At 38.7% G+C, this 57,671-nt stretch carries 52 protein-coding genes (2 of these 52 cut by a window edge); 18 read left to right on the top strand and 34 right to left on the bottom strand.

Annotation, left to right across the window (positions count from 1 at the left end):
* The 5 genes from JIV24_RS08290 to JIV24_RS08265 form a co-directional block, all read right to left on the bottom strand.
* A protein-coding gene (locus JIV24_RS08290; RefSeq protein WP_200464564.1) for a hypothetical protein crosses the window boundary here: on the bottom strand, positions 1–1,468 show its 5' portion. 524 nt of this gene lie to the left of the window's left edge; only the first 1,468 of its 1,992 coding nucleotides appear in the window; its start codon is at positions 1,466–1,468; the stop codon falls past the left edge of the window.
* Between the two features lie 925 nt (positions 1,469–2,393).
* Complete coding sequence (locus JIV24_RS08280; protein ID WP_200464562.1) at positions 2,394–2,606, bottom strand: hypothetical protein; 213 nt, start codon at positions 2,604–2,606, stop codon at positions 2,394–2,396.
* A 183-nt stretch (positions 2,607–2,789) separates the two neighbouring features.
* Complete coding sequence (locus JIV24_RS08275) at positions 2,790–3,104, bottom strand: hypothetical protein (RefSeq protein WP_200464561.1); 315 nt, start codon at positions 3,102–3,104, stop codon at positions 2,790–2,792.
* A gap of 212 nt (positions 3,105–3,316) precedes the next feature.
* Positions 3,317–3,820: a hypothetical protein gene (locus JIV24_RS08270; protein ID WP_200464560.1), complete on the bottom strand. Its 504-nt coding sequence runs from the start codon at positions 3,818–3,820 to the stop codon at positions 3,317–3,319.
* A gap of 202 nt (positions 3,821–4,022) precedes the next feature.
* A complete protein-coding gene (locus JIV24_RS08265) occupies positions 4,023–4,520 on the bottom strand; it encodes a hypothetical protein (RefSeq protein WP_200464559.1) in 498 nt (165 codons plus the stop codon).
* Between the two features lie 299 nt (positions 4,521–4,819).
* On the opposite strand from JIV24_RS08265, the gene JIV24_RS08260 reads away from it, so the two are divergent.
* Positions 4,820–5,593, top strand: a complete 774-nt coding sequence (locus tag JIV24_RS08260) for an SDR family NAD(P)-dependent oxidoreductase (protein WP_200464558.1) — start codon at positions 4,820–4,822, stop codon at positions 5,591–5,593.
* A gap of 94 nt (positions 5,594–5,687) precedes the next feature.
* Here JIV24_RS08260 and cls read toward each other — a convergent pair whose 3' ends face one another.
* Together cls and ribD are read right to left on the bottom strand one after the other, a co-directional pair.
* Complete coding sequence (gene cls, locus JIV24_RS08255; protein ID WP_200464557.1) at positions 5,688–7,151, bottom strand: cardiolipin synthase; 1,464 nt, start codon at positions 7,149–7,151, stop codon at positions 5,688–5,690.
* A gap of 31 nt (positions 7,152–7,182) precedes the next feature.
* On the bottom strand, positions 7,183–8,235 hold the full coding sequence (ribD, locus tag JIV24_RS08250; protein ID WP_200464556.1) for a bifunctional diaminohydroxyphosphoribosylaminopyrimidine deaminase/5-amino-6-(5-phosphoribosylamino)uracil reductase RibD: 1,053 nt from the start codon (positions 8,233–8,235) through the stop codon (positions 7,183–7,185).
* Positions 8,236–8,271: 36 nt separating this feature from the next.
* Between ribD and prmC the strand changes: the two genes are divergently transcribed.
* Positions 8,272–9,123, top strand: coding sequence for a peptide chain release factor N(5)-glutamine methyltransferase (gene prmC, locus JIV24_RS08245; protein WP_200464555.1), 852 nt, complete (start codon positions 8,272–8,274; stop codon positions 9,121–9,123).
* Between the two features lie 169 nt (positions 9,124–9,292).
* Here prmC and JIV24_RS08240 read toward each other — a convergent pair whose 3' ends face one another.
* Positions 9,293–9,880 (bottom strand): acyl carrier protein phosphodiesterase, encoded by a 588-nt coding sequence (locus tag JIV24_RS08240; protein WP_200464554.1) that lies wholly within the window; start codon positions 9,878–9,880, stop codon positions 9,293–9,295.
* Between the two features lie 169 nt (positions 9,881–10,049).
* Between JIV24_RS08240 and JIV24_RS08235 the strand changes: the two genes are divergently transcribed.
* The gene (locus tag JIV24_RS08235; RefSeq protein WP_200464553.1) at positions 10,050–11,396 is read left to right on the top strand and encodes a cyclic 2,3-diphosphoglycerate synthase; all 1,347 of its coding nucleotides are present in this window, start codon (positions 10,050–10,052) and stop codon (positions 11,394–11,396) included.
* Between the two features lie 47 nt (positions 11,397–11,443).
* Here the strand turns inward: JIV24_RS08235 and JIV24_RS08230 are convergent, their stop codons facing one another.
* Positions 11,444–12,580, bottom strand: a complete 1,137-nt coding sequence (locus JIV24_RS08230) for a 4-phosphoerythronate dehydrogenase (RefSeq protein WP_200464552.1) — start codon at positions 12,578–12,580, stop codon at positions 11,444–11,446.
* Positions 12,581–12,903: 323 nt separating this feature from the next.
* Between JIV24_RS08230 and JIV24_RS08225 the strand changes: the two genes are divergently transcribed.
* Positions 12,904–14,925, top strand: a complete 2,022-nt coding sequence (locus JIV24_RS08225; protein ID WP_200464551.1) for a transketolase family protein — start codon at positions 12,904–12,906, stop codon at positions 14,923–14,925.
* Positions 14,926–15,007: 82 nt separating this feature from the next.
* Here JIV24_RS08225 and JIV24_RS08220 read toward each other — a convergent pair whose 3' ends face one another.
* Positions 15,008–16,132: a DUF6051 family protein gene (locus JIV24_RS08220; RefSeq protein ID WP_200464550.1), complete on the bottom strand. Its 1,125-nt coding sequence runs from the start codon at positions 16,130–16,132 to the stop codon at positions 15,008–15,010.
* 242 nt (positions 16,133–16,374) lie between these two features.
* Here JIV24_RS08220 and JIV24_RS08215 point away from each other — a divergent pair, with 242 nt between their 5' ends.
* From JIV24_RS08215 to JIV24_RS08200, 4 genes are all read left to right on the top strand, one after another.
* Positions 16,375–17,223: a LytR/AlgR family response regulator transcription factor gene (locus JIV24_RS08215; protein WP_200464549.1), complete on the top strand. Its 849-nt coding sequence runs from the start codon at positions 16,375–16,377 to the stop codon at positions 17,221–17,223.
* A 120-nt stretch (positions 17,224–17,343) separates the two neighbouring features.
* The gene (locus tag JIV24_RS08210) at positions 17,344–18,219 is read left to right on the top strand and encodes a metal ABC transporter solute-binding protein, Zn/Mn family (protein ID WP_200464548.1); all 876 of its coding nucleotides are present in this window, start codon (positions 17,344–17,346) and stop codon (positions 18,217–18,219) included.
* Between the two features lie 5 nt (positions 18,220–18,224).
* A complete protein-coding gene (locus JIV24_RS08205; protein WP_200464547.1) occupies positions 18,225–18,965 on the top strand; it encodes a metal ABC transporter ATP-binding protein in 741 nt (246 codons plus the stop codon).
* Complete coding sequence (locus JIV24_RS08200; protein ID WP_200464546.1) at positions 18,958–19,770, top strand: metal ABC transporter permease; 813 nt, start codon at positions 18,958–18,960, stop codon at positions 19,768–19,770. The genes JIV24_RS08205 and JIV24_RS08200 overlap by 8 nt, the downstream gene beginning before the upstream one ends.
* On the opposite strand, the gene JIV24_RS08195 is transcribed toward JIV24_RS08200, so the two are convergent.
* Complete coding sequence (locus JIV24_RS08195; RefSeq protein ID WP_200464545.1) at positions 19,760–20,413, bottom strand: hypothetical protein; 654 nt, start codon at positions 20,411–20,413, stop codon at positions 19,760–19,762. The genes JIV24_RS08200 and JIV24_RS08195 overlap by 11 nt on opposite strands.
* A gap of 118 nt (positions 20,414–20,531) precedes the next feature.
* On the opposite strand from JIV24_RS08195, the gene JIV24_RS08190 reads away from it, so the two are divergent.
* Together JIV24_RS08190 and JIV24_RS08185 are read left to right on the top strand one after the other, a co-directional pair.
* Positions 20,532–21,386, top strand: coding sequence for an SPFH domain-containing protein (locus JIV24_RS08190; RefSeq protein WP_200464544.1), 855 nt, complete (start codon positions 20,532–20,534; stop codon positions 21,384–21,386).
* A gap of 4 nt (positions 21,387–21,390) precedes the next feature.
* Positions 21,391–21,573 (top strand): Arc family DNA binding domain-containing protein, encoded by a 183-nt coding sequence (locus JIV24_RS08185; protein WP_200464543.1) that lies wholly within the window; start codon positions 21,391–21,393, stop codon positions 21,571–21,573.
* Between the two features lie 60 nt (positions 21,574–21,633).
* On the opposite strand, the gene ilvA is transcribed toward JIV24_RS08185, so the two are convergent.
* The 12 genes from ilvA to JIV24_RS08125 form a co-directional block, all read right to left on the bottom strand.
* On the bottom strand, positions 21,634–22,914 hold the full coding sequence (gene ilvA / locus JIV24_RS08180) for a threonine ammonia-lyase (RefSeq protein ID WP_200464542.1): 1,281 nt from the start codon (positions 22,912–22,914) through the stop codon (positions 21,634–21,636).
* A 116-nt stretch (positions 22,915–23,030) separates the two neighbouring features.
* Positions 23,031–24,092, bottom strand: coding sequence for a 3-isopropylmalate dehydrogenase (leuB, locus tag JIV24_RS08175; RefSeq protein ID WP_200464541.1), 1,062 nt, complete (start codon positions 24,090–24,092; stop codon positions 23,031–23,033).
* Positions 24,093–24,215: 123 nt separating this feature from the next.
* Positions 24,216–25,748, bottom strand: a complete 1,533-nt coding sequence (locus JIV24_RS08170; RefSeq protein ID WP_200464540.1) for an alpha-isopropylmalate synthase regulatory domain-containing protein — start codon at positions 25,746–25,748, stop codon at positions 24,216–24,218.
* 221 nt (positions 25,749–25,969) lie between these two features.
* A complete protein-coding gene (gene leuD, locus JIV24_RS08165) occupies positions 25,970–26,569 on the bottom strand; it encodes a 3-isopropylmalate dehydratase small subunit (RefSeq protein WP_200464539.1) in 600 nt (199 codons plus the stop codon).
* A gap of 15 nt (positions 26,570–26,584) precedes the next feature.
* Positions 26,585–27,988: a 3-isopropylmalate dehydratase large subunit gene (leuC, locus tag JIV24_RS08160; protein WP_200464538.1), complete on the bottom strand. Its 1,404-nt coding sequence runs from the start codon at positions 27,986–27,988 to the stop codon at positions 26,585–26,587.
* A 64-nt stretch (positions 27,989–28,052) separates the two neighbouring features.
* Entirely contained in the window at positions 28,053–29,549 is a 1,497-nt protein-coding gene (locus JIV24_RS08155) for a 2-isopropylmalate synthase (protein ID WP_200464537.1), read from the bottom strand.
* Between the two features lie 119 nt (positions 29,550–29,668).
* The gene (gene ilvC, locus JIV24_RS08150) at positions 29,669–30,721 is read right to left on the bottom strand and encodes a ketol-acid reductoisomerase (protein ID WP_200464536.1); all 1,053 of its coding nucleotides are present in this window, start codon (positions 30,719–30,721) and stop codon (positions 29,669–29,671) included.
* 96 nt (positions 30,722–30,817) lie between these two features.
* Positions 30,818–31,360: an acetolactate synthase small subunit gene (gene ilvN, locus JIV24_RS08145; protein WP_200464535.1), complete on the bottom strand. Its 543-nt coding sequence runs from the start codon at positions 31,358–31,360 to the stop codon at positions 30,818–30,820.
* Between the two features lie 65 nt (positions 31,361–31,425).
* Positions 31,426–33,162 (bottom strand): biosynthetic-type acetolactate synthase large subunit, encoded by a 1,737-nt coding sequence (ilvB, locus tag JIV24_RS08140; RefSeq protein WP_200464534.1) that lies wholly within the window; start codon positions 33,160–33,162, stop codon positions 31,426–31,428.
* Between the two features lie 99 nt (positions 33,163–33,261).
* Positions 33,262–35,091: a dihydroxy-acid dehydratase gene (ilvD, locus tag JIV24_RS08135; protein WP_200464533.1), complete on the bottom strand. Its 1,830-nt coding sequence runs from the start codon at positions 35,089–35,091 to the stop codon at positions 33,262–33,264.
* 504 nt (positions 35,092–35,595) lie between these two features.
* Positions 35,596–36,228 (bottom strand): hypothetical protein, encoded by a 633-nt coding sequence (locus JIV24_RS08130; RefSeq protein ID WP_200464532.1) that lies wholly within the window; start codon positions 36,226–36,228, stop codon positions 35,596–35,598.
* 121 nt (positions 36,229–36,349) lie between these two features.
* Complete coding sequence (locus JIV24_RS08125; RefSeq protein WP_200464531.1) at positions 36,350–37,135, bottom strand: hypothetical protein; 786 nt, start codon at positions 37,133–37,135, stop codon at positions 36,350–36,352.
* A 243-nt stretch (positions 37,136–37,378) separates the two neighbouring features.
* Here JIV24_RS08125 and JIV24_RS08120 point away from each other — a divergent pair, with 243 nt between their 5' ends.
* Entirely contained in the window at positions 37,379–38,194 is an 816-nt protein-coding gene (locus tag JIV24_RS08120; RefSeq protein ID WP_200464530.1) for a 2,3,4,5-tetrahydropyridine-2,6-dicarboxylate N-succinyltransferase, read from the top strand.
* Positions 38,195–38,489: 295 nt separating this feature from the next.
* Here the strand turns inward: JIV24_RS08120 and JIV24_RS08115 are convergent, their stop codons facing one another.
* A complete protein-coding gene (locus JIV24_RS08115) occupies positions 38,490–38,951 on the bottom strand; it encodes a hypothetical protein (RefSeq protein ID WP_200464529.1) in 462 nt (153 codons plus the stop codon).
* A gap of 454 nt (positions 38,952–39,405) precedes the next feature.
* Here JIV24_RS08115 and JIV24_RS08110 point away from each other — a divergent pair, with 454 nt between their 5' ends.
* Positions 39,406–39,765, top strand: coding sequence for a hypothetical protein (locus JIV24_RS08110; RefSeq protein WP_234445757.1), 360 nt, complete (start codon positions 39,406–39,408; stop codon positions 39,763–39,765).
* 250 nt (positions 39,766–40,015) lie between these two features.
* On the opposite strand, the gene JIV24_RS08105 is transcribed toward JIV24_RS08110, so the two are convergent.
* The 8 genes from JIV24_RS08105 to JIV24_RS08070 form a co-directional block, all read right to left on the bottom strand.
* Positions 40,016–40,885 (bottom strand): hypothetical protein, encoded by an 870-nt coding sequence (locus JIV24_RS08105; protein WP_200464527.1) that lies wholly within the window; start codon positions 40,883–40,885, stop codon positions 40,016–40,018.
* Between the two features lie 224 nt (positions 40,886–41,109).
* Positions 41,110–41,904, bottom strand: coding sequence for a cation transporter (locus tag JIV24_RS08100; protein ID WP_200464526.1), 795 nt, complete (start codon positions 41,902–41,904; stop codon positions 41,110–41,112).
* 198 nt (positions 41,905–42,102) lie between these two features.
* Entirely contained in the window at positions 42,103–43,383 is a 1,281-nt protein-coding gene (locus JIV24_RS08095) for a PQQ-binding-like beta-propeller repeat protein (RefSeq protein ID WP_200464525.1), read from the bottom strand.
* Between the two features lie 104 nt (positions 43,384–43,487).
* Positions 43,488–43,832 (bottom strand): antibiotic biosynthesis monooxygenase family protein, encoded by a 345-nt coding sequence (locus JIV24_RS08090; RefSeq protein ID WP_200464524.1) that lies wholly within the window; start codon positions 43,830–43,832, stop codon positions 43,488–43,490.
* Between the two features lie 129 nt (positions 43,833–43,961).
* Positions 43,962–44,618, bottom strand: a complete 657-nt coding sequence (locus tag JIV24_RS08085; RefSeq protein ID WP_200464523.1) for a porin family protein — start codon at positions 44,616–44,618, stop codon at positions 43,962–43,964.
* A gap of 102 nt (positions 44,619–44,720) precedes the next feature.
* Complete coding sequence (locus JIV24_RS08080) at positions 44,721–45,104, bottom strand: MotA/TolQ/ExbB proton channel family protein (protein ID WP_200464522.1); 384 nt, start codon at positions 45,102–45,104, stop codon at positions 44,721–44,723.
* Between the two features lie 74 nt (positions 45,105–45,178).
* Positions 45,179–46,090 (bottom strand): hypothetical protein, encoded by a 912-nt coding sequence (locus JIV24_RS08075; RefSeq protein WP_200464521.1) that lies wholly within the window; start codon positions 46,088–46,090, stop codon positions 45,179–45,181.
* A 420-nt stretch (positions 46,091–46,510) separates the two neighbouring features.
* Positions 46,511–46,714, bottom strand: a complete 204-nt coding sequence (locus JIV24_RS08070; protein ID WP_200464520.1) for a hypothetical protein — start codon at positions 46,712–46,714, stop codon at positions 46,511–46,513.
* A gap of 76 nt (positions 46,715–46,790) precedes the next feature.
* Here JIV24_RS08070 and JIV24_RS08065 point away from each other — a divergent pair, with 76 nt between their 5' ends.
* Positions 46,791–47,522 (top strand): DUF6261 family protein, encoded by a 732-nt coding sequence (locus JIV24_RS08065; protein WP_200464519.1) that lies wholly within the window; start codon positions 46,791–46,793, stop codon positions 47,520–47,522.
* Positions 47,523–48,165: 643 nt separating this feature from the next.
* Here JIV24_RS08065 and JIV24_RS08060 read toward each other — a convergent pair.
* Positions 48,166–49,446, bottom strand: a complete 1,281-nt coding sequence (locus tag JIV24_RS08060; RefSeq protein ID WP_234445756.1) for a uracil-xanthine permease family protein — start codon at positions 49,444–49,446, stop codon at positions 48,166–48,168.
* Between the two features lie 314 nt (positions 49,447–49,760).
* On the opposite strand from JIV24_RS08060, the gene JIV24_RS08055 reads away from it, so the two are divergent.
* From JIV24_RS08055 to JIV24_RS08035, 5 genes are all read left to right on the top strand, one after another.
* Positions 49,761–51,980 carry an APC family permease gene (locus JIV24_RS08055; RefSeq protein WP_200464518.1) on the top strand — a complete coding sequence of 740 codons (2,220 nt, stop codon included), beginning with the start codon at positions 49,761–49,763 and terminating at the stop codon, positions 51,978–51,980.
* 6 nt (positions 51,981–51,986) lie between these two features.
* Entirely contained in the window at positions 51,987–53,636 is a 1,650-nt protein-coding gene (locus tag JIV24_RS08050) for a glycosyltransferase family protein (RefSeq protein ID WP_200464517.1), read from the top strand.
* A gap of 4 nt (positions 53,637–53,640) precedes the next feature.
* Positions 53,641–55,068 carry a glycosyltransferase gene (locus JIV24_RS08045; RefSeq protein WP_200464516.1) on the top strand — a complete coding sequence of 476 codons (1,428 nt, stop codon included), beginning with the start codon at positions 53,641–53,643 and terminating at the stop codon, positions 55,066–55,068.
* A 205-nt stretch (positions 55,069–55,273) separates the two neighbouring features.
* Positions 55,274–55,744 carry a pantetheine-phosphate adenylyltransferase gene (gene coaD / locus JIV24_RS08040; RefSeq protein WP_200464515.1) on the top strand — a complete coding sequence of 157 codons (471 nt, stop codon included), beginning with the start codon at positions 55,274–55,276 and terminating at the stop codon, positions 55,742–55,744.
* A complete protein-coding gene (locus tag JIV24_RS08035; protein ID WP_200464514.1) occupies positions 55,745–57,202 on the top strand; it encodes a TlpA family protein disulfide reductase in 1,458 nt (485 codons plus the stop codon).
* A gap of 92 nt (positions 57,203–57,294) precedes the next feature.
* Here JIV24_RS08035 and ruvC read toward each other — a convergent pair whose 3' ends face one another.
* Positions 57,295–57,671: the 3' portion of a crossover junction endodeoxyribonuclease RuvC gene (gene ruvC / locus JIV24_RS08030; protein ID WP_200464513.1), read on the bottom strand. 178 nt of this gene lie beyond the right edge of the window; only the last 377 of its 555 coding nucleotides appear in the window; its start codon lies off the right edge, out of view; it ends in the stop codon at positions 57,295–57,297.

Raw genomic sequence — 57,671 nt, 5'->3', positions numbered from 1 at the left:
ACTGCTCAATTTGCAGTTCAGTATCCAATAGCTTTGATAAATCCGTAATTTTAAAGGTGTTTTTGTCAGGTTGAAGGTTAAACCGAATCATGTCAGCAAATAAATTCGAAAAATCTGTCGGATTAACATCAGTACCTCCATTATCAATTGCAAGCATACTAATTATAGTATCTAAACGAATTGCCAAAGGTAAATTTTCGACTGTAGGCTTGGTATGGGAATATTTATTAACCGAGATTTCTTGAGACAATATAAAGGCTTTCTCAGTATTTCTGTAATATTCAATACCTGCAATTATACCTACATCGTGAACTAAAGGCGCATCTCTTTTATCTTTTCGGGTAACATTCTTGTATATTGTATTGAGTTCTGTTTTCTTATTCTCGTCATTTTGAGCATTTTCAATTGCAATATCTAGCTTTGGGTCATCATTAAAAATTTCAATCTTCTTTTTAGACTCAATATATTCAGGAGGAGTACTTATTTGTTGGCAAAATGTTTGGAAATCTTCATAATTTGAACACTCTCTTTTAATTGCAGACTGTATAAAATGGTCATCAGTTTCTTTTATTACCGAATAATCAAATTTCTCAACATTTCTAAGAATTTCTTTATTTAGATTTGAGACGGTATTAATATATTCTTGCTCAGTAATATGAAAATATCCAGGAGTGACATTTAATTGGCTAAATATACCATCTAGTTTTTTTATTGTATTATGATATTCACTTGCTTCTAATCCTATGTTCATTAGAACGTTTGTATCTAATACACATTTTGAATCTCTAAAAGCTGCAATTGAAATTGGGTCTGCGCCGATTGATGATTGCAACAAATTTGCTGCAAATGCAGAAGTTCCATACTCCCATAAATGAGCATCTAAATCTGCATCTTTTTTATTTATAATGCAATCAACAAATCGCTCTACAAGAACCGCATAATCTTTTTTGTCTAAATCCTTGTTATTAAAAGTTCTACGCTTTATATGCAGAAAGATGTCAGAGCTTTTCTCTTTTACTTTTTCAGATTTCTTATGGCAAATATCGGAAATCCACTCCTTCGAATAAGATTTAAAAAACTCAATCGTTGCATCAGAAAACCAATCGATTACTAATGCTTTATCTGAATGAAAAGGTGTGAAATAAGTTTCAACTAGCCTATCTAATCGCTCAGTTGAATCCTCATACCTTTTATTTAATGTTCTTCTATTACTTCTGCTTAATGAATATTTCTTTTTGGCATAAATGATTTCTTCCTTTTCTAAAAGTTTTTCAATCCCTTCTTCAATTCTATTTGGTGCAATTGCTGTTTTTAAAACATCCTTTATACCATTACCTATTTCTTTAATAGTCAAAGGTAAATCACTAGTGAATAATACTTTAATTATCAACTGGGATATTGCATTTTTAGTTAATGACCTTGAAGTCGAATCTAATCTGAGGTGTAGGGTTTTTAATGTCTTATCCAATTTATTCTATTTTTTATCTGTTAGTTCGTTCTATCTAATGCACGCCAACGGTCCCGGCTATGAAGCGAAAGTGATTTGTTGCCAAATTTACCTTTCAAAATGCTAAGTAGCCAAGGCGTTGGTTTTGTTTTTATCTTTTACTTTTCAAAAGCCAAATCAACGATTTGGCGGTGGTTACCGGAGCTACGAACCTTCCAAAGTTAGTCGGCTCACTTTTGCTTTATAAGCCATTGTTGGTAGCTGTTGCTTATATTTTTCTCGTCTATATTTCTCAGTCTGCATAATTCTAATCGAATCCCCAAATCTCTTTAGGACTTGCTTTGCTATTTTCTACTGTCAAATTCAATTATTCCAATGTTACATATCATAGCGCATCAGTTACAATAGTATGCGCAAGCGGCGAAATCAACTGAGAGATTGTCGAAATCAACTGAGAGCTTGTCGAAATTGATTGAGAGCTTGACGAATTCGATTGAGAGCTTGAGGAAATCCATTGCGCCGTCGTTACAATTGATTGCGCAACCGGTACAATCGACTGAGCGAACAGGAAAATCCATTGCGCGTTCGGGATATTACGTTGCGCAGTCAGTCCGATACACTGAGAAGCCTGTTTCCTGAATGGCATTTTTAAATTCATAATGTTAATTTCCAATTCCTTAAAGGTCATGTCATATTTTTTAATGCGTTTATTAAATATTAACTGCATTGCGTTTTTTCAATAGCTACCAACGGTGGCTGCATGGCGTCGAAAGGGGATTTAGACCGTACTTTCTTACCAAATTGAGCGGAGCCAAAGCGTTGTATTTAGTTTTAACTTTTCATTTTAAGGCCAAATCAAGGATTTGGCGATGATTGCCAGTGCTGAGATAGTTCAAATTGATGCGAACCCCTTTTGCGCTATTGCAGCGTGTTGTAAACAGTACTTTTATTCTTTGTTAGATTTAAATGCGAGTCCAATTATTGCGCCAAATATTGAACCAGAACAAATCCCTAATAAGATTCCTGCAAGTTGATTGTCAAACATTGTTCCTAAGGATATTCCTAGTCCAGTTCCAATGAGCATACCTAAACTTAGTCCAATTATTATGGTCTTATTATTTTGAATATTCTGCTTGGTTGTTTCTTTAATTTCAATCATTTTGTTAAGGTTTGTTTATCTAATTTGTATGTTGTCTTGTTGTTAAATAATCAGCATATTTGATTCATCTGCACACAACGATAATTGTTTATAATAGAATCGATGATCATCTGCCACTCTATTTTATGCACGCATTGTTGTAAACCTGTGATTTATTCTTTTCTATTATATTTAGGCAACAACTCAATTAAAGGCATTTGTTATGTCAATGATATTTTTAAGCATTAGTCCAATAAATAAAATAATTACACCTACATTAATCAGGACCGATACTACTTTCTTTATTGATCTATTCTCTTTTCGCCCCTTTATTGAATAGATCAGACCAATAGTCCCTAAAATTCCTGTAGCTATGAATGGAAGGGCTATTAATATTTCTCCATTGTGAAACTTATTCCAGATTTTTAAAAACACATTTAAATAAGTAAAAGCAAATAGTAATAAAATTACCATTGCTATTCTAAATGACTTTTCAGTATTGCTTTTAATCATATTCATTTAAGTTTTTTGGTTGCCGTATTGTTTACAACGGTGGCTGCATGGCGTCGTGAGGGAATTTATCCTTACAATCTTTCCAAACCGAGCTGAGCCAAAGCGTTGTATTTGTTTTTAACTTTTCATTTTTAAGCCAAATCAGCGATTTGGCGCTGCTTGCCGAAGCTAAGTACTTACCAATTTACTCGAATCCCGAAATGCGCTATAGCAGCGTGTTAGCGAGATGTTCTTATATTTCTAATAAGTATTTTTATTAAATTCCGTATAAAATGGTCTCGATTTATAATACAATCTCCGACAATATTTAACCCTAGGAAAAATGAATAACTTATAAACATTAGTCTATAATACTCTGTTAACTTCCAGTTTTTAATATAATTATACTGTGGGAAATACTTATTATAGCATGCAATTATATTTGTTTTCTCAAGACCAACTTTAGTTTCGAACGCCTTAATATTAACCCTAAGTTCATCAGTGAAAGTTTCATTGCCGACCTTGTATGAATACAATATTTTATTAATGTCTTGATTCTTTATGTCTTTTATCGATAGTTCCTCAATTATTGTTTCTTCAATTGGGAAAGCATCAATAAAATAATTTTCAGCAAGACTTTTCGCTAGAATTTCAATCCAGAAGTAGCCAAATAATATATACCCTCCAATTAAAATAATTTGAAGAGTCACTCTATTTACTATTACTATTGATGTTCTATTCATTATGATTTGTTCTGGAATTCTCGCTAACGGCCTGCCGCATGGTGTGTAAGGGAAATTTGGCCTTACTAACCTTTCAAATTTTGGAGAGCCGAAGCGTTGGGTTGGGTTTTACCTTTTCATTTTATTTTTAAAGTCAAATCAACGATTTGGCGTTGTTCGCCGAAGTCGCAAACCTTCCAAATTGCACAGAATCCCTTATGCACTATTGCGGTTTGTTGGGCGCTGCCATTGTTTTGTTTTCAATTATATATGCTTTTGACTCAGGAAAAATACTAATTCCTCTTTCTTTATAATTATGCTCTATTCTCCTCTTTTCAGAATCAGTTAAGTCATGTAGTATTATTGGTGTCCTAAAATGGTTTTGTTCAGGACTAATAAAGTCATTACCATAAATATGAAGAGTGTCAGATTGGAATTTGTACAAAATGTATTGAAACCACATGCCATTGTATTGATATTTATCTGGGTATAAGTTTCCAAATCCGCCTTTTAATTCTTTGTCTAATCCAATTGCCATTCGCGAATCATCCATTCCCCATGAAGTCTCTATTAAATAAATTTTTTCATTGGCTGTTTTATTATACAGTTCTACTATTTCTTTCTTGTCACTAAAAGCTAGACTAAGAACAGCCAACACTAGACCGCACCCCAAAAGTCCAATTATTAGTATGACTAGCAATATTTTACCTAATTCTCTCATGCTTGATTAATCCTATTTTTCTTTTGGACTTGTTTGCTTGGGTTTGGTTGCGCCCAACTAATCAATATACAGCACTATGCTTTATATCTTAGCAATGGTGCTTTCATCATTTTCGTATGCCGCTTTTTAATATACTATATATAAAAGCGACCAAACATAAAACTACTCAATAATCACTCTTCTTGGCGTGAGTAAAGTTGAAATCACTGGTATATTTATCTTTTCTTATCTCATTATCCCAGGTGTAAGCTTTAAAACCTTTTCCGCCTTAATTTGTCAATATAGGAAACTTCCAAACCATGGACTTACAAATAAAAAACCACACCTACATAGTTTGCGGCGCCACAGCCGGTTTTGGCCGTGCCACGGCAATAGCTCTTATGAACGATGGTGCCAAGGTGATTGGCATTGCCCGCCAGCAGGAGGGACTGGATAAAATGGCTGCAGAATACCAAGGTCACTTTATTGCTGTTAAAGGCGATATGACCACACCCGACACCATTAATAAAACCATTAGCCTGGCTGTTGAGCACGAGGTAAAAGGCATATTGATTAATGCTGGTGGTCCACCAGCCAAACTGTTTGAAGAAACGCGCCTGTCGGACTGGGACGATGCTTACCGCAATATACTGCGCTGGAAAGTGGAGCTAACACAAAAGCTATTGCCACACTTTAAAAGCCAGAACTATGGTCGCGTCGTGTATATTGAGAGTTCATCGGTAAAGCAACCGTATGAAAATTTGGTACTGAGCACCTCCCTTCGACTGGCAGTTGTGGGCATGATGAAAACCGTATCGCAAGAGGTGAGTGGACAAAACATCAATTTTAACATGATTGCCCCCGGCTCTCATGATACAGCCGCTATCAATCGCCTCATCGATAAAAAAGCCCAAATGACGGGTCAGGATTTTGAAACGACGAAAGAAGCTTTTATTGAAGGCATCCCGGCAAAGCAATTTGGCAATCCCAAATACCTGGGTCAATTAGCAGCCTGGCTATTATCTCCCATGGCGGAGTTTGCAACTGGTCAGGTATATGCTTTAGAAGGGGGAGCGGTGAAGTCGACGTTGTAATTTTAGTCCAAAGTATTAATTATCCGTTTTTCAATTCGGCGATTTTTCACTTAAGCGATTCGACAGATCATCGATTCAACAATTCGACAACATTCTAAAGCAAGGGGCTAAACAATCGTGCAAACGACTCCTTCGCTTTTTGCCATCGCGGACGCTTTTTCCATTCATCGAGGTTAATCAGGTACGACTCATTTAAGTCATCCATAAAGTAGCCCTTTACTTCCCTTGACATTTCTTCATCATAAATAAAGGCATTAACCTCGTAATTCTGTTCAAAGCTACGGAAATCCATGTTGGTGGTACCAATGGTACACACCTCATCATCGGCCACCATCATCTTACTGTGCAGGAAGCCCGGTTTGTAAAAATAGAATTTCACCCCTGAGAGAAGCATCTCTTTAATGTAGGATTTGGTGCACAGAGCCGTAAAATAAGCATCACTTTTTTCAGGGATGAGTATCCGCACATCAACACCGCCCATCGCTGATGCTTTAAGTGCCATCAACACACTTTCACCTGGCATAAAATAAGGTGTGGTGATGTAGATATACTTTTTGGCGTTGGAAATAGCCTGATAATAACCCATCATAATGCCCGGCCAATCGGAGTCTGGACCACTGGTCACTATCTGCACCAGCTTATCACCAGCAGGTTTTTTATGTGGAAAATACTTAGGGTCGGCAATGTCATTCTGGCTCACAAAATACCAATCGATAAAAAAGACCGATTGCAAGGCATTGACGGCATCACCTGTTATGCGCAAATGCATATCGCGCCAAATGCCATAAGCCGGATTGCCTTTTATATAGCGATCGGCAACGTTGAGGCCACCTAAGAATCCTATCTCGCCATCAACCACCACAATTTTCCGATGATTACGATAATTCACCTTGGAGGTTAAAGATGGAAATCGCACAGTAAGAAAACTGTATATCTCAATGCCATAGCTCTGTAAATACCTGAAGAAAGAACGTTTTAATTCCCAGCTACCCACATCATCAACTATCATGCGAACTTCAACACCTTTTTGTGCCTTCTCTTTGAGTATGTCCAGCACCTGATTACCAATCTCATCTTCATCAAAAATATAATATTGCAGATGAATGCTGTGCTCAGCACCTCTTAATGCTTCCAGTATGGCATCGAAAGTTGCTCGCCCATTATTTAATACATCCACCTGGTTGCCAATGGTTAAAATTGATGATGAGTTATTAAGCAGCATCTGCATCAGCTTCTTATTATTCTCCATCGAAGGAATATCATCCATGCTACCTTCCGATATCTTATGGCTTTGCGAGTGGGCTATTTCACTAATTAAATCGTGGTTCTTAAGGCCTTTTCGTCTGATGATTTTCTCTTTCCGCAGATTCTGTCCAAAAAAGACAAAGAAGATAACGCCTAAAACCGGGATAAATAATAATACCAACATCCATGGTATGGCTTTGAGCGGGCTTCTGTTTTCGAGCATCACTACAAATACAATGGCAAGCATGGCAAACACATAAGCCACCTTAACAATGTTGATAACCAAAGGGGGAATACTTTCAATAAAATCCATAGACTGCGGTCAGTGTTCGTTTAGCGGTAATTTACAAATTATTGCGATACACCAATAATTTACTTGAGCCAAATGTATGGTTTCGCACTATATTCCCGGTTATATTTGGCGCGGCTACTCCCTTTTCAAAAAACACATCACCAATGTAGCGATGAGCTTCGTCCCATAAGTCGTCTTTAATAAAATACTGTAAGGTGGCGCTACCACCTTCTACAATCACTGATTGTATGCCTCGCTGCCAAAGATCATTCAGTATTTGCGTCATGAAATCTACTTCGCCAATTTTGACATACTCCAGCTTGGTGGCCGCTTCATTTTTTAAGGAATTATAAACCACCGTTGGATGCTGCCTGTCCAGTAACTGATAGCTATCGTCTAATTTACATTGCTTATCAATCACGCATCGTAGCGGCTGATGTCCGGACCAGTCGCGCACAGTTAAAGATGGCTTATCTTTGATGGCTGTTTGCGTGCCTATCAGGATGGCCTGCTCGGTGGTACGCTGCTGATGCACTGCTCTGCGGGCCCATGCATTGGTTATCCAGGTGGGCTGACCATAGTTCGATTCGTTTCGCTCAATATCAATAAAACCATCTTTTGTTTCGGCCCATTTCAGAATGATGTACGGTCGCTTTTGATTATGAAAGGTAAAAAACCGACGATTGAGTTCGAGGCTCTCCTCCTCCAACACTCCAGTTTTTACTTTTACACCCGCTTTCTCCATCATTTCAACGCCTTTGCCCGACACCTCAGAAAAGGAATCGATACAAGCAATCACCACATTAGGTATCTCACTATCGATAATCAGTTTAGAGCAAGGCGGTGTTTTTCCATAATGCGCACATGGCTCCAGGTTAACATACAAAGTTGATTCTTTTAAAAGTGATTTATCCTTTACCGCATTCACTGCATTAACTTCAGCATGTGGCTCACCCGCTTTACGGTGATAGCCCTCACCTATTATTTTACCATCACACACGATTACACTACCAACCATGGGGTTAGGATAGGTATTCCCTTCGGCTAGTTGTGCCAGTTGCAGGCAGCGCTGCATGTATTTTTCCTCAACGGACAAATGATTCATTGGAGTTTCGTAATTTTGCCGTTCAAGATACAAAAAATGAGTGGCACTACGATTCAACAATTTACTTCCAACTTGCTAATCGAGCTAAAGAACGAGTACCCTGAGTATGAGATTCGGCAGATGGCCAAACTAATACTGCAGCACATTTTGCAGCTTAGTAACACCCAATTATTAATGATGAGTCAGGAACTGCTGAAAGAAGAGCAACTAAAGCAGTTACGCGAATATGCCGCGCAACTAAAAGAACACATTCCCTTGCAATACATCGTTGGCTCAACAGAGTTTTATGGTCTGGAGTTTAAAGTCAACCCATCGGTTTTGATTCCGCGCCCCGAAACAGAAGAGCTGGTCGACTGGATATTGAAGGATAAGCTGGCACCAGAAAGCTTGTTGGACATTGGAACAGGTAGTGGCTGCATTGCCATTTCACTAAAAGCCAACTTACCGAATACCAAGGTCACTGCCTGGGATATTTCTGATAAAGCACTTGAAACAGCCCAAAACAATGCCACTCAACTTGGTCACGCTGTTCATTTCGCTCAAGTAGATGTATTGACTCATCAGGCCGATGAGGCAATGTATGACTGCATCGTTAGTAATCCGCCTTATGTGCGCGAATTGGAAAAAGAGATGATGGCCCCTAACGTATTAGATAACGAGCCACACACAGCGCTTTTTGTTTCAGATCATGACCCGCTCATTTTTTATCGCACCATAGCTCAGCTTGGACAGACTACACTAAAATCTAATGGCCACCTCTATTTTGAAATAAACGAGTATCTGGCAAAAGACATGACGGATATGCTTAGCCAATTGGGCTATTCAAACATTGAGTGCCGCAAAGATATCAACGGCAAAGATAGAATGATGAAAGCAGTAAAGAGGTAAGAGATGAGAGGTGAGAAGGGAGAACAAGCTTGAAGCTCATAATAATAGGGATGATTTGACAAACAGTCATTTTGTAAACTAAAAGACTCGCAACTTAGAACCCGAAACACACTGCCTCACGAACTAGTCGTCTCAGACGTTCCACAACTGTCCATCATGAAACCCTACATCACATATCCCTCACTAGCTCCGTTTCTGCCATCAGTTTCACTTCATTAAAAAAAGCCATGAAATCATCGTTAAATGCCTGGTAATGTTCATCCATTTGTTCCATGGCCCAACTTGTATGATCGGGCAGAGATGAGTAGTTTGACATGATACGCAAACTCCGCTCAATACCCTCTTTGGTGGCATAAGTTTCTAGGCGACGACTCTTAACCAGGAAAGGCAAAAAGCGCTTCACATCAGCAGGTAACTTAAAGTAATTGCTTAATAGTACCTTATGCACTTTTGATACATATTGCTTAAGGGATATTGATGAAAAGTGCGCCCAGTTGACACCTAAAAAATGATCGTAAAATACATCAATGATGATGCCCGAATAGCGACCATATCTCTCATTTAATCGCCTGGCACTCTGTTTAACCAATGTATGGCGGTCGGTAAAATCGTCAATCTTACGATGTAGAAGAATACCCTGTTTTATCTCTGGCGAATACTTCTCATAAGCACGCCCCTTTACATGGTCGCCAATAAAATTACCAACCTGTATGCGTGGATTATCGCCTGATAAATATAAATGAGCCAGAAAATTCATTGGACAAACATATAAAAATACGTTAACACTATTAGTACTTCAAGATTAACACCCTGTTTCTTAACATGTTTATTTTATTGGCCTTTTAATTGGGCAAAGGGTAATTTTATATGGGACATCCATTTGAAATCCAGTCACCTAAATAATCAATAACCAAATCAACAACATTATGCAAAAAGCCATTATTATCGGCGCTGCCGGAAGAGACTTTCACAATTTCAACACCTTTTTCAGGAATAACCAGGATTACAAGGTTGTTGCCTTTACTGCAGCACAAATTCCTGATATCGATGGGCGTAAGTATCCGGCCGAGTTAGCTGGCAGTCTTTACCCCGATGGTATACCCATCTTCGCTGAAGACGATCTTGAAAAACTAATCATCGAAAAAGAAGCCGATGTGTGTGTATTCTCCTACAGCGATGTGCCATACAATCGCGTGATGAACCTATCGGCTCGTGTAAATGCAGCTGGTGCCTCCTTTATGCTTCTTGGCCCCAACCAAACGCAGATAAAGAGTAATAAACCTGTTATTTCTGTATGTGCCACTCGCACCGGCTGCGGTAAAAGTCAAACGTCTCGAAAAGTCATCGAATTATTAATGAAGCAAGGTTTAAAAGTAGTGGCTATTCGTCATCCGATGCCTTATGGCGACCTGGTAAAACAAAAGGTTCAACGTTTTGCAAGCATTGATGATTTAGCCTATCACAAATGTACCATTGAAGAGATGGAAGAATATGAACCACACGTAGTACGTGGCAATGTCATTTATGCTGGTGTTGATTATCAAGCGATACTAGACGCAGCCGAAAATGACCCGGACGGCTGTGACGTTATACTATGGGATGGAGGCAACAATGATTTTTCGTTTTACCAACCCGATTTGCTTGTGACGGTGGCCGATCCGCATCGTGTAAATCACGAACTAAGCTATTATCCTGGTGAGGTAAATATTCGCATGGCCGATATCATTGTCATCAATAAAATGGACAGTGCAGCTCCTGAAGATATTAATCAGTTACGTGCCAATATTGATAGCCTGAATCCGTCTGCAACTGTAATTGATGGAGCCTCGCCCATTCGTGTTGATGATATTTCAGTCATCAAAGGAAAGCGTGTATTGGTGATTGAGGATGGCCCAACCTTAACACATGGGGAGATGAAGATTGGCGCCGGCACTGTTGCTGCTAAAAAGTTTGGTGCGGCTGAAATAATCGATCCGCGCGAATATGCTATTGGCAAACTAGCCGAAACTTACCAAATCTATCCGAATATTGGCACCTTGCTTCCAGCCATGGGCTATGGTGATGAACAGGTCAAAGACCTACAGGCGACCATTGACAATGTACCGTGCGACTCGGTTATAATTGGCACCCCAATTGATTTGAACAGGGTCGTAAATATCACTAAGCCAAATACGCGTGTTTACTACGATCTGCAAGAGATTGGTCAGCCCACTTTAGATGAATCAATAATCGAATTTGTTAAAACTCACGATTTACAGTTAAGCAAAGTATAAATCTGGATTTTCTTTGAAGAGCGGTAGGGTCATTCGACTCTGCTGCTCTATTTTAACACTACTTTTGAGAAACCTAATTTAAGTAGCTTTTCCTTCAGACCTTCACTGCCATTGATTAAATCAATCTGATAGGCCGAAAACTCCCGGCGAACAGGATATGCTCCACGCAAATATTCAAATTTCGCTAAATCAGTACGTAAAGCTGCATCATCACTCATTAAATGGTAAGTATGTAACATGGCTAAAGCAGCCACCTTGCCATCACTTAAGTGGTCACAATCTATAGTAATCAACTTCTCTTCTGGTTCGGGTATTCCAGTAGCCTCCCAATCATCAATACCTAAATTAAAATAACGGCTGATGGCTTGAACACTCATTTGCGTGCCCTTGGCCTTACCATCTTGTGAATAACCAGCGATGTGAGGCGTTGCAATCCAAACCAGGTTTAATAAATCTGTGTCTATGTTTGGTTCATTTTCCCATACATCAAGCACCGCATTGCCAATTCCTTTATTCTGAAGGGTCTTCTTTAAGGCATTTCCATCCACCACCTCTCCTCGCGATGAATTGATAAGCACGGCATCGGATTTCATTTTTAAGAGTAAACCCTCATTAGCCAAATGGTAAGTCCTTTCATCACCATCTCTTGTTAATGGAGTATGAAATGTAATAATATCAGCTTTATGCACAACATCATGTAATTGATAAAAGTACTTATCCTTTTCACGACGGGCCCGAGGTGGATCAACCTCATAAACGGTCATTCCTAAAGCACTCGCCATGGTTGACACTTTACTCCCCACATTGCCAACGCCAACTATAGCAATGGATTTCTCCTTTAGTTGCCAGCCCTTTTCTAATACTAACAAAGCCAAGACAGCACCAACATATTGCTTTACCGATTCAGAATTACATCCTGGTGCATTCGTCCATTCAATACCATTTTGCTCACACCAAGCTGTATCGATATGATCAAAACCGATTGTAGCAGAAGTAATCATCTTCAACTTACTTCCACTTAAAGTCGATTCGTTACACTTTGTACGCGTTCGCGTAATCAACGCATCAGTATCTTTTAGTACATCACTTGAAATATCACCGCCTGGCAAATAACAAACATCGGCATAGGGCTCTAAAGCACCATCAAGAAAAGGAATTTTATTATCTGCAACTATCTTAAGCATGGTCATTGTATAAAGTGAAGCACAAAACTAATAATAAACTCAGATAAGTTAATACCCGGCTGAACACTAACGTTTACAGGCCTTATGAACTTAAAGTTTAGCAAATCAGACAAAAACAATAAAAGTCATGTGCTATAAAATTTATCTGATATAGAAAAAAGTGTATTTTTGCGCTCAGTTTGAAGACTGTTCTACTGTTGTGTATTTACCGGGTAAATTAACAACAATAGAAACCTGTTTAGTAGCTCGGTGTGAGCCGGGCTGCTTAACAAGTTCCATACAGAACGAATGACTGTATGAAATTTTAAAATTTTAAAAACGTAATGGACAAGAACATTTCAAAGTTAGCAGCCGACAACATTCGGATTTTATCAGCCGCCATGGTTGAAAAAGCAAAATCAGGTCACCCGGGTGGTGCCATGGGTGGTGCAGATTTTATGCACGTTTTGTTTTCGGAGTATTTGAACTATGACCCTACGGACCGTACTTGGTTTAACCGCGACCGTTTTTTCCTTGATCCTGGCCACATGTCGCCAATGTTATATGCTGGATTAGCATTAACAGGCACATACAGCATGGACGATTGTGCCAACTTCCGCCAGTGGGGAAGCCCAACACCAGGTCATCCTGAGGTTGATTTTGAAAGAGGTGTCGAAAATACATCGGGCCCACTTGGACAAGGTCACGTAATGGCTCTTGGTGCTGCGATTGCTGAGCGCTTTTTAGTTGCTCGCTTTGGTGAGTGGATGGCACACAAAACCTATACCTTCATCTCTGATGGTGGTATTCAGGAAGAAATTTCGCAGGGAGCAGGACGTATAGCAGGTCATTTAGGATTGAGCAACCTTGTAATGTTCTATGATTCAAATGACATTCAGTTATCAACTGTTTGTGATGATGTAACAATTGAAGATACTGCTAAAAAATACGAAGCCTGGGGATGGGCCACCATGACGATTGATGGTAACGACCATGACCAGATTCGCAAAGCATTGGATGCAGCCAACGCAGAAACTGAGAAGCCTTACTTAATCATTGGTAAAACCATTATGGGTAAAGGTGCTGTAACTGACGCTGGTGATTCTTTTGAAAAGCAAGTTTCAACACACGGACAGCCTTTAAGTGCTGCAGGTGCGTCATTTGCCGATACAATGAAAAACTTAGGAGCTGATGCTGAAAATCCATTCCAGATTTTTGCTGAAGTTACTGAGTTATATGCTGAAGCTCACGCTAAAAAATCAGCTTATGTAGCTGATAAAAAAGCCGAACAGGCTGAGTGGGAAAAAGCGAATCCAGAATTAGCTGCTAAATTAGCATCATTCATTTCTGGTGAAACAAAGGTTGACTATGCTGCTATTGAGCAAAAAGCAGGAGCTGCTACCCGTGCTGCTTCAGCTACAGTACTAGGTGCTTTTGCCGAGCAGGTTGAAAACATGATTGTGATGTCGGCCGACCTGGCTAACTCAGATAAAACAGATGGTTTCTTAAAGAAAACAACTGTGTTTAAAAAGGGTGATTTCTCTGGGGCTTTCCTTCAGATTGGTGTTGCTGAATTAACAATGGGTGCTATTGCCAATGGTATGGCTCTTCACGGTGGTATTATTCCTGTATGTGGTACTTTCTTTGTATTCTCTGATTACATGAAACCAACAGCGCGTATGGCTGCTTTGATGCAATTGCCGGTTAAGTATGTATGGACACACGATGCTTTCCGTGTAGGAGAAGATGGTCCAACTCACCAGCCAATTGAGCAGGAAGCACAAATTCGTTTATTAGAGAAGTTGAAAAACCACCATGGTGATAACGGTATGTTGGTTGTTCGCCCGGCTGATGTGAACGAAGGAACTGTTGCATGGAAAATGGCGATGGAGAATACCAAAACACCGACTGCTTTAATCTTATCTCGTCAGAATATTTCAAACTTACCAGGAAGCTCTTTCGAATCAGCTTTGCAAGCCGAAAAAGGGGCTTACATTGTTGAAAAAGATGCTGATACACCCGACGTTGTTCTTTTAGCTTCTGGTTCTGAAGTATCTACTTTAGTAGATGGTGCTAAACTGTTACGCGAGCAAAAAGGATTGAAGGTAAATGTGGTTTCTGTAATTTCAGAAGGTTTGTTCCGCAATCAGGATGCTGCTTATCAAGCGGCTGTTTTACCTGCTGAAACACCTCGTTTTGGTATGACTGCAGGATTATCTGTTACACTAGAAGGATTAGTTGGTGCTAATGGTAAAGTTTGGGGATTGAACCACTTTGGATATTCAGCTCCTTATACTGTTCTGGATAAAGAATTTGGCTTTACCGGTGAGAATGTATTCAATCAGGTTACTGAGATGTTAGGATAGTTTATTCTATAACATATTTCTAAAAAAGGGTGATGGTTACGTTTAACCAATCACCCTTTTTTTCAGACCAATCCCATTCTCGTCAAGTTGTAAAAAGCAGAGAAGCACGAAGCATCAATTTATCAAACGCTTCATTGATCTGATTTACCAATTTATTAGAAGCAATAGGGAACGGCATAATGTGGGAATAACTATAATTCAAGTTCCACTCATCTACATTAACCCCCTTTAGTGCATTTTTAATTTTATCAGCAACTGCCACCTTATCATTCTTTAAGGCAACTGCTGCCATTCTATCTCGTAATGAGGAATAATAAACATTCCCTCTTTTTCGCAAATTCTCAATTGATAGCATATCTACAAAGGACTGTCCCAAAGCAGTTTCTTCAATCACCCGCTTTACCTCGCAATTCGTAAATTCATTATTGTTATAATATGAATGAAGCTTGTCAAACGCTTTGCTATCCATAATAAACTTTGACACGCCCTGCCAATCGGCGAAAGCGCTTCCACCACAAAAAATAAAGAGCTTACTTTTATCTAAAACATCATTACCATGCGCTAAAAACATAATCTGCGACAGAAATGAACCTATCGAATAGGCAAAGAAATCAACTCGTGCATCAGCCTTTACAAAAGCATGCTTACCAGCCTTAATGTTATTCACAAGATCCAATAAATCGCAAGCTGCCTGATAGCCCGATAACAAAAACCGTTCAGGGTGATTAGTAAGCCTATCACTCAATGCCACGTTGGCTACACTCAGTTGTTGGATATGATCAGATTTAGATAACCGTTCTTTGACAAATGAGCTCATTTGCCTTGGATCGCACCAGTTTTTAGGTGAACGATTCATATGGTAAGCAATGGGAAAGAGTATGACCGTTTTTCCTGTATAATTTGCTAACTGATATCCCCATGGTAAATATTTCTCCCAGCTTCGCTCATTTAAACCGTGTAATAGAATGATACAATCATCTGATTTCTCCTTATTCGGATGAAATATCGGATAGGTAAAATCCTGATTAGAATTATTATCAGAATACTCAATATCAAAGGCCGATGTAGAATCGATGGGGTACGAAACAGATGTGTTAGAATGAAACTCGTGTGAATAAATACCAAAAGCACTTCCATCGGGAGTGTGTGTGGCAGCTCCCGACGAAAACTGTGCCTTCAGAGTTTGATATAGAAAAAAATAATTCATGGAGTTTCATAAATATGCGATGTTCTCTTGTTCATTTACATCTTCGGATACAAACAAACCGAACAATTATGTACTGTGCAATTTTATGTGATTCACTCGCGTGTATAGGGCTTAAAATACGTATTGTGGGGTGAAATTTATTATACCGGGGTGAAATTTTGCTTTCATTTTTTCATCTCATCAGACAAAAAGGCACTTGATGACATTCTTTTTTAAAGTTTTTAATGCATCTTTATGCAGTCATGGACTTAAGTAAAGCAATACCGGCATATCTTATAAAAAAGAAGAATATCGTTCGCCTTATTCTCTTCACTGCAGCTTTTGCTTTAGTTTTCATCAATATTTATGAGCCTTTCGATGTTAGTAATTGGTTTCCGATTACACGCTTGCAACTTTTTTTCTACTCCAGTCTGGTTATACTGACAGGTGTATTGGTGGTCGTGGTCAGTCGCATTATCATGTATCATTCCGCCAAAAAAGGCAAACACATTTCAATTGGCCACTATATGATATGGATCGCCATTGAAATTGTGAGTATGTCGTTGTTCTACACACTTTATGAGATGCTCATTCTTAACGACCCAAGAGAATTTGATGAAGCATTGAAGGTATCGGCTCAAAATACAGCATTGGTTCTTTTGATACCTTATACTGTTACCTGGCTGTATTTTGCCTGGATTGATAATAAAGAAAAGCTTGAAGCCATTTCTGAAGGAGATACCGAAAAGCTTGAACCTAGTGGTATGGTGTTGTTTAAAGATGAAAAAGGCACAATGCGTCTTTCTTTAAAGATTGATGATTTACTATACTTGCAAGGTGCCGACAATTATGTGACCATCTATTATTCCGATCATCAGAAGCATGAGAAATTTTTATTGCGAAACACTCTAAAGCAACTTGAATCATCTTTAAAACCTATGGAAGTCGTTCGTTGCCATCGCTCCTACATGGTTAACTTTCAGAAAGTAAAACTTATTGAACTAACTAAAGAGGGCTTAAGAATAAAACTTAATACCCAGCCTGTTATAGAAATTCCGGTATCTAAAACCTATTCAGATACGGTCTTTCAATTTTTCGGACAAAACCAATAAGGAGTTAAAGGTCTCTTATTTATTGCAACAATGTTGCATTATTCCTCATAAACGTGTATTTTTGCGCACTTACGTGTATGATAAATAAATCTAATACACTCCGATACAAAAGATTACTACATGAAGAATATATTATTAGCAATTTTAATTGCCTTAACAGCACTATCTGCCTGCAACACCAAAACAAAAATTGATAACAAGCCAATAGTGACAGTAAGCATTGCACCTCAAAAATATTTTATTGAGAGACTCATGGGCGATTCGCTTGATGTTAATATTATGATCCCGCAAGGTTCAGATCACGCCAGTTATGCACCTACTGCAGCACAAATAAAACGACTCTCAAAATCAATCGCCTATTTTAAAATGGGACATCTGGGTTTCGAAGCCGGCTGGAATGATAAACTGAATGCAGCCAATCAAAATATGAAATGGTTTGATTTGTCTGACGGCATCGATATCATACAGGGCGAACATCATCATCATGACCACGACCACGACCATATATGCACCGGAGGTGTTGATCCCCATACATGGACTTCACCAAAAGAGGTAAAAATATTAACACGAAATCTAAAAAAGCATTTACTAGCTTTATTCCCTGAATATAAAGACTTAGTGAGTTCAAACTATGAGATTTTCATTGGTGAACTAGACGAGATGGATGAACGTTTGAATAAACTTCAAACACGCAATCCAGACTTAACATTTATGATTTTTCACCCGGCTTATACATATTTAGCCCGAGCATATAACTTTGAACAAATTACCATAGAGTTCGAAGGTAAAACACCAACACCGGGGAAACTGAAATCAACCATTGAACTTGCCAGGGAAAAGCAGATTAAAACCATCTATATTCAGCAAGAATTTGACCAATCAAATGCCAAAGTTATTTCTGAAGAAATTGGAGCTAACACTGTGCAGGTTAATCCACTTTCAGAAAACTGGATGGCAGAAATGGAGCGGTTTATCAGTCATCTTGAAAACCAATAAACCCAATGAAACCACTTGTTCAAGTTCACAATATTACGGCTGCCTATGACAACAACGTTGTTCTGAGCAACGTTAATCTGGACGTGAATGAAAATGACTTTATTGGGATAATAGGTCCGAATGGAGGAGGTAAAACGACCTTACTCAAGATCATAATTGAATTATTAAAACCAGCTTCCGGGGTAATTAAAAAGGATCCTAATCTCAAAATTGGATATCTCCCACAAGTAAATTCTATTGACAAACAATTTCCAATCACTATTAGAGATGTGATTCTTTCAGGACGATTTGTTAATGATAAATGGTGGAGTAAACCAAGCAAACAAACACTGCAAAAAGTAGATGAGCTTTTGGAATTCATCGGTCTTAAGAATGTACACAACATGCCAATAGGAGAACTTTCGGGCGGACAAATGCAACGAATTTTCTTATGCAGAGCTCTAATGAGTAACCCTAATCTTCTCATTTTAGATGAACCCAATACTTATGTTGATAAAACATTTGAAGCCAGCTTATATAATCTACTTGGCGAATTAAATAAAGACATGGCAATTTTATTGGTGTCACACGATGTTGGAACCATTTCATCGATGGTAAAAACAATTGCATGTGTAAATGGAGGCCTCCACTACCACCATTCAAATAAAATTACCAATGAAGTACTTCAGTCATACAATTGCCCAATTGAACTAGTCAGTCATGGTCATGTTCCACACAGGGTTTTAAAACACCACGAACATGAATGAAATAATAGAACTATTAAGCTTTAGTTTCTTCAGAAATGCGTTAATAGCGGCTACTTTAACCTCACTTATTGCAGGCATAATTGGCAGTTATATTGTAGCGCGTCGTAATGTCTTTATCAGTGGTGGCATAACGCATGCTTCATTTGGCGGGATGGGAATTGCTTATTATTTGGGCTTTCCTCCTTTTGTGGGTGCAGCCATATTTGCTGTTTTATCAGCGGTTGGAATTGAATGGAGTAGCAATAAAGCAGGAATCAGAGAAGATAGTTCCATAGCTATTCTGTGGTCATTGGGTATGGCTATCGGTATCTTATTTGTTTTTCTAACTCCAGGTTACACGCCTAACCTTATGGGTTTTCTATTTGGTGATATCCTAACTGTTCAGATGCTAGATTTAATTTGGTTGGCGGTTATTTCTATAATTTGTATTGCCTTACTAAAATTCTTTTATCCGACTGTTTTATCTGTCGCTTTTAATTCAGAATTTGCACAAGTTTCAGGACTTCCTGTGCAAGCTATTAAATACATTAGCGCCATATTAGTTGCCATGGCTATTGTATTATCAATTAAAGTAATGGGGATAATTCTCGTACTTTCTTTATTTACCATTCCAGCTTCGGCAGCAAATCTATTCTCGAAGGATTTGAAGAAAATGATGATTAATTCGGTAATTATCAGTGTTATTGGCAGTGTATCCGGACTACTTATTGCCTATTATTTGGACCTGCCATCCGGAGCAACTATAATTTTTACTTTAACAATATCATACGGAATATTACGAGTTGTTAAGCTTTTTAAGTATTAAAAACTGGCTGCCTGTTTTCTTCATTCCACAGTTCATAATCAATGATAATTTGCGGAATATCACGAATATTTAGCCGCTTTTTTAAACCATCTACATAACGCTGGTCAAAATTATATGCCAGTAAAATATCCTTTAAATGTTTATAATCATTTACAGAAGCTACCATGGTTAAACCAAGCTCACTGTTATATATATAGTAATCAATTGTAGGCTCTATTCTTACGAGGCCATCATTATACAGGCTTTCGCTTATATTGCGATACAATTTGCAATGTCCACTATACATTACCTGAAGAAACCTGTCTGTTTGTCGCTCTGCTTTAACAATACTTTTATACTCTAACTCAAAACTTTCAAAATAATAAAACTTGCCTTTGTATTCAAAGCTGTATTCTCTTAGGTCTTCAGGTCCATACGCTCGCTTTCTTTTACCGTTCTCTTTAAAAAAAACTTCCCGATGATAATCATTTAAGAATAAGCCATCGCGAACATATGCACTTCTTGATTTTACGGTGTGATTATTCAGATAAACCTTTCCTTTAATTGTTGTGCCTTCCTTATCAACAACATAACCATCGACCCATTTAGCAGAAACAGGTAGGCTCATAAAAAGTATTACCAGAGACGTAAGCAGTAATTTCATAATTCATATTTGAATTAAAAATACGATAAACGAATTAATTTCCAATTAAGAATGTATTACAATGACTTGACAATGTAAACTTATTTTAATAGTATTGTGATACTATTTTAATATCACTATGAAACAAGAACAAATAACTAAACCAAAAAATGGATACCTGATGCTGATGGTATTCTTTGTATTGCTTGCTACCACCATAGCAACAATTGTGATCCAAGAGCTATATCTTTTAATAATAGCTATCCCTTTTATTTTAGCCATGCTCCCTGGCTTTTTCATCGTTAACCCTAATGGTTCAAAGGTATTAGTGTTGTTTGGAGCCTATAAAGGAACGGTTAAAGAAAATGGCTTTTTCTGGGCCAATCCATTTTACACAAAACAAAGGATTTCATTACGCGCCCGTAACTTCGATAGTGAACGACTTAAAGTAAATGACCGCATTGGTAATCCAATCATGATTAATGTAATCCTGGTCTGGAAAGTAAAAGAGACTTACAAAGCTGCTTTTGAGGTAGATCATTATGAAGAGTTTGTTCGAGTTCAAACAGATGCAGCCGTAAGAAAGCTTGCCGGTTCGTATCCTTACGACAATTTTGATGACGCTCAGGCTGAAGTCACATTACGCTCAGGCATGCACGAGGTTAACGAAGCTTTGGAAAATGAAATAACCGAACGATTAGCAATAGCAGGCATTGAGGTGATGGAAGCACGCATTGGCTATTTAGCTTATGCACCAGAAATTGCCAGTTCGATGCTAAAACGCCAACAAGCTGTTGCCATTGTAGCAGCACGTAAGAAAATTGTAGAGGGTGCTGTTGGCATGGTAGAAGATGCTTTAACCCAACTAGCTGAAGATGATATAATCAATTTTGACGAACATCAAAAAGCTTCCATGGTTAGCAATTTAATGGTAGTTTTGTGCGGCGATAAAGAAGCGACGCCTGTAATTAACACAGGCACATTACACAATTAATGCTATGAGCAAGAAAAAATCATTTGTATTAAGAATTGACCCTGAAACATTTAAGCAGATCGAAAAGTGGGCGGATGATGAATTCAGAAGTGTCAATGGTCAGCTTGAATGGATGATTCACAAGTGCTTAAAAGATGCTAAACGACTGAAAAAAAGTGATAAAGAATCAAAAAAAGAAATCGAATAACCTAAAAGAGCAACTTCAAATGAAGTTGCTCTTTTTGTATCTAATAACCTAATTTCAGTGTTATATTAAATACTGAAACAGATCTGGTTTTTCATTTAAGTATTCGGCTACAAAACCATGTTCCTCCATACGCTTTTGCAGCCCATCGAAATCATCTGGCTTTTGCAATTCAACACCAATCACAACTGGTCCCATGGCACGTGCCGTTTTCTTTTTATATTCGAAATGCGTAATGTCATCACCAGGACCAAGTACAGTATTAACAAAGGTTTTTAATGCACCGGCACGTTGAGGGAAACGCACAATAAAGTAATGCTTTAATCCTTCATAAAGCAAAGAGCGCTCCTTAATCTCTTCGGTACGTGTAATATCGTTGTTACTACCACTCAGAATACAAACCACATTTTTACCGATGATTTGGTCAGCATAATAATCCAAAGCGGCGATACTTAAAGCCCCTGCAGGTTCAACAACGATAGCTTCATAATTATACAACTCCAGAATTTTTGTGCAGATTTTCCCTTCCGGAACCAAAATCATATCATCCAATACGCGCTGGCAAATAGATAAATTAATACTACCCACTTTTTTAACAGCGGCACCATCAACGAACTTATCGATTTCGGATAGTTCAACCACCTCACCCTGTTCCATAGAGCGTTGCATGGCAGGTGCACCAGCTGGCTCAACACCAATAATCTTTGTTTCTGGAGTGATTTGTTTGATATAAGCTCCTAGTCCGGCCACTAATCCCCCACCTCCAATTGGTACAAAAATGAAATCAATGGGCTTATCTGTCTGCTCAATTAATTCAAGTCCAACCGTTGCTTGCCCTTCGATAATTTGTGGATCATCAAATGGGTGAATAAAAGTTCTGCCAGTACGTGCACATTCATCCATAGCTGCCTTATAAGCATCATCAAAAGTATCACCTTTGAGTATTACTTCAACAAAGCCCTGACCAAACATTTTTACCTGATTAACCTTTTGACGAGGTGTGGTAGCCGGCATGAAAATATAGCCATTGATATGTAATTCACGGCATGAAAAAGCTACACCTTGTGCATGATTGCCTGCACTGGCACATACAATACCTGATTCAACCTGCTGTTTTGTCAGATTTTTAATCTTGTTATAAGCACCTCTAATCTTATAAGAACGAACCGTTTGTAAGTCTTCCCTTTTTAGATATACGTTAGAGCAAAACTGCTTTGATAAATTAAGATTACGCATTAATGGTGTGGTTTCTACCACATCAGAGATGGTTTCTTTGGCTTTTTTTACAGCATCCAGTGAGGGGTAATAATCTGAAAAAGCTGCTATTTTACTGTTTGTTGTCATTTGTTGTTGGGGTATTAAATAATAATGTATCAATACACCAGAATCAAAAAACTGATCTAGTATAGAAAATCAAAAAACCTGTCAAGATTTATCATCCTGACAGGTTTACAAGTTACTTACTTTTTAATGCAATTAGCGAGCCAATCACCAACTTCCGATGTTTTACTGACATTATCATCTTTAGCTATATCCTCGGTGACGACACCAGCATCGAGCGATTGGTTAACAGCATCGCGTACAGCTTTTGCCTCTTCGAGTAGGTCAAGCGATTCTAATAACATTGCAGCCGATAAAACAGTTGCTATAGGGTTAGCTATATCTTTACCTGCAGCCTGAGGGTATGAACCATGAATTGGCTCAAACACCGATGTGTGAACACCAACCGATGCTGAAGGTAACAAACCTAGAGAACCAGTAATAACAGATGCTTCGTCGCTAATGATATCGCCGAACATATTCTCGGTTACCATCACATCAAATTTCTTAGGCCATTGAATTAATTGCATCGCTGCATTGTCAACAAACATGTAATCAACCTCAATATCTTTGTAATCAGCTTCCATACCTTGGGCAGTTTCGCGCCACAAACGAGAGGTTGCTAAAACATTAGCCTTATCAATAACTGTCAAACGCTTATCTCTCTTACCAGCATATGAGAATGCTAATTTCAGAATGCGTTCGATTTCTTCAGTTGTATAAGTACATGTATCAAAGGCTTTCTTCAAATCTTCTGAACGACCCTTTTCACCAAAATAGATACCGCCAGTAAGCTCACGCACAACCACAAAATCAGCTCCTTCAACAATATCCAAGCGCAAAGGACTTTTATCTAATAAAGATGGAAAAGTGGTAACCGGGCGAATATTGGCATATAAACCAAGTTTTTTGCGCATAGCCAACAAGCCTTGCTCAGGTCGAACTTTTGCTTTTGGGTCGTTGTCATATTTAGGATCTCCAATAGCACCAAACAGTACCGCATCTGAATTCATACAAACCTCGTGTGTTTCATCAGGGTATGGATTACCTACTTTGTCGATTGCTGTTGCCCCAACCAATGCGTTAGTATATACGATCTCGTGGTTATACTTTACGGCAACTGCATCCATTACTTTTTGTGCTTGTGCTACTATTTCCGGTCCAATGCCGTCTCCCGGCAAAACTGCGATATTTAATTTCATCTCTAGATAATAGATTATTAGACAATAGACTGTTAGACAATAGACAACTTGACTTAACACATAAGAAATAAATTTCAGGTGTACATTTTAGTTTAGGTATCCATCCGTCTAAATTCTAATAGTCTAGTTTATAATTTTAAAATTTCCGTTTTCAATCAAGTTAAGCATTTTTACGGTCGCTTTAATAGCGGCTTCCGTTTGGTCTGCATCAAGTCCACGAGTTTTAAACAATCGGCCTTTAAACTCCCATGAGATAACTGTCTCAACCAATGCATCCGTTTTTCCTCCCGGAGGAATAGTGACAATGTAATCTTCTAAAACCGGATGGTTTTTTCCAAGCTTGTCATAAATCTTCCAAATAGCATGCATAAACGCATCGTACTGTCCATCCCCATTTGCGGTTTCCTGATGTACCTCTTCATCAATTTCGATACTCACATTGGCTAAAGGCATAAGCCCCTTTGTTAGTTGAAGACTATAATTTTTTACTTTTATATGTTCTTTAATTGATGAACTTTTAATCACATCAGATATAATGTAAGGTAAATCTTCTGTGGTAACTGTTTCTTTTTTATCACCTAATTCAATCACACGCTCTGTCACCTTTTTCATTTCTTCAGATGACAAATCAATTCCCAATTCTTCTAAATTCTTCAGAATATTGGCCTTTCCGGATGTTTTACCAAGTGCATATTTACGTACACGACCAAAACGTTCTGGCATTAATCGATTGAAATAAAGGTTATCTTTATTATCTCCATCAGCATGAATACCGGCACATTGGGTAAACACAAACTCTCCGGTTAATGGTTTATTTGTGGGAATGCGAATACCTGAGAAGCTTTCAACCAGTTGACTAACTTTTGTAATATTCGACTCCTCAATATTGGTTTTAACATTTAGTTGATCATTAAATAGACCAACAACACTGGCAAGCGGTGCATTTCCTGCTCGTTCACCCAAGCCATTAATGGTGGTATGGATTCCTTGCACACCGGCTCTAATAGCAGCAAAAACATTAGCCACTGCCAAATCATAATCATTATGAGCGTGAAAATCAATGTGCAAATCAGGATAACGCGTAATAATAGAAGCGCAGAACTCTTCAACCTGAGCCGGATTTAATATCCCAAGTGTATCAGGTAACATAAATCGCTTAATACTCGTTTGCTGCAACTCATCCAGAACAAAATACACATATTCGGGCGAATCAATCATACCATTCGACCAATCTTCAAGATAAATATTGACATCAATATCCATTTCTTCAGCTGCAGCAATTACCTTTTTAATATCCGCTACATGCTCTTGAGGAGTTTTTCCTAATTGGCTGGTAACATGCTTCAGCGAACCTTTGGTTAAAAGATTGACAACTCTTCCGCCAGCACTTTGAATCCACTCCAAAGACGTTTGGCCGTCAACAAAGCCAAGTACCTCAACCTTATCTAACAAACCTTTTTTTGATGCCCACTCACATATTTTCTGCACAGCACGATACTCGCCATCACTGACTCGTGCTGATGCCACTTCTATTCTGTCCACCTTTAACTCTTCGAGCAGCATGGTCGCCATGGCCAGCTTCTCCGATTCGTTAAACGACACACCGGTAGTTTGCTCGCCGTCGCGTAAGGTGGTATCCATTAGCTCTATAGTCATGTAATCCTTTGGTTATTGTGGTTAATGTTTTTTGAGATTCAAGATTCTAGACATAAGACACAAGATGATTTACATGATGAGAAGCTCAAAATAAACTTATAAACTATAAACTTTTCGTGTCCTTCATCATCCAACTCCGTCCGGTGATGGTGCACCGAACGGTAGTCGAGATGACTTTCTATCTATTATCAGACTCTGCTAAAATTAAGTAGACTGTAGTACTAAAACTTAACAGCCTTAGCTTCATAAGCCTCAATCTCCTTACTCAGGCTTAATAAATAATCAATATCATCATAGCCATTCATGAGGCAATTCTTTTTGTATGAATTGATTTCGAAGCCCTCTGAATCACCTGTGTTTACATTCGTAATTGTTTGGCTCTCCAAATCAATTTTTACCTCAGCTTTATTATCAGCATCTACTGCTTTAAACAGTCCTGCTAAAAACGCTTCGGATACCTGAACTGGCAACACACCATTGTTCAGCGAGTTACCTCTGAATATATCAGCAAAAAAGCTAGATACGACAGCCTTAAAACCATAACCATCGATAGCCCAGGCAGCATGCTCGCGACTCGAACCACTTCCAAAGTTTTTACCGGCTACTAAAACAGTACCCGAGTATGCTGGATTATTTAAAACAAAATCCGCCTTTGGTGAACCATCTTTTTCGTATCGCCAGTCGTAAAACAAGTTATCACCAAAACCATCTTTAGTGGTTGCTTTCAGGAAGCGGGCCGGTATAATCTGGTCTGTATCCACGTTTTCGATTGGCATTGGCACAAACGACGTTTGAACTGTTACAAATTTATCTATAGGCATATTTCTTCCTCCTGATTAAAAGTTAAAGATGGTACGTGGATCAGTCACAACACCTGTAACGGCAGCAGCAGCAGCAGTCAATGGACTTGCTAACATGGTGCGCGAACCAGGACCTTGTCGACCTTCAAAATTACGGTTTGATGTAGCAACGGCGTATTTACCGGCCGGTATCTTATCATCATTCATAGCCAAACAAGCAGAACAACCAGGTTGACGTAATTCAAATCCGGCAGCTTCCAATTGGTCTTTCAAACCTTCTTCAATAGCTTGCTTCTCAACCTGCTTACTTCCAGGAACGATCCAGGCGGTTATGTTTTCAGCTTTTTGCTTGCCTTTTACAGCTTCACAAAAAGCACGCAAATCTTCGATACGACCATTGGTACAACTACCAACAAATACATAATCCACTTGCTTTCCTTCTAACTTATCACCAGCTTCAAAGCCCATGTATTCCATTGATTTCTGGAAAGTATTTTTAGAACTATCCTCAATAGTATCCAATGATGGAATATTTTCGCATACCTTGGCTCCCATTCCAGGATTTGTTCCATAGGTAATCATCGGTTCAATGTCGGCTGCGTCAAAGGTCAATTCTTTATCAAATTGCGCATCAGCGTCAGTAACCAAAGACTCCCAATGAGCAACTGCTTTGTCCCAAGCTACACCCTGAGGTGCCTGCTCGCGTCCTTTGATGTATTCAAAGGTTGTTTCATCAGGTGCAATCATACCGCCACGGGCACCCATTTCGATACTCATGTTACAAACCGTCATGCGCGCTTCCATCGACAAGCTGCGAATAGCCGAACCTGCAAACTCTACAAAATAACCTGTTCCGCCAGCGGCTGTTATCTTAGAGATAATGTAAAGGATGATGTCTTTTGATGCTACTCCTTTATCCAACTCCCCTTCGATATTGATGCGCATACTTTTAGGCTTAGGCTGCATAATACATTGTGTTGCCAAGGCCATCTCTACCTCACTGGTACCGATTCCAAAAGCAATACTGCCAAAAGCACCATGCGTTGAAGTATGACTATCGCCACAAACAATGGTCATGCCTGGTTGTGTAATCCCCAATTCTGGTCCAACTACGTGCACAATCCCATTATACGGATGGTTTAAACCATACATGGTGATACCATTCTCTTCACAATTCTTCTTCAAAGTTTCCACCTGCACACGCGATAACTCGTCCTGAATTGTCAGGTGCTGATTAATGGTTGGAATATTATGATCAGGTGTTGCAATAACCTGCGAAGGTCGTGCGACTTTACTACCTCTTGCTTTAATACCTCCAAAAGCTTGCGGACTCGTTACTTCATGAATAAAGTGACGGTCAATATAAAGAACATTGGGCCCGTCATCAATGGTTTTGACGACGTGGCTGTCCCATATTTTATCAAATAATGTTTTTCCCATTTTTCTTTTGTTGTCGATTCGCTTAATTGGTTAATTGCCGAATCGATGATTTACATATTCGTACTTAACCAATTTTTGAGATAGAATCTAAGAAAGCCTCTACAGATGCTGTAATGATATCAACATTGGCAGAGAAACCATAGTAGGTGTGGCCTTTATGCTCAACCTGAACGTGTACTTTACCCAAATCATCGCTACCTCGTGTGATAGCCTGAATCAGGAATTCTTCCAAATGTACCTTACGTTTCACCAGGCTCTTAACAGCCGTAAAAGCTGCATCAATTGGTCCGTTACCTGAAGCCGTTTCGGTAAAGACATCGCCATTGAAGTTAACAGCAACAGTCGCTGTTGGGATGGTCGAACTACCCGAAATCACCTGTAATGATTCTAATTTAATTGAACGGTCTTGTTTTTCTTTTTCAGAGCCAGCCAATGCCTCTAAGTCCTCATCAGCCACATCCTTTTTCTTATCAGCCAGGTCAAGAAATTGATTGTAAATATCATCCAACTCCGGACCTTCAAACTCATAACCTAAAACGTGTAAACGGTGTTTTAAAGCAGCACGTCCACTACGAGCCGTTAATACAATACTCGATTCTTTAACGCCAACATCGGCCGGGTCGATAATTTCGTAATTTTCACGATTTTTCAATACGCCATCCTGATGAATACCAGATGAGTGAGCAAAAGCATTACGACCAACAATGGCTTTATTTGCCTGAACCGGCATGCGCATTAAGGTCGAAACCAATTTACTGGTTTTCATAATTTGCGTCGTATCAATCCCTGTTTGATAATCCAAATCGTGATGAGATTTCATGGCCATAACCACTTCCTCCAAAGAAGTGTTTCCGGCACGTTCGCCTAATCCATTGATGGTTACCTCAACCTGGCGAGCACCGTTGGTAACACCTGCTAAGGTATTGGCGGTTGCCATTCCAAGGTCATTATGACAGTGGGTTGATAAAATAGCTTTATCCACATTAGGTACATTATTTACCAGGTAAGCAATTTTTTCACCATACTCTTTAGGCAAACAATATCCAGTAGTATCCGGAATATTAATGACTGTTGCACCAGCAGCAATTACCGCTTCAACCACGCGAGCTAAATATTCATTGTCTGATCGACCGGCATCTTCTGCATAGAATTCTACGTCTTCGACAAATCGTTTTGCGTATTTAACTGCCTCAACAGCACGCTGCACAATTTCGTCTTCGTTAGAATTTAATTTGTATTTAATGTGATAAGGTGAAGTACCAATACCTGTATGGATACGACCACGCTTGGCGAATTTCAATGCATCGGCCGCTACTTCAATGTCTTTTTTAACAGCACGAGTTAATGCACAAATCGTTGGATTCTGAACGGCTTTAGAAATCTCGACCACCGAATTAAAATCTCCGGGGCTCGAAATGGGGAATCCAGCTTCGATAACATCCACGCCGAGCTTCTCGAGCTGACGGGCTACTTCTATCTTTTCAATAGTGTTTAACTGGCATCCCGGTACTTGCTCACCGTCTCTTAATGTTGTATCGAATATATGAACTTTATTATCCATGGTTAATGTTTTACAAATGAATATTCCGAATTCCTATCCCCTTCGGTTTTTGTTTTTTAAAAGATGAAAGACACAAGTATCAAGACTTATTTGCGTCTTGATACTTATACCCTGTGTCTTTACTTATCTTGGTTTTCTGGTCTCAATTTACGGACAGCAGCACCTGCTTGCCACATTTCAGATTCATTCAACTCCTTTAGCTCTGCATCTAACTTCACACGATAATCAGCCTGACTATTAGAATCAATCGAACGTTGCGCTTCGTTACCTGCAGCCACTTCTGAATATAGTTTTTCAAAAACTGGCTTAGTTGCATCACGGAAAGGCTTCCACCAATCTAATGCACCACGCTGAGCAGTTGTTGATGTGTTGGCATACATCCAATCCATTCCGTTTTCAGCTACTAATGGCATCAAACTCTGAGTCAATTCCTCAACCGTTTCGTTAAATGCTTCAGATGGTGTGTGACCATTAGCACGTAATACTTCGTACTGAGCAGCAAAAATTCCCTGGATACATCCCATTAATGTTCCACGCTCACCTGTTAAATCAGAGTAAACTTCACGTTTGAAATCAGTCTCGAATAAGTAACCCGAACCAACTCCAATACCTAGTGAGATAACACGATCTTTTGCTTTTCCAGTAGCATCCTGGAAGATAGCGTATGACGAGTTTAAGCCACGTCCTTCAAGGAACATGCGACGTAACGATGTACCTGAACCTTTAGGTGCAACCAGGATAACATCCACATCAGCAGGAGGTACAATACCCGTACGCTCTTTGTATGTGATACCGAATCCGTGTGAGAAATAAAGGGCTTTACCCGGTGTTAAGTACTTCTTAACGGTGTCCCACATTTGAATCTGCCCAGCATCAGAAAGCAGGTACTGGATAATTGTTGCTTTTTCAAGCGCCTCTTCAATTTCGAAAAGAGTTTCACCAGGAACCCAACCATCGGCGATAGCTTTATCCCAGGTCTTTGATTCTTTACGCTGACCAACAATTACATTGAAACCATTGTCTTTAAGGTTAAGTGATTGTCCCGGACCTTGCACGCCATAACCAATTACAGCAATTGTTTCGTCTTTTAATACTTCACGTGCTTTTTCCAATGGGAACTCTTCCCTCATTACAACGTTTTCTTCAGTTCCTCCAAAATTAATTTTTGCCATGATTTTATTTGATTAATGTTTATGTTTTTGAGCAACTAGCTCTTAGCGGCTAGCAACTAGCTTTTTTCAATTAGTCTTATTTCTTATCTCTATCGTTTAATCTAATAGAGTCTTTTCTTTTTCGAGTTTCTTCAGATAATTTGATAATAACTCATCCTTTAGCTTCGTTACCGCAATGCGTCCGGAACGAACAAATTGTTGAACGCCAAAATGATCAAGTTTATCAAAGAGCTCTTGCGTTTCTCGTTTGTGACCAGTCTTTTCAATGACTGTATATTCTTTTGTGACTTCCAGGATACGTGCTCCATATTGACGTACCAGGCGCTCAATTTCATTGCTGTTGAGTAACGACTCCGTTTTTACTTTATAAAGAGCCACTTCCTGATGTACTATTTCATCAGCAGTAAACACATAGGCTTTGATAACATCAATGCGCTTTTCAATTTGCAACAGCAATTTATTGACTTGTTCACGCGATGTAAATACCACAATGGTAAATTTATGGATACCCGGTATGGCGGATTCTGAAGTCGTCAGACTTTCAATATTAATGTGGCGACGAGTAAACACTGTTGTTACCTGGTTTAGCAGGCCGACGTGATTCTCAGAATATATTGATAATGTGAATTCTTGTTTCATTTCTCTTAATTGTCGAATTGGTTAATTGTCAATTGATAACTTACATCTTTAGATAATGTCAATCCTTACTCAAGGCGAACCTCTGAAACTGAGGCACCTGTTGGCACCATCGGAAATACATTACCTTCTTTCTCAACAACAACTTCTAATAAATAAGCACCCTTATGATCCGCCATGCGCTTAACGGCAGCATCTAAATTATCACGGCTGTCGACCTTTTCACCAGCAACGCCGTAGCCCTTTGCAATGGTTTGAAAATCGGGGTTAACTAATTCAGTTGAAGCGTAGCGACGGTCGAAGAAAAGCTCTTGCCACTGACGAACCATTCCTAAAAAGTTATTATTCAATAAAATGATTTTGACATCAGCCTGTGTTTGAAAGATAGTTCCCAATTCCTGAATAGTCATTTGAAATCCACCATCACCTACAAATAAACAAACCGGACGTTCGGGTTGACCTAACTTAGCACCTAATGCTGCCGGTAAACCAAAGCCCATCGTACCAAGTCCACCTGAAGTTACCAGGCTACGCGACTGTTTAAATTTAAAATAGCGCGATGCAAACATCTGGTGTTGCCCCACATCAGTCACAACAATGGCATCGTCATCATATTGTTCAGTTACTCTGCGGACTACTTCTCCCATTGTTAAGCCTTCTTTTGTCGGATGTAATTCAGGCTCAATAATTTTTTGATTTTCAATTTTATCGCAAGCCTTAAATTCGCCTAACCAAGCCTCATGGCTATTCTTAGATACCATCTCAGTTAGCTTTGGTAATGAATCTTTTACGTCACCCAAAACAGGCACATCGGCATAAATTATTTTATTGATTTCAGCAGGATCTATTTCTAAATGAACCACTTTAGCATTGGTAGCGTACTTTTGAACATTACCGGTTACACGGTCATCGAATCGCATACCAATCGCTATGATTAAATCAGCTTCATTAGTCTTAACATTAGGCCCATAGTGTCCGTGCATACCCAACATACCCACATTTTGCTCAAAATCACTTGGCATCGCTGACAAGCCTAATAAAGTCCACGCGGCAGGTATACCTGTTTTCTTCAAGAAATCCATCAATTCATTCTCGGCACTACCTAATACCACACCTTGTCCTATCAAGGCCAAAGGTTTTTTAGCCAAATTAATCAACTGAACAGCCTCAGCAACTTTTTCTTTATTAATCAATGACTTAGGCTTGTAACTACGTACCCTGTCAACTGGCTTATATTCGAAATCAAATTGTGCAAACTGTGCATCTTTAGTAATGTCAATCAAAACTGGTCCCGGACGTCCTGAACGAGCAATGTAAAATGCTTTCGCAATGGCCTCCGGAATCTCTTCGGCACGCTTCACCTGATAATTCCATTTAGTAATTGGCTGCGTGATGCCTACAACATCTGTCTCCTGAAAAGCATCGGTACCTAATAAGGCAGAACCTACCTGACCACTGATAACTACTAAAGGAGTAGAATCTACCATGGCGTCAGCAATACCAGTTACCGCATTGGTTGCACCCGGTCCACTTGTAACAAAGCAAACGCCAACTTTGCCAGTGACTCGCGCATACCCCTGAGCCGCATGAACAGCGCCCTGCTCATGACGTACTAATATATGATTCAACTTATCCTGATAGTGGTAAAGTGCGTCATACACAGGCATAATTGCCCCACCCGGATATCCGAATAACAAATCTACTCCTTCATGCAATAAAGATTGCATTACTGCTTCGGAGCCGCTCATGCGTTTTTGTTTCATCTCTTTGGCTTCCATGGTTGTTGTTTGCGTTTGTGTTTCCATTCTATTATAGATTTTTAGACTGTTAGATTATAGATGCTTAGATGATGTACAACATGGTTAATCAAATAGTCTATTGGTCTTCTGTCTATTGGTCTAATTCTAATCAATTAATCTTACTGCACCCTGGTCGGCGGCACTTACCAAACTGGCGTAGGCCTTCAGAGCTTTTGATACATAACGTTCGCGATTGACTGCTTTAAAAGCCATATCTCCTTTGGCCTCTTCGGTAGCTCTTCGTTGAGCTAACTCGTCTTCACTTATTTGTAATTCTATTTTCCGGTTAGGAATATCAATTAATATTGGGTCGCCATTTTGCACCAAGGCAATGTTTCCTTCACCTGCTGCTTCCGGAGATGCATGGCCAATGGATAAACCAGATGTTCCGCCAGAGAAACGTCCATCGGTTAACAAGGCACATTCTTTACCCAAATGCTTTGACTTTAAATAGGATGTAGGATACAACATCTCTTGCATACCTGGCCCTCCTTTAGGTCCTTCGTAGCGAATGATGACCACATCTCCGGCCTTCACCTCATCGGATAAAATGCCTTCACAAGCATCATCTTGTGATTCGTAAACACGAGCTATACCGTTAAAAGTAAAGATGGACTCGTCAACACCAGCCGTTTTAACGATACAACCTTTCTCGGCCAAATTGCCAAACAATACAGCCAGACCACCATCTTGCGAAAAGGCACCTTCAATACTACGAATACACCCTTTCTCACGATCTAAATCTAATTCGGCATACTTTGTCTTTTGCGATCCCATAGTCAGGTTGAACATACCTGCCGGTGCACTGGTATAAACTTCTTTAGCCTCATCAGAAACAGAATCCGACATGACATCATAGGCCTCTAAAGCCTCTTTTAATGAAGGAAAATCAACACGACTCACATCAGTGTGTAACAATCCACCACGATTTAACTCAGCTAAAATACCCATGATACCTCCAGCCCGGTTCACATCCTCGATGTGATAATGCGAGTTAGGTGCCACTTTACACAATACAGGTGTATTGCGTGATAAACGATCGATATCATCCATCGTAAAGTTTACCCCTGCCTCATGGGCAATGGCTAATATATGCAAAACCGTATTGGTTGATCCTCCCATCGCTATATCCAGAGTCATCGCATTTTCAAAGGACTTAAAAGATGCAATGGAACGAGGTAAAACAGATTCATCACCCTCGCCATAATATTTATTGGTTATGTCTACAATTAAATCGGCAGCATTTTCAAACAATCCTTTACGATTAACATGCGTAGCTACGATAGTACCATTACCAGGCAAGGCCAATCCAATAGCTTCATTCAAACAATTCATTGAATTAGCCGTGAACATACCTGAACATGAGCCACAAGTAGGGCACGCATTGCGTTCCACTTCATCTACTTCTTCATCAGATACCGTATCGTCAGCGGCCATCACCATGGCATCAACTAAATCCAAGGCTTTACCACCAGCTTTACCAGCTTCCATTGGGCCACCCGAAACAAAAACGGTTGGTATATTCAATCGCATAGAAGCCATTAGCATACCAGGTGTAATTTTGTCACAGTTACTGATACAAACCATGGCATCTACTTTGTGTGCATTACACATGTACTCAACACTGTCGGCAATGATATCACGAGATGGCAATGAATACAACATACCATCATGCCCCATGGCAATTCCATCATCAATAGCAATGGTATTAAACTCAGCCGCGAAACATCCTTTGGCTTCGATGCGCTTTTTTACCATCTGACCTATGTCGTGCAAATGCACATGCCCCGGCACAAACTGCGTAAAGGAATTAACAACAGCAATTACAGGCTTGCCAAAATGCTGTTCTTTCATACCATTGGCACGCCACAAGCTACGAGCTCCCGCCATTCTTCGTCCTTGTGTTGATGTTGCGCTTCTTAGTGTTATTTTCATTTTATTGTTTCTGTTTGTATCAAAAAAAAGAGCTTTTCTCGTTTGTGAGAAAAGCTCTTCTGTATCTTATATCGTTTGATTTATCTACATAGCATTCTCACTCCTCTAGGTTCTAATAATAATGACCACGAGAATAATAATAATGTCGAGAATGAGTGATAAATTGAATTTCATCTTCTTTTGCTTTTAAGAAACTTCAATTAAGAAATTCCCTTTTTTCTGCTTTTTACGTTAGCAAATGTAGGATTGATTTTTATAATGCCAAAGAAATAGTCAAATAAATATCAAATATTTTTACAATTCGTATTTTTCAATGCGATTTGAGTTACTATTTGAACACTCTTTCTATATATATAGTATGATTCGAAAAATCGACTCAAATTAAAGAGGCGCACATCCTATTTGTAAGGCCTTTATTTCAATTACTTACAGCGCATTTGAATAAGAATTGAAAAACACATCAAATGTAAGTTCAAATACCTGTGTGACAAACGTCATGTTTTACTACTTTATGGTATCTGTATTCAAAGCCATGTAATGCTCAAATACCATATTAATAGCTTCCATCATTTTATAATCAGTAAGTGTGGGATCTATTTTATGTTTAGTTCTTAGGAATACCATAAATGAATCCAATTGGGCTCCCTCTAGTTTGGTGAGATACCTCATATTTTCACGTGAAGTCATCTCCCGAAAGCGCTCATAGCGTGCTTCGTTATAGGCAAAGGCAGCATATTTTTTTTCTTTTCGTGTAACTCCGCTACCAAATGCAATACCAGGTCCAAAACGCGGATCTTTTTCCCGAATAGATTTTTTAACTGCACGGGCATCAACATATACGGGCATACTAATGCCTTCCGTGGGCATCATATCCATATTAGCCACCATATGCCTAAAAGATGCATAGGATTTAAACATTAATACATCAACAGAGCCAAGCTCATAGTTCTTTTCTTTTACCACCCAAAGCAAGGTATCGGCCAGCATTTGCTCATTAACAACAAGCATTGAATCCTGAAATCCCAGACATCGAAAAAAGATGGTATCATTGGGACTTGTATTTAACTTAAAAACTCCATTATCACCTGTTTCCTTACCTAAGCCCGAATGACTATTTCCAACAAAGGCAAAAGGCACAGGCGTAATACTATCTTGCTGAACGATTTTTCCAATAAGTTGATTGGCGAAATCATCGTCTGTTTGAGCACTTACAAGACCGCAAATGCAACATAAAGCAGCACATATCAGTAGTCAAACTTTAATCATTTTTATCTCGTTTATATGCTTCAAACAAATCCACCACTTTATATTTGATACTTAAGGGTGTATCATTCTTCTCAAATTTGATATTAGCATTACAGTAGATTATAAAGCCATTAAGCTTATCACCGTTTAACCCGCTAATTTTCTGCATCATTTCATTGGTCATGTATTGCCGTTGCTTCTCGTACTTCAAAACCTTCATCATTTTTCGCTTTTGCTTTTCTGACTTGGCAGTATGGTAATAAATAAAATTAGCCGGCTGAAGAATAGCAGCAAGCACAGGTGGATTTCTTCGATAGCTTGGCAATATATCAACCGGCACATCTGGTTTTCTGCCCAATTGAATATGAGAAGGAAGTTGCAAATCCATCTCCATTTGTTTGCGACGCATGGCTTTTAAGTTCTCCATGTAATCATTATAGTGCTTATTCGCATTAATGTCAATCTGCTCAATTTGATACGCGATGGGTTTGAGCGAAAACGTATACATCCTATCAGCATCGACCTCAAAACTATTCAATGAAAAAGTATGCGCATCAAAACCTAAAGCCAGAACTCGGATACTATCCTTGCTATCAAGTATGATTCGGAATTCACCTACTGAATCGGCCACGTACACATTCATTTTTTTATAACTGGCAATTTGTGCCAGAGGAATGGGGCGCTTATTCGATTGGCTAATTACTTTTCCATGCAACCATACCAGCTTTGACTGACTATTGGCCAACAAAGGCAATATCCACAGGATAATGAATGCTATTTTTAAACTCTTTTTTCCCATTCAGCTGGATTAGGCAAGGTCAATATAATTCATCTTTCATCGACAGGTGTTATTTTTTCAACAAACGAACCTATAATTAACAGCTTTTAACACGCTATGATTAAATAGTTAAAACAAAAGTGCTTAACATTTTTTTATAGTATAATCTTATTAATTAGAATTATTTTTGCGCCAAATGATCATCAGTTCATTAGCTTATCACAAGCAAGAGAAATAAATAAAAACTATATAAAAGAAATAACAATGAGCGATTTGAAGAATATCATTGAAAAGGCCTGGGGTGACCGGTCAATGTTAAGTAACACGGAAACAGTTGATGCCATTAAAACAGTTGTTGAGAAACTGGACAAAGGTGAAATTCGTGTGGCTGAGCCAAATGGTGATTACTGGATTGTTAATGAGTGGGTTAAAAAGGCAGTTATCCTTTACTTCCCTACTCAGAAAATGGAAACCATAGAAGTGGGCCCGTTTGAATTCCATGATAAAATTGCACTTAAGAAAGACTATGCTGCACAGGGTGTTCGTGTAGTTCCTCATGCTGTTGCCCGCTACGGTGCTTTCCTTGAGTCGGGTGTGGTAATGATGCCATCGTATGTGAATATTGGTGCGTATGTTGGTTCGGGTACCATGGTTGACACCTGGGCAACGGTTGGTAGCTGTGCACAGATTGGTAAAAACGTTCACCTGAGTGGTGGTGTTGGCATTGGCGGTGTATTGGAGCCAGTACAGGCTGCTCCGGTTATTATCGAAGACGATGCTTTTGTGGGTTCACGTTGTATTGTGGTTGAAGGTGTACGAGTTGGTAAAGAAGCCGTGTTAGGTGCCAATGTTGTATTAACTGCTTCTACAAAAATTATTGATGTAAGCGGTGACGAGCCTAAAGAGTACAAAGGTTATGTACCTCCACGCTCGGTGGTTATTCCTGGTAGCATTACCAAGAAATTCCCAGCAGGCGAATACCAGGTACCGGCAGCTTTGATTATTGGTCAGCGTAAAGAGTCAACAGATAAGAAGACTTCATTAAACGATGCTTTGCGCGATAATAATGTAGCTGTTTAATTAGACTAATAGAGACTAGACTTTAGATGATTTACAGCTTAGCAGGAGTTGATGAGTTTAGCAGATAAAATAGAAAACCTGATGGGAGTGGTTCCTATCAGGTTTTTTTATACTTAATGTTTCTCATACACCACGCGCGAGGACACGCACAGTAGCGGGGGCACGTGCCATAGCGGTATAGTTCTATACGTAAGTCTTGCTTGATCAAAAGTGCGAAGGATTAAAACATAAAGCCCCATCAGAAAAACATTTCCTGATAGGGCTTGGATATATATGAGCTCTACTTGTGCTCTTATTACATTGCTACTAATTCCTCAGTGTATTCGCCTTTAAAAGTTGTATCATCTTCCATTGTAATATCAATAACTAAGGTATAAATATCACCATCCTTAGAAACAGATACAGTTCCTTCCTTAATTGACGTCATCGATGAATTAGCCATATAATTGGTTCCATCTAACCTTCTTAAATCAGTTAATTCCCCAGGAAACACATAAGTACCATCAACAGATTCACCTGTTGTGTTCACTAGCATGATAGCTAAAGTCGACGATGAATCTAGGTTGACTAAATTAATAGAACTCGTTTCAACATCTCCAAAACTATTATATGAAAACACATTCATATCTATCTTAAATGACTCTCCGTTCATTTCAATTGTGTTTCCTGCTGGTGAGTTGTCGTCATCATCTTTATCACAACTAAATAATGTAGCACATACCAGAAGGCCTAAAGTAAACTTTAATAAATTTTTCATTGTCTGTTTTTTTATAATTATCACTAATAATCTTGGTTAGTGACTATGGTACCTGACTGTGGCCTTGTACTATAAATCACGAATTTCGCTGCGATGTTAGTGAGAAAATTTTATAAATAAATGTATTATCGTAGGAAAGCAATAAAATTGGTTCTTAGAGACTGTTCAAGGTTAGTAAAAACCCTCATAATAGTTAATTCAACGGCTTATTGAAATCGGTGAACTCTCTTAATAGAAGACAGAAGCTTAAAACCTGCTTATAGGTTCGACGAACTTGCACAATTCAACGAGAGAGGTCAATATCATTCATTGAAGAAATAATTCGTTTCATTGATTTTTTTTTAAAAACACTCATTGCTTTAGATATATTACATAGTATTAAACTTCAACTATGTATAAATCCCTGCTCATCCTTACATTATCCTCAGTGACCTGTAGTTTATTGTGTCAAAAATTGATATCACCATTACAATTTGAATATACAAGATCCAGTTTTAAGCAAATTGAAGGTGTTATTATTCGTGATGTTAACAAGAGTGTAGAAATATTCGATAGAAACGATAGCCTAACTATCGAAACATTAAGGAAATACGCTTGGGAAGGATTTTATAATTTACTGGTGGCCAGAGATACATCATTAATAAAGCAAGTTGCACAACAAAATGCTAATATTTTAAAGTATCAAAGTATGTGGAGTAGCTATTACCATATAAAAAGCAAAGGATCAACATACACATATGGTAATATGAAAGGTGTAAACTACAAATATCTGGTAGAAGCCCTTATTGATGATGAAGATTTCTTTAGTCAATGATTCATTACAATACCGATTGGAGCATTGTGATTGCTCGATAACGCCAACTCGTTAAAAGCTTATCAATTTAATTATTCAAAGCCGCTGTTAATAATATGCTCACCAGCATAGGCGAATTGTAGAGCCAAGTGAATAAAATAGAAAACCTGACCGGAATGTATCCTGTCAGGTTTTTTTTATGATTATTGTTTCTCATAAACCACGTGTGAGAACACGCGCGGTAGCGGGGCACTGTGCTTAAATAGCATTATTACCATCGGCTAATTATTTCCAACTGTGTTTTGGGGTTCACATCATCACGGGGATCAATAGCAATACCTGCCTCAACTTCAACATAGACAGGAATGCCTTTTTCCTTCAGGCATAAATCAATGTTGTTATCACTGTCTTTCAGGTCGGCCAGCATATAGGGTTTCACATGGATGGTATCACTCCCTTGAACCATGGCAACAGTAATGGCATCTAACTCATTATCACCAAGCTCTTTTCCATTAACAGCTCTTACACCACCCGACCAAACCAAGCGGGCCACCATTGCTGTTTCATCGCGCGGACAATCGCAGCCTCTTCCCTTTTCAACATAAGGATAATCGTCGGTAAAGGTGAAATACTCAGCATAGCTTAATACGGGACCCTCATCGAGTTGAATCACATCTACTTCCTGCCCTTTATAATTCTGACCCGAGCGGCTCATTAAATCACCCACGACCTTTACTGACACCGGTGGATTTTCAGGATGGTCGCCATATTCACCAACAAGCAAAACTGTCCTTAATTCAAAGGCTTCGATGGCCGGACGAAGAGTAGCATCGGCAGCTGTATATTTGGTTCCATTTAAAGAGGTAATTTCAAAATCTGATACATCCAGAGTAGCCGGATCTACTTCTTGTGAAAACACCAGGGGCATGCCATCGTTTCCGGGTGCTTTAGTTGAAAGCAAAAACGTTATGAGGGGTAAGTCGCTGTCTCTGCCAAAAAAAGCAGTTAACAATTCGGCATCTCGTTCTTTATCAATATCTGGAGTCGTCTCCGATAGAACGGTACTTAAGCGGCAGCCCGAAAGCATTACGACAAGAGGGATAGAAACAATCAAGAGGCCTATTCGCATTTTATTTCTCATGTTTACGATTTTATTAGGTTTCTAAAAGTTACATGATGCAACATGAAACTCAAGCTTCATGTTGTTAATTAAACCGATAGAAAGCACTGATGGTTTAGCAATGAGTAAAAGATGAAGACCCTCCTTAAGAGCCAGTTCATAAAATATGATGACTGCAGACTCGCAATAGCATATAATTATGAGGCGAAAGGCTTAATCAATAAAATTCTTCGGACCTACTTATTTTATTGTCCAAGTTTTAATATTCTGATAGCTCCCTGAATAACAAGGACAAAAACAATGGTTCCAATAACTAAATCTGGCTTATTTGAATTCAACCAGTTAACCAATAACCCGGCTGCAACAACACCCAGGTTTATGATGACGTCATTGGATGTAAAAATGAGACTTGCTTTCATATGAGCTTCCTCTTTACTTTTTGATTTTTGTAAAATAAATAGGCAAATAGCATTGGCGATAAGGGCTAGAATAGATATAACAATCATGGTTGTGAAGTCGGGTAATGCTTCTGCACCAAAAAACCGCCGTAGCACTTCGGCAAACCCAATGATGGCTAATATTATTTGGAAGTAACCAGCCGTTTTAGCAATGCGTTTTTTTCTAATCAAGGTGCCGCCAACCGCAAAAAGGCTGATTCCATAAACAAACGAATCAGCAAGCATATCCAAGCTATCGGCTACCAGGCCCATTGATTTTGAGAGAAGTCCGGTAGTCATCTCGATGATAAAGAACGAGAAGTTAATAGCCAGAACTGACCAAAGTAGCTTTCTTTGGCTAGCTTGCTCTTTAAATTCTGTTTGCTCAGTTATTTCGGTCTTTATTTTTCGCCCACCTAAGTTAAGGTCAATAATGGCCTTTTCAATCTGGTCAATTGACCCCTCATGCGTAACCGTCAGCTGCCGCTTAGGAATATCAAAATTGAGTTGTTTAATGTTTGAGATACCATCGAGCTGCATACGGATTAAATTTTCTTCGGAAGGGCAGTCCATTTTTGATATTTCAAATAGTGTCTTTTCCATTGCTTAGATTGTTTCGAGTGCTATAAGCCTTCAACTCCATACTATAATTACTAACATTAAAGCAGTGCTTTGGTTTTAATCATCTGAATTAGAATGTTGGGAATCAAAGAAAAGCTGCATTGTATTAAAATGCAGCTTGGTGTATTTCTTTATAACGCGAACAGGTTCGCATAGGAGCAAGAGTATTTAAAACCTGCTTTAGAGCTCGCTAATTAATTCTTTTTTCTCTTTTACATCATAAGCAACCATCACCTCTCCATGCCTCACAAGCAACATGCCATTATAGATTGACGGACGTGCCCAGTGCGGCCCTTTTCCTTCCTTAACACGAAAGGAACTTATTACTTCAAACTTTTTTGAATTGGCTTTTACCAATGCCATGTTACCGCGTTTTTCTTCGTAGAGGTATAACATGCCTTCGGCTGAAATAATGGGCCCTTTTGTATGAAAATCACCAATCCATTTTATTTCACCTGTTTGCCAGTCCATGCAAATCCATTTACCGGTTTGCCTTCCGGTAAAATTCGAGCCGTATAAAAAGTTATCTACTAAGACAACACCGTGGTTTTGATTATCAAAAGTTCGGTCGTTAAACTCTTCGGTAACGGACCGTCCATCGGGGGCAATTCTTATCATCGTTGACTTGGCATCCCAACCGCCTGATATCCATAAGCAACTATCCTTATAAGTTGGAATATTTGATATAATAGTTGAATTATCGCCTTTAGGACTCAATACATTATAATGATAATCCCAGCATATCTCACCATTTTCTGTATCTAAGCTTAGCACGTGTGTTTTGCTAGCGGTAATAATGTATTTTTTGCCACAATGTTCAATCAAAGCAGGCGATACATTCGAACGTTTCGTGTTTAAGGATTTCGATTTCCAAATCAACTTGCCGGTCATTTTATCCAGAGCAATAACCATGGCAGTTGCACCACCAATGGAAGCAATCACCTTGTCATCAACCAAAAGTGGCGATTCAGACACACCAAACATATCCCAATCACTTTGGTATTCTTTGTGTAAGTCAACACTCCAGATTTCATCGCCGGTTTTGGCATTTAAACAGGCCATCTGATCCATGCCTGAAAGTACATAAATGCGGTCGCCTTCGAGTGTAGGCGTACACCGTGCTTCGGGGAACGAATTTTTCCAGACCTCGCCGTAAGGTTTTTGCCAAAGGACTTTGCCGTTTAAATCCATGCAGCTCAAATACTCAAGTGTATCGATATTACCGGTCGTATAAATACGCTCGCTTGTTGCAATGGTTGATGAGTTTGTTTTGCCCAATCCTTCCGTTACAAACAAAACTTCCGGTCCATCAGCCGGCCATTCTTTTAATAAACCTGTTTCGGGGAAAATACCATCACGGTTTGGCCCACGGAACTGCGTAATTTGGGCGTTCGAGGAAAAAAAGAAGCTGAATAAAACCAATAATAGAATAAAGGTTTGTCCGGTAGATTTTGTAGTCATAGTGTCTGTAAGTTTATGTTTTTATCGATTCTTCACTTTTGAAATCAGGAGTTTAAAACTACTTTTTATTTTCGATATAATTACAAATACGCCTAGCATGTGCGCTACTTATGATATTCATTACTATCCTTCGGGGCTTCCTCTCTTTTATTTATTCCATAGTCTCGAATAATTGAACCTACTCTTATTCTGTAATCAGAGAAGATATGTCCTAAGCCTTCAGCTTGTCCTTCCCGATGCATCGTTTCGTTTCGCCATTTCTCTATGGCTTCCTCACTTTCCCAAAACGAAAGTGATAGAATTTTTCCTTTTGTTTGAAGACTCTCAAAACGTTCTACAGATATAAAACCATCTACGTTTGCAAGCATTGGTTTCAATTTTGCTGCTATATCAAGATATTCTTGCTTATTTTCTTCTTTCGGACAAACTTCAAATATTACTGCAATCATATTGTAATTTTAGATTTTTTATTTGCGATAATCCTTTGCTAGCGCCTATTTGCAATAGGTGTTTATCAACATTAAATGCAGGCACATATTATAAATCTCTGCTAAGCGAGAAGGGTAGCCCTCATTGCTTTATATCTTATACTTCACTCCAATAACAGCACTAAAAGCATTCGTTTTAATCGAACCATCATCAATAACATCCAACTTGCTGGTATTGAGCAATCCAAGGTAGTTTCGCAGCCCTAGGTCTAGTATAAACCTATCATTCATTGGTAAATTAATACCAGCCTTTAACGCTAATCCAACATCTATTCTTTTCATATTTTCAGTGTTATCCTCAACCTGTTCAGGCATAATACTACTTCCTTCGAAAATAGTTTTCTGACTCAACAAAAAGCTAAGAAAAGTACCGCCTCCAAAATAAAACTTAAGCTTCGAATTTGTATGATAGCTCAGCATTAAAGGTAATGTCAGATAGTCGAAATTACTTTCCACTTCAGAATTAAGAAGTATCGATCCTGACTTATCTGTATATTCAACATCGGTTTTGGCTCCCTTTCTTTCAAAGGCCAATCCGCTGTTCAATGAAAGGTTTTCTGATAAAACATAATCAAAAGTAATACCAGGCGAAATAACAAAACGGCTGTCAAAGTCATCTATCATTGGATTGCCCCTAAGCGATGTGATGGAATTGGCCATTTGCAAACCAATGGCAATTTTTGATTCTTGAGAAAAAGCGAATAAAGAGATTAGCGATCCAATCAGGAATAAAATTGTTTTTTTCATAGTGTTATAGTTTTTTCAGGTTATCAATACAACACACTCGCTGGCGCGAATTTGTAATTCGTGCCAATTTATTTACTCGTTAGCACAGATTACAAATCTGCGCTAGCTGGGGTCTGTTGGTTTTAAGTATATTTTTCTTTGTTTTATACCATTCAGAATTCCCCAAACAACTAATGATATAATTAAAACAGTCAAACCAAACAATGTAGGTTTGTATGAATTTTTAATACCATCAGCCACCATTGATGGTGATATTGTTCCAGCTTGCGAAATTGAATCAAATGCTTCAACCATACTTAATACTTGACCAAAAATACCTAATAGTAAACCAATGACACCCAATAGCCAAGTCCAAAAAATTCCGATTGATTCAGGATAATTTGTTTTACGAAGTTTCCACAATTTTATATAACCCGTAACAATTAATATTATTCCACATGTCAATGGAAGTAAAGTATATGGATATAGATTAAATAGTCCGTTCATTTTAAATTGATTATAAAATTTAACCTCTGCTAAGTAAGTTTGCACCTTCGTTTGATGCAACCATTAGTTTATAACTACTTTTCAGAATCGACGAAGTTGCAAACATCGCCGAGCGGGGGTGGTGGTAGAACTTTAAACTTAACTACTAATATATCATCAGCTCCCCTAAGTCTATGCCAATCATTTGTTGTAGTTAGACTGACAGAGATATTAAATTCTTCTCCAACATCTTTGTTTTTTATTATGTAAGAAAATTTATTTTCGCTTTCTTCAACTGTTGGAGACCATTTTAGACTATAGGATTCATTTGGAAAAGTAGGATCTATTTCTACCTCAATTGAAATTTTATCTCCTGGTCTCAAAAAATATTCTTCCTTGTTGATAAAGCTGATATAATTACCCCCAACTACAGTCTTTCCTGTAAACTTATTTCTGAATATGGTATTACCAAATGAGTCTTTGTATTTTAGAATTAAAGGGACATTAAATTCTTGATCCATATTTATTTTGCTATAATATTTTTTTATGCTTTCGATTATATCATTAGTATAACACACTACTCGTTCTCCATCCCTTACGGATATAGCATTAGCATGATACAGTTTATTTCTTGGTAAAACCAATCTATTCAAATACAATCTTATCATCTCTGAATTTCCCTTAATGAAAAATTCGTCAAATACCTTTCTGAAATGTTTATTGTAAAGAGTTGGATTTGTAATTATTTTTATTTCTGATTCTAATAGACAAGCATCAATTGGCCTCGCATATCTTGAAGGTTCAGCTGTTATTCGATCGTTAATTTCTTTTTTTATTTTTTTCGAAATTAGATTAGTTCCATCCTTAAGAGTATGATCATAATAATTTTCACCATATTCAGTTGTGAGAATATCATCAATTAATCTTCTTAACCACATCTCAAGTGATTCAATGTATTCCTTACAATATTGTCGAAGCTCAGAATCTGTTATTTTGTATAATGGCATACTTCTTTAATTAAATCTAATACAATAATGTTTATACTTTGCTTTAAACCTTTCGGGAGTATCATCTTTTGAAAACACAATCAATCTATTTTCGTCCTCTTTGCTATCGCCGGTTTGCAATCGGTGCTTATCAATTCATATTGAATGACACGGATTACAAATCCGCAACCCCAAGGGAGATATTACTTATCTACTCCACTCATCTAAATTAGTTAAATAACACCACAAACCAACCTCAACATAATAACTTCATACTGGCTCAATAACACTTTCTATACATTTAACTATCAACCCCAACCATACATCCCTTATCATTCCTGCAAACTACAACTAGCACTCACTTAATTAGCCATAATGTTTTGCAGATTAAATTATTTGACTAATTTTAATCTGAAATTATTTAACAAGTTGGTTGGCCAATTAAGCACACAGGCCAAAAGCAAAGTATTTTTCGGTAACGAACACTGATTTGAGTAAAAGCAAAGTATTTTGGCACGTTTCATCGTTACAATGAGCCATAATTATTTGTCGATTGCCCATTTCAAGGTTACAGGAGGCAAAAATCATTTGATTATTGGCCGTTGTAACATTACGGGAAGCGATAAACATTTGATTTTTGCTCATTACATGGTTGTTTGAGCTCAAATACATTTACTTTTTGGCCCATTACTTAAGGTTAACCAACACAAACCTAATATTAATGAAAATAGAAAAACTAATGCAACGCAGCTACAATGGCGAGGTAGCTACGGTAACGGAGAGTATTTTAAAAGCGGCTGCTACAAAGGCCTTAGGTGATGATTCATTCCTTTCGGGCGTATTAGAAAAGATGGGGAATGAAGAGGAAAATTTAAGCTATGCCATCAGGCAGGACAAAGCGGTATCGGAACTGGAAACAGCTGATGATAAGCGCGAAAAACCATTACGTGCTTTGTATAATTTATCAAGTGGCTACCTCTATCATCCGGACGAAACCATCAGCGCAGCTGCACACACCGTTTGTACGGTATTAGATAAATATCCTTTATCGGAACTGTTACGAGCCAACTATGCTCAGGAGTCGGCCTTAATCGAGTCTTTACTAAAAGATTTGGAAGCCGAAGATGTGAAAGCAGCTATTGCCCTATTGACTGGGGTGGCTGAAACGGTAGTTGCCATACGCACTGCCCAGGATGCTTTTACCAGCACATTTATAGCCTACAGCGAAGCAAAGGCCAGGCACAACAATAAGGATACGGCTACTAAATTGAAATCAGCACTATTAAAGCTCATCAATAACGAACTGGTGATTTACCTACGTGCCATGGCAATAGCTGCAACAGACACTTATGGTGACTTTGCCGCGGCCACCGCACAAATTATTGCCGACAATAATGATAAGGTGCGAAAGCGAATAAATAAGAAAGATAGTGTAGAGACTGAAGAAAATTAGTTTAGTAGAATAGGTTCAAAAAAGTCTACTTTACAGTTGAAAACCCGTTTAGAAAAAGTTCTATCGGGTTTTCTTTTTTCACTCATAAGCACAGATTACAAACCTGCGCTAGCAGGCTGCCAAGCAGTAGTTTGGACTTTAAAGAAACAGAAAGACAAGTTACATTGCCGTTTAAGCGACGATTGTAAATCAATCGAGTTAAAGACTTTAAAAGCCATTTGATAGGTCGATTGCTAAAAGCGAGCATGGTATGAAGACGTATCAATTTGGTGCTTCGCCCAAACCAGAGTTACTTTTTGCTACAGGGCAAAAACTAACGAAAAACCCCGCTGACCACAGCACTCGATGACCTTTCTAATCTTATTCGCTGAATTAAAAGAACTCTCCGCCTAATGGCGGTTCAGACAGCTTTTAATTCTACGCTCATTACAATTGAAAGGTGCCCATCTGCGTTGCTGATGTCAGAGTTCCTGCATACTCTGATTATCATCATTCACCACTCAATACGAAGTTTTGAAACATTGAAAGTCAGGAATGCCTGCTCGACACAAGGGCAATATTTATAAGAAAAAACCTGACAGGTCTCAAAGACCTGTCAGGTTTATATATTATTCTAAAAATAGTCCGCTTAGCTTACTATTCACTATTTTACTTCTTCCATTTCAACTGGTTTTGACTGACCAGGAAGTATCAGGTTTAAGATAACACCAATGACCGATGCTAACCCAATACCTGCTAAAGAGAATGAACCTAATTCAATGGATGCACCACCAATACCTACAGTTAAGATAACTGATACAATGACCATATTACGGGTTTTATGGAAATCAGCTTTTGACTCTGTCAGCGTTTTAATACCCACACTGGCAATCATACCAAAAAGCAACAACATAATACCGCCTAATACTTCGGTAGGAATTGATTTTAAAAAGCCGCTTACTTTTCCAACCACCGAAAACACAATAGCTGTAATAGCCGTGATACGCAATACTTTTGGATCTGTAACTTTGGTTAATTCAATGGCTCCTGTAACTTCTGAATAAGTTGTGTTTGGTACACTACCAATTAATCCGGCAAACGCAGTTGCCACACCATCACCAAGCATGGTTCTGTTTAACCCTGGCTCTTTAATAAAATCTTTTTCGGCTACAGCACCTACCGCATAAATATCACCTACGTGCTCAATCAGTGGCGCAATAGCCACAGGAATCATAAATAAAATCGCCTGCCAGTTGAACTCAGGCATGGTAAACTCAGGTAAAGCAATCCAGGCAGCGTCCCTAATTGGTGAAAAATCAACCACACCTAAAATTAGCGACAATACATATCCTACAATAATACCAACAAAAACAGGTATCAGTCTTAATAATCCTTTGAAGTAAACCACCGCAATAATGGCCGATAGTAATGAAACACCGGAGATAATCCAGTTGCCTTTGGCCATGTCAACACCTACTGAGGCTAATGATAAACCAATAACCATAATTACTGGGCCTACTACTACCGAAGGAAAAATACGCTTGATAAAACCTACTCCGCGCCATTTAATTAATAACGACATCAAAGAATAAACAATACCTACAGCTACTAAACCAGATAAAGTACCCGCCCAACCAAATTTTTCGGTGGCCAAAGTGATAGGTGCAATAAAAGCAAAACTACTGCCTAAAAATACAGGCACCTTGCCTTTTGTTATTAGATGAAAAATAAGTGTTCCAACACCTGCTGAAAATAGTGCTATTGATGGATTGATACCCACTAATAAGGGAACTAATACAGTGGCCCCAAATGCCACAAATAAAAATTGAATACCTATAATGACCTGTTTACTAAGGCCTAAACTTGGCGATGAATTCTTCATAATGACGATAACGTTACATGTTAAACCTTGCAAAAGTAAGAATATCAATGTAATTGCAATCATCCACTGGTTTATTTAGTGAGGTTCAAAATAAGTTAGCCAGACCATTGATTGAATGTAGTACACCCCCATCCCCATCTATCGATGGTACTTCCCCCTAAAATGGGGAAGAAGGATTGGCCGAATGCTTAATTATTCAACACAATGTAAAGAAGGCCATTCGCTCTTCCCTTTTTGCCATAACAAAAGGGGAAGTACCGTGACGAAGGCGCGGGGATGGGGATTACATTTTAAATATTTCCAAGCTTAAGACATGCGACTCTTTTTTGGGCAAAACAATTAAAAACATTAGGTTTGTTTGAGTTGATATATATAGTATGCAAAAATCTCTTACAAACCCCAACGCTGGCTTTGGTGCCCTGGCTGTTTTCATGACAGCTATTTCAACCATTTTAGGCGCCATATTATTTTTACGATTTGGTTATGCGCTTGCTCATGTCGGATTAGGCGGACTTATAGCTATTATTGTGATAGGTCATGTAGTTACGGTTCCTACAGCTTTGGCAGTAGCCGAAATTGCCACCAATCAGCGGGTGCAGGGCGGAGGTGCTTATTTTATAATATCTCGCTCCTTCGGGTTAAATATCGGTGGGGCCATTGGTTTAGCCTTGTTTCTATCGCAGGCGGTTAGTGTAGCCTTTTACATCATTGCCTTTGGTGAAGCATTTGACCCTTTAATTCCCTATCTGCCTTTTGACATTGATGCCGTAATATTTAAAAAGATAGTGACACTTATTCTGATGTCTATCCTTTCGGTAATTGTGGTACTAAGAGGTGCTAACATTGGCATGAAAGCATTGTATGGTGTGGTGGCTTTACTGTTTGTCTCCATCATTTTCTTCCTCATGGGAAAACCAATAACAGAAGGAATCGAGCTATCATTTAATAATACCATTACAAATGGTGATGGATTCTTTGTTGTATTTACCATCATTTTTCCGGCTTTTACAGGAATTGCTGCTGGCCTTGGCTTATCGGGCGATTTAAAAGACCCTAAAAGATCAATACCCAAAGGCACCTTAATGGCCACCATTGTTGGCATGGTCATTTATGTTATTGTGGCTTTCAAGCTAGCCTCATCGGCAACACCCGAAGCCATGCAGAGCGATCAGCTGATAATGTCGCAAATATCCATTTGGGGCCCCATTATTCCAATTGGTTTGGCCGCTGCATGTTTATCATCAGCTATTGGCTCTTTACTGGTAGCTCCACGTACCTTACAAGCCATCGGTTTCGACTGTATCTTACCATTCAATAATTTCAATAACTGGATAGCCAAAGGGCGCGACAATGACAATGAGCCAATCAATGGAAGTATCATCACCATCTTCATCGCCTTCTTCTTTATCATTATAGGTGATGTGGATTTTGTAGCTGAGATTATTTCCATGTTCTTTATGATTACCTATGGCTTTATCTGCCTTATCTCGTTCTTAGAGCATTTTGCAGCCGATCCATCATACCGACCAACATTTAAGTATAACAAGTGGTACTTTTCGTTATTAGGTGCTGTTCTTTCATTTTGGTTAATGTTCCAGATGAAATGGAGCTATGCTGTACTGGCAACATGTTTGATGGCAGCCACCTACTATTTTATAGCAATGGCTAATCCTGAAAGGCAAGGTCTTGAAAAATTATTCAAAGGTGTCATATTCCAGTTGAGTCGTCAGATACAAATATTTGTGCAGCGTGCCAATAAAGATGAGAAGGAAACCCATTGGCGACCTTTTGCTATTTGTGTTTCTGAAGATTCATTTAAACGACAAGCAGCTTTTGATTTATTAAGATGGGTGTGTTACAAACATGGCTTTGGTACATATATCCATTTTATTAAAGGCTTTTTAAATAAAGATACCCACGAGGAATCGCAGAACGTACTAAAGCGCCTTATTAATCAATCGGAAGGCAGTAAAAGCCGTTTATATCTCGATACAATCATAAGTCCGTCTTATACTTCGGCCATTGCTCAGGTGATTCAATTATCAGGCATTAGCGGAAAAGGCAACAACTTAATTCTATTCGAATTCTCACGCACCAACCCTGAGTCGCTCAAGCATGCACTGGACAACTATCAACTATTTGAAGCCACAGGCTTTGATGTATGTGTGCTTAATTCGTCGTATAAGGGCTTTGGCTATAAACGTGAGATTCATGTTTGGATCAGTGCACTTGACTTTAGAAATGCCAACCTGATGATCTTACTGGCATATATCATTTCGGGTCACCCTGAATGGCGCAATGCAGTTATAAAAATATTCGCCACCTTCCCCGAAAGTCAGGTAGAGAAACAGCGTAAACGATTACTCGAACTGATTCAGGAAGGTCGTCTGCCGATATCCTCGTCTAATGTGGTATTCTTATCGATGACGAATAATCAAACAACGCAAGAAATGATCATGAGCCATAGCTCCGATGCCGATTTAGCCATTGTTGGTTTCAGACCCGAAACAGTTAAGGAAAATCCTGTCAAGCTAATCGACTATGGCGATATGAGCAACATATTATTTGTTAACACCTCACACAAAAAAGACATTTAACTGGCGATGAAAAAGCAAAAAAATCAGGCTGATGTATTCATCCGCGTTGAACAATGGTGTAGCAATAATCAAAAGGCTCTTATTTTCACTATATTAAGCATTTTCACTCTTATGTCAATGCTGCTCTTTAATCTGCGAATAAGCGAAGGCGGCGATGACAGTACTTACATCATTAGAGCTGTTAACTTTATAAACGATGGCGCATACCCTTCATTCCAAGGGCCATTATACCCCATGTTTCTTTCACTATTTGTGTCGCTTTTTGGCATTAAGTTGGGCGTATTGAAGCTATCGTCTTTTGCACTAATGCTTTTTTGTCTTTGGTTTATATATAAACACTTCAAAGGCAGAGTGCCGTACACATTGCTGTTTGCCACCCTTTTATTGGTGTCAGTCAGTAGCTATTTCACATACTTCAGCAGTCAAACCTACAGCGAAGCCCTCTTTTTGGTTCTTCAACTGCCAGTTATTGCGCTAGTATTTAAGCTAATTGATAATAAAACAAATACATTCAACTGGAAAACAGTCGCTTTGTTGAGTCTGGCCATTTTTGCAGGCTACCTCACTCGCACGGTTGGAGTAGGAACTCTCATTGCAGTGATGGTATTTCTGGCATTAGATAAGAGATACAAAGAAGCAGGAGCTATTCTGGGTGGTTTCATTGTTTTGTTTGGCTTCTTCCTGATTATTAAAAGCAGCATTTGGCAAATACCTATGTTTGACGATGGGCAAGCATCAACTTTAATCTATAAACATCCTTATCAATTAGATAAAGGCAAAGAAACAATAGGTGGTTTTATCACACGATTTATCGATAACTCCAACCTGTATCTTTCCAAACATTTTATTAAAATGCTTGGCTTGCGAGCTGCTGGTCCTACTGCTGTCTATGGCTTCATTACTGTGTTGCTGTATGCTATTTTCGCCTATGCAACTGCTAAAGCCTTTAAAAAGAATAAATACCTTCTGTTTGTTGCAATATATTTGATGACGATGTTAGGCATCACCTTTACTGCGCTGCAAAAGCTTTGGGATCAGTATCGACTGATAATTCCGTTCTTCCCATTTATGGTGATGACTGTGTTATACGGATTATGGGAGCTCAGCCAGCTTAAGAAAAGCAGCTTGCTCAAATATCTGTTTCTGGTACTTATTGGGATTAGCTTTATTGGCTCGGCAAAACAATCATTTACAAAAATTGATTTGCTCACATTACGCAAGAATTTAAAAGGTGATTTATACGAAGGCTATACCGATGACTGGCGCCATTTCCTTTCGATGTCGGAATATGCAGGAAAAAAACTGCCTGAACAAAGCTATGTGGCAGCACGTAAACCAAATATGGCCCGCATTTATGCCGATGGGAAAAAGTTTTATGGCATCTATCGATTCGATACAAATGATCCAGATAAGCTATTGCAACGCTTAAAGGATAAAAAAGTCACACATGTGATAATGGCCAGCTTGCGCAAAAACCCAAGAGTCAACAATGGCCAAACAATCAATACTATTCAACGGTATTTGTACATCATTTCAAAAAAATATCCAGAGGTTTTTAAACTGGAATACCAAATAGGTAAAATTGAACCGGCCTTTTTATTTAGAGTTGACTACAAGGCCGCTAAATCAATAGAAAGCAATAATCAGGGGAATTGACGCGATGAAAGTTAACGAAGAAAGAAGAAAATATTTTGAGTCGAGAGCAAGTAGCTGGATCAAATACCGTAAAAGACGATCTTATTACTGGGACTCGATAACACGTTATTGCAATTACTATATACAAGAGGATAGTTCGGTCCTTGAAATTGGATGTGGTTCGGGTGAATTATTGGCAGCTATTAATGGCAAAAATAAAACCGGTATTGATTTTTGCGAGCCTATTCTTAAGCAAGCCAAAGAACAGTTCCCTGATATTAACTTCCAATTGATGGAAGCTGAAAACATCAATCTGGAAGAAAAATTCGATGTCGTTATTCTGTCAAACCTAATTGGTGTAATTGACGATATTGAGCATGTTTTTAATGAGCTTAAAAAGGTGTGTCACGAAAAAACACGTATCATCGTCACCTATTACAACCGACTATGGGAACCCATTATCCGCTTTGCCGAATGGATAAAAATTAAGAAACGCACACCCGAGCAAAACTGGTTATCAACTGGCGACATTGCCAACTTACTATATCTGGCAGGGTTCGATGCATACAAAAAGAACCGAAGCATGCTTATGCCCTATCGCATACCTGTCTTTTCATGGCTTCTCAATCGATTTGTTTCTCGCTTGCCATTTTTTCAGTTATTCGGGCTCAATCAGTTTGTTTTTGCACGACCATTTCCGCCGCGTTTATCGCAAGATGAGGTAGACTCCCGATACTCTGTGTCTGTGGTTGTGCCGGCGCGCAATGAGAGTGGTAATATTGAAGCTGCCATTGAGCGCACACCACAAATGGGCAAATTCACCGAACTGATTTTTGTAGAAGGAAACTCTACGGATGATACCTGGGAGACCATACAACGACTAGCTGAAAAATACAAAGACAGCCATCGCATTAAAATTATGCAGCAAGACGGGAAAGGAAAAGGCGATGCCGTGCGTAAAGGATATGCTGCTGCCGAAGGCGATATTTTAATGATTCTGGATGCCGATCTGACGGTTCCGCCAGAAGATTTACCAAAATTCTACAATGCTATTACACGTGGGAAAGGTGAATTTATCAATGGCGTACGCTTAGTTTATCCAATGGAGAAAAATGCCATGCGCACACTCAACTCCATCGGCAATCATTTTTTCTCAAAGCTATTTAGCTGGATATTAGAACGTCCGATAAAAGACACGCTATGTGGCACTAAGGTTATGTTTAAACGTGACTACCTTAAACTGGCAGAAAATCGATCTTTTTTTGGTGATTTCGATCCATTTGGCGACTTTGATTTGCTATTTGGTGCTTACAAGCTAAATCTCAAAATAGTAGATTTGCCCATCAGGTACCGCGAAAGAAAATATGGTGATACAAATATTTCACGTTTTAGCCATGGTTTTATTCTGCTTCGTATGTCGGCATTTGCTGCTGCAAAAATTAAGTTTTGGTAGATAAATAGACAATGACTTGCTTGAGCGGCTATTTTTTCCAAATTTTACAGCCTTATAGTACGGTTTAGCTAATTGCTATTCCAAACTTGTATTAAACAAACACATGAAACGACCATGTAAATTTGAGTATCCAAATTTTCAAACAGGAGGATGATAAAATTTACTTGAGAGTTCCATATGGCAAATGAAAGCAAATTATAATCATATGAAAACAGCCATTTTCCCTGGATCGTTTGATCCATTTACTGTTGGGCACGAGGATGTAGTACGAAGAGGATTAAGCTTATTCGATAAAATAATAATTGCTGTTGGATACAATTCAAATAAAAGCGATTTTTTCCCACTGGAAGATCGTATGCAATGGATACGCGATGTATTTGTCGATGACGAACGTGTAAGTGTAGAAAAATACGAAGGCTTAACCGTTGAATTTGCTAAAGAAGTTGGCTGTACCCATATTTTAAGAGGCATTAGAACATCTGCCGACTTTGAATACGAACGTGCTATTGCACAGGTAAATAAAGCAATGAGTGGTTTCGATTCGGTATTTTTATTAACCACTCCAGAACACACACCAGTTAACAGTTCCATTGTTCGCGACATTGTTAAGCATGGTGGCGATGCAGGTCAGTTTTTGCCAGAGTCAATCAAAATCAATATCCAAAAGTATATGTAAATGCGATTAAGCTTACTTGCATTACTGTTTATTTGTCATACTGGCTTTCTGTTTGCTCAACAAATGCAATGGGTAACAGTCAAAGGTCAGGCACCTGATTATGCGGGCTATACTTTGGTGATGGAAAAAGTGATGAACCCCATTACTTTGGAAACAACTGGTCTAATGGCTATTGATGTTGACAAAAATGGTGCTTACGAACAAAGCGTTGAGATTTCAGGCATCACATATGCAAGCATAGACATGGGTAAATATCGTGGCTATATTTATCTTGAACCAGGTCAAACATACAATTTAGCATTACCGCCATTTCAACCACGTAGCGATGCCGATAGGTTTAACCCATACTTCATACCTGAAGAAATTGAATTGGGCATAATCAATAAAGAAGCTCAAGGTTTAAATCAAAGCATTACCAATTTTGATATTGACTTAAATAAGGCCTACAATACTAATGCAGTAAATATCTTCTCAAGAGGAAATGTCACTAAGGCACAGGAAATCATCGCTGAACTGGATAGTGCATACAACATTGAACATCCGTATTTTGAGCAATACAAACAGTATGCCTATGGCGAGCTATTAACATTAGCATACAAAAGAAATAAGCGCAAAGCGATGTATTTTGCCATGAACAGTGATTCATTAGATATGTTCATGCCATCGTTTCAGCAATCCTTCAATACCTTATTTAAAAGCTTTTTTACATCTTACTTTACATCTTCCAAAGGTGATGATTTAAGAGATGCTTATACAAAAGCAGCCAGTTTTGATAGTTTAAGAACGGTCTTTAAGAAAGATACGCTTTTTGCTCAAACCGAGCTTGCCGAAGTTATCTTACTTAAAGGACTTTATGACGCATTTTATTCGGGTCGATACGACCAGGAACGGATTATTGACTTATATGCACAAGCGCAGGAGCAAGGCAGCACCTTGGTTATCAAAGACATTGCTAAAAGTTTATACAAGCGTGTTACATGGCTACGAACAGGAACTGCGGCACCACAATTTACTTTATACAGACTCGATGGCAAAGAGCGCTCTTTGAGTGATTACCATGGTAAGTTTGTGTACCTGAATTTTATGCACACCAGCAATCATACATGCAAGCAAGAGCTACAGTTATTAAACGTTTTATCAAAGCAATTACGACGTGAATTAACTTTTGTAACGGTGATTATGGATGAGGATCCAACAGCTGCCCAAAAGTTAATTAAGGATAACAAGTACAAATGGGATTTCTTGCATTATGCAGCCATGCCTAAGGTAGCTCTCGATTACCGCATCAAAGCATTACCGGTATACTTTGTGATTGACCCAACACAAAAACTATTAGTTTCACCTTCGCCTTCGCCGGGTGAGAACTTTCTACCAATATTCCAGGAAGAACAACGTAAGTTTAACTACGAACAACTGCGTAAGAAAAAGCCAAAACAGAAAAGTATTTACGATTTTTAATAAAGTTCGATAAGTTGCTTAGCAAAGGTTCTCTAACACTTTGCTAACCCAAAACATTCCTTATCTTATGATTACGTGAATGATGGCTGAGCTTATTTCTTAACCCGACCAGGGTTTTTACTCATAAATTCTTTCCAGCTTTTTGAACCACCAGAAATGTTGACTCGCTGATTCTGAAGAAAATGACAATAAGCTGCTGCCAAGCCATCTGTTGCATCCAGATACTTGGGCAACTCACTAATCTTTAAAAGGTTTTGAAGTAACATGGCCACTTGTTCTTTGGATGCACGGCCATTACCTGTTATGGCTTGTTTAATGCGCAGTGGTGCATACTCAAAAATGGGAATCGAACGCGTTAAAGCAGCAGCCATAGCAACACCTTGTGCACGTCCAAGTTTCAACATTGATTGTACATTTTTGCCATAGAAGGGCGCTTCAATAGCAAGTTCATCAGGATGGTAAGATTCAA

Source organism: Carboxylicivirga marina, from assembly GCF_016612505.1.
GTDB lineage: Bacteria > Bacteroidota > Bacteroidia > Bacteroidales > Marinilabiliaceae > Carboxylicivirga > Carboxylicivirga marina.
Note: the sequence above shows the minus strand (reverse complement) of the source record. Positions and strands in the feature narration are given on the sequence as shown.

Coding starts and splice junctions, on each gene's coding strand:
- JIV24_RS08280 (WP_200464562.1), bottom strand. CDS start 2,606: ATGATTGAAATTAAAGAAACAACCAAGCAGAATATTCAAAATAATAAG.
- JIV24_RS08275 (WP_200464561.1), bottom strand. CDS start 3,104: ATGAATATGATTAAAAGCAATACTGAAAAGTCATTTAGAATAGCAATG.
- JIV24_RS08270 (WP_200464560.1), bottom strand. CDS start 3,820: ATGAATAGAACATCAATAGTAATAGTAAATAGAGTGACTCTTCAAATT.
- JIV24_RS08265 (WP_200464559.1), bottom strand. CDS start 4,520: ATGAGAGAATTAGGTAAAATATTGCTAGTCATACTAATAATTGGACTT.
- JIV24_RS08260 (WP_200464558.1), top strand. CDS start 4,820: ATGGACTTACAAATAAAAAACCACACCTACATAGTTTGCGGCGCCACA.
- cls (WP_200464557.1), bottom strand. CDS start 7,151: ATGGATTTTATTGAAAGTATTCCCCCTTTGGTTATCAACATTGTTAAG.
- ribD (WP_200464556.1), bottom strand. CDS start 8,235: ATGAATCATTTGTCCGTTGAGGAAAAATACATGCAGCGCTGCCTGCAA.
- prmC (WP_200464555.1), top strand. CDS start 8,272: ATGAGTGGCACTACGATTCAACAATTTACTTCCAACTTGCTAATCGAG.
- JIV24_RS08240 (WP_200464554.1), bottom strand. CDS start 9,880: ATGAATTTTCTGGCTCATTTATATTTATCAGGCGATAATCCACGCATA.
- JIV24_RS08235 (WP_200464553.1), top strand. CDS start 10,050: ATGCAAAAAGCCATTATTATCGGCGCTGCCGGAAGAGACTTTCACAAT.
- JIV24_RS08230 (WP_200464552.1), bottom strand. CDS start 12,580: ATGCTTAAGATAGTTGCAGATAATAAAATTCCTTTTCTTGATGGTGCT.
- JIV24_RS08225 (WP_200464551.1), top strand. CDS start 12,904: ATGGACAAGAACATTTCAAAGTTAGCAGCCGACAACATTCGGATTTTA.
- JIV24_RS08220 (WP_200464550.1), bottom strand. CDS start 16,132: ATGAATTATTTTTTTCTATATCAAACTCTGAAGGCACAGTTTTCGTCG.
- JIV24_RS08215 (WP_200464549.1), top strand. CDS start 16,375: ATGGACTTAAGTAAAGCAATACCGGCATATCTTATAAAAAAGAAGAAT.
- JIV24_RS08210 (WP_200464548.1), top strand. CDS start 17,344: ATGAAGAATATATTATTAGCAATTTTAATTGCCTTAACAGCACTATCT.
- JIV24_RS08205 (WP_200464547.1), top strand. CDS start 18,225: ATGAAACCACTTGTTCAAGTTCACAATATTACGGCTGCCTATGACAAC.
- JIV24_RS08200 (WP_200464546.1), top strand. CDS start 18,958: ATGAATGAAATAATAGAACTATTAAGCTTTAGTTTCTTCAGAAATGCG.
- JIV24_RS08195 (WP_200464545.1), bottom strand. CDS start 20,413: ATGAAATTACTGCTTACGTCTCTGGTAATACTTTTTATGAGCCTACCT.
- JIV24_RS08190 (WP_200464544.1), top strand. CDS start 20,532: ATGAAACAAGAACAAATAACTAAACCAAAAAATGGATACCTGATGCTG.
- JIV24_RS08185 (WP_200464543.1), top strand. CDS start 21,391: ATGAGCAAGAAAAAATCATTTGTATTAAGAATTGACCCTGAAACATTT.
- ilvA (WP_200464542.1), bottom strand. CDS start 22,914: ATGACAACAAACAGTAAAATAGCAGCTTTTTCAGATTATTACCCCTCA.
- leuB (WP_200464541.1), bottom strand. CDS start 24,092: ATGAAATTAAATATCGCAGTTTTGCCGGGAGACGGCATTGGACCGGAA.
- JIV24_RS08170 (WP_200464540.1), bottom strand. CDS start 25,748: ATGACTATAGAGCTAATGGATACCACCTTACGCGACGGCGAGCAAACT.
- leuD (WP_200464539.1), bottom strand. CDS start 26,569: ATGCCTATAGATAAATTTGTAACAGTTCAAACGTCGTTTGTGCCAATG.
- leuC (WP_200464538.1), bottom strand. CDS start 27,988: ATGGGAAAAACATTATTTGATAAAATATGGGACAGCCACGTCGTCAAA.
- JIV24_RS08155 (WP_200464537.1), bottom strand. CDS start 29,549: ATGGATAATAAAGTTCATATATTCGATACAACATTAAGAGACGGTGAG.
- ilvC (WP_200464536.1), bottom strand. CDS start 30,721: ATGGCAAAAATTAATTTTGGAGGAACTGAAGAAAACGTTGTAATGAGG.
- ilvN (WP_200464535.1), bottom strand. CDS start 31,360: ATGAAACAAGAATTCACATTATCAATATATTCTGAGAATCACGTCGGC.
- ilvB (WP_200464534.1), bottom strand. CDS start 33,162: ATGGAAACACAAACGCAAACAACAACCATGGAAGCCAAAGAGATGAAA.
- ilvD (WP_200464533.1), bottom strand. CDS start 35,091: ATGAAAATAACACTAAGAAGCGCAACATCAACACAAGGACGAAGAATG.
- JIV24_RS08125 (WP_200464531.1), bottom strand. CDS start 37,135: ATGGGAAAAAAGAGTTTAAAAATAGCATTCATTATCCTGTGGATATTG.
- JIV24_RS08120 (WP_200464530.1), top strand. CDS start 37,379: ATGAGCGATTTGAAGAATATCATTGAAAAGGCCTGGGGTGACCGGTCA.
- JIV24_RS08115 (WP_200464529.1), bottom strand. CDS start 38,951: ATGAAAAATTTATTAAAGTTTACTTTAGGCCTTCTGGTATGTGCTACA.
- JIV24_RS08105 (WP_200464527.1), bottom strand. CDS start 40,885: ATGAGAAATAAAATGCGAATAGGCCTCTTGATTGTTTCTATCCCTCTT.
- JIV24_RS08100 (WP_200464526.1), bottom strand. CDS start 41,904: ATGGAAAAGACACTATTTGAAATATCAAAAATGGACTGCCCTTCCGAA.
- JIV24_RS08095 (WP_200464525.1), bottom strand. CDS start 43,383: ATGACTACAAAATCTACCGGACAAACCTTTATTCTATTATTGGTTTTA.
- JIV24_RS08090 (WP_200464524.1), bottom strand. CDS start 43,832: ATGATTGCAGTAATATTTGAAGTTTGTCCGAAAGAAGAAAATAAGCAA.
- JIV24_RS08085 (WP_200464523.1), bottom strand. CDS start 44,618: ATGAAAAAAACAATTTTATTCCTGATTGGATCGCTAATCTCTTTATTC.
- JIV24_RS08080 (WP_200464522.1), bottom strand. CDS start 45,104: ATGAACGGACTATTTAATCTATATCCATATACTTTACTTCCATTGACA.
- JIV24_RS08075 (WP_200464521.1), bottom strand. CDS start 46,090: ATGCCATTATACAAAATAACAGATTCTGAGCTTCGACAATATTGTAAG.
- JIV24_RS08070 (WP_200464520.1), bottom strand. CDS start 46,714: ATGAGCAAAAATCAAATGTTTATCGCTTCCCGTAATGTTACAACGGCC.
- JIV24_RS08065 (WP_200464519.1), top strand. CDS start 46,791: ATGAAAATAGAAAAACTAATGCAACGCAGCTACAATGGCGAGGTAGCT.
- JIV24_RS08060 (WP_234445756.1), bottom strand. CDS start 49,446: ATGATTGCAATTACATTGATATTCTTACTTTTGCAAGGTTTAACATGT.
- JIV24_RS08055 (WP_200464518.1), top strand. CDS start 49,761: ATGCAAAAATCTCTTACAAACCCCAACGCTGGCTTTGGTGCCCTGGCT.
- JIV24_RS08050 (WP_200464517.1), top strand. CDS start 51,987: ATGAAAAAGCAAAAAAATCAGGCTGATGTATTCATCCGCGTTGAACAA.
- JIV24_RS08045 (WP_200464516.1), top strand. CDS start 53,641: ATGAAAGTTAACGAAGAAAGAAGAAAATATTTTGAGTCGAGAGCAAGT.
- coaD (WP_200464515.1), top strand. CDS start 55,274: ATGAAAACAGCCATTTTCCCTGGATCGTTTGATCCATTTACTGTTGGG.
- JIV24_RS08035 (WP_200464514.1), top strand. CDS start 55,745: ATGCGATTAAGCTTACTTGCATTACTGTTTATTTGTCATACTGGCTTT.